Origin of the sequence: Luteimonas deserti (assembly GCF_013425765.1) — a bacterium.
In the GTDB taxonomy this organism is placed as follows: Bacteria; Pseudomonadota; Gammaproteobacteria; order Xanthomonadales; family Xanthomonadaceae; genus Luteimonas; species Luteimonas deserti.
The window spans coordinates 1-54,620 of the sequence record NZ_JACCJZ010000020.1; the positions used below are offsets into that span (position 1 = coordinate 1).

The 54,620-nt window shown below is 67.6% G+C and carries 60 protein-coding genes (1 of these 60 running past the window's edge); 50 read left to right on the forward strand and 10 right to left on the reverse strand.

Annotated elements, in window-relative coordinates; all coding sequences use genetic code 11:
- The first annotated feature begins 1 nt into the window (after position 1).
- From tuf to H0E82_RS12640, 30 genes are all read left to right on the forward strand, one after another.
- Positions 2-1,192 carry an elongation factor Tu gene (tuf, locus tag H0E82_RS12495; RefSeq protein ID WP_180543526.1) on the forward strand — a complete coding sequence of 397 codons (1,191 nt, stop codon included), beginning with the start codon at positions 2-4 and terminating at the stop codon, positions 1,190-1,192.
- A gap of 534 nt (positions 1,193-1,726) precedes the next feature.
- Positions 1,727-2,038: a 30S ribosomal protein S10 gene (gene rpsJ / locus H0E82_RS12500; protein ID WP_047137645.1), complete on the forward strand. Its 312-nt coding sequence runs from the start codon at positions 1,727-1,729 to the stop codon at positions 2,036-2,038.
- 11 nt (positions 2,039-2,049) lie between these two features.
- Positions 2,050-2,703, forward strand: a complete 654-nt coding sequence (gene rplC, locus H0E82_RS12505) for a 50S ribosomal protein L3 (RefSeq protein ID WP_180545798.1) — start codon at positions 2,050-2,052, stop codon at positions 2,701-2,703.
- Positions 2,704-2,714: 11 nt separating this feature from the next.
- The gene (gene rplD / locus H0E82_RS12510; protein ID WP_180545799.1) at positions 2,715-3,320 is read left to right on the forward strand and encodes a 50S ribosomal protein L4; all 606 of its coding nucleotides are present in this window, start codon (positions 2,715-2,717) and stop codon (positions 3,318-3,320) included.
- The gene (rplW, locus tag H0E82_RS12515; protein WP_180545800.1) at positions 3,317-3,616 is read left to right on the forward strand and encodes a 50S ribosomal protein L23; all 300 of its coding nucleotides are present in this window, start codon (positions 3,317-3,319) and stop codon (positions 3,614-3,616) included. The genes rplD and rplW overlap by 4 nt, the downstream gene beginning before the upstream one ends.
- A gap of 10 nt (positions 3,617-3,626) precedes the next feature.
- Positions 3,627-4,454, forward strand: a complete 828-nt coding sequence (gene rplB / locus H0E82_RS12520; protein WP_180545801.1) for a 50S ribosomal protein L2 — start codon at positions 3,627-3,629, stop codon at positions 4,452-4,454.
- A gap of 6 nt (positions 4,455-4,460) precedes the next feature.
- A complete protein-coding gene (gene rpsS, locus H0E82_RS12525) occupies positions 4,461-4,733 on the forward strand; it encodes a 30S ribosomal protein S19 (protein ID WP_180545802.1) in 273 nt (90 codons plus the stop codon).
- Between the two features lie 10 nt (positions 4,734-4,743).
- Positions 4,744-5,136: a 50S ribosomal protein L22 gene (gene rplV, locus H0E82_RS12530; RefSeq protein ID WP_180545803.1), complete on the forward strand. Its 393-nt coding sequence runs from the start codon at positions 4,744-4,746 to the stop codon at positions 5,134-5,136.
- 1 nt (position 5,137) lies between these two features.
- Positions 5,138-5,875: a 30S ribosomal protein S3 gene (rpsC, locus tag H0E82_RS12535; RefSeq protein WP_180545804.1), complete on the forward strand. Its 738-nt coding sequence runs from the start codon at positions 5,138-5,140 to the stop codon at positions 5,873-5,875.
- A gap of 2 nt (positions 5,876-5,877) precedes the next feature.
- Positions 5,878-6,291, forward strand: a complete 414-nt coding sequence (rplP, locus tag H0E82_RS12540; RefSeq protein WP_180545805.1) for a 50S ribosomal protein L16 — start codon at positions 5,878-5,880, stop codon at positions 6,289-6,291.
- Complete coding sequence (gene rpmC / locus H0E82_RS12545; protein WP_096008891.1) at positions 6,291-6,479, forward strand: 50S ribosomal protein L29; 189 nt, start codon at positions 6,291-6,293, stop codon at positions 6,477-6,479. Before rplP ends, rpmC begins: the two co-directional genes overlap by 1 nt.
- A 9-nt stretch (positions 6,480-6,488) precedes the next feature.
- Positions 6,489-6,749 carry a 30S ribosomal protein S17 gene (gene rpsQ / locus H0E82_RS12550; RefSeq protein ID WP_180545806.1) on the forward strand — a complete coding sequence of 87 codons (261 nt, stop codon included), beginning with the start codon at positions 6,489-6,491 and terminating at the stop codon, positions 6,747-6,749.
- 15 nt (positions 6,750-6,764) lie between these two features.
- On the forward strand, positions 6,765-7,133 hold the full coding sequence (gene rplN, locus H0E82_RS12555; protein ID WP_150928980.1) for a 50S ribosomal protein L14: 369 nt from the start codon (positions 6,765-6,767) through the stop codon (positions 7,131-7,133).
- 14 nt (positions 7,134-7,147) lie between these two features.
- Positions 7,148-7,465 carry a 50S ribosomal protein L24 gene (gene rplX / locus H0E82_RS12560; protein ID WP_180545807.1) on the forward strand — a complete coding sequence of 106 codons (318 nt, stop codon included), beginning with the start codon at positions 7,148-7,150 and terminating at the stop codon, positions 7,463-7,465.
- A gap of 11 nt (positions 7,466-7,476) precedes the next feature.
- Complete coding sequence (gene rplE, locus H0E82_RS12565; protein ID WP_180545808.1) at positions 7,477-8,019, forward strand: 50S ribosomal protein L5; 543 nt, start codon at positions 7,477-7,479, stop codon at positions 8,017-8,019.
- 108 nt (positions 8,020-8,127) lie between these two features.
- Positions 8,128-8,433, forward strand: a complete 306-nt coding sequence (gene rpsN / locus H0E82_RS12570; protein WP_180545809.1) for a 30S ribosomal protein S14 — start codon at positions 8,128-8,130, stop codon at positions 8,431-8,433.
- Between the two features lie 143 nt (positions 8,434-8,576).
- A complete protein-coding gene (rpsH, locus tag H0E82_RS12575; RefSeq protein ID WP_180545810.1) occupies positions 8,577-8,972 on the forward strand; it encodes a 30S ribosomal protein S8 in 396 nt (131 codons plus the stop codon).
- A gap of 15 nt (positions 8,973-8,987) precedes the next feature.
- The gene (rplF, locus tag H0E82_RS12580) at positions 8,988-9,515 is read left to right on the forward strand and encodes a 50S ribosomal protein L6 (protein WP_180545811.1); all 528 of its coding nucleotides are present in this window, start codon (positions 8,988-8,990) and stop codon (positions 9,513-9,515) included.
- 100 nt (positions 9,516-9,615) lie between these two features.
- A complete protein-coding gene (gene rplR, locus H0E82_RS12585; RefSeq protein ID WP_180545812.1) occupies positions 9,616-9,972 on the forward strand; it encodes a 50S ribosomal protein L18 in 357 nt (118 codons plus the stop codon).
- A 167-nt stretch (positions 9,973-10,139) separates the two neighbouring features.
- On the forward strand, positions 10,140-10,679 hold the full coding sequence (gene rpsE, locus H0E82_RS12590) for a 30S ribosomal protein S5 (protein ID WP_180545813.1): 540 nt from the start codon (positions 10,140-10,142) through the stop codon (positions 10,677-10,679).
- Positions 10,672-10,869, forward strand: coding sequence for a 50S ribosomal protein L30 (rpmD, locus tag H0E82_RS12595; protein WP_180545814.1), 198 nt, complete (start codon positions 10,672-10,674; stop codon positions 10,867-10,869). Before rpsE ends, rpmD begins: the two co-directional genes overlap by 8 nt.
- Positions 10,870-10,874: 5 nt before the next feature.
- The gene (gene rplO, locus H0E82_RS12600) at positions 10,875-11,309 is read left to right on the forward strand and encodes a 50S ribosomal protein L15 (RefSeq protein ID WP_219338542.1); all 435 of its coding nucleotides are present in this window, start codon (positions 10,875-10,877) and stop codon (positions 11,307-11,309) included.
- A 5-nt stretch (positions 11,310-11,314) separates the two neighbouring features.
- Positions 11,315-12,670: a preprotein translocase subunit SecY gene (secY, locus tag H0E82_RS12605; RefSeq protein WP_180545815.1), complete on the forward strand. Its 1,356-nt coding sequence runs from the start codon at positions 11,315-11,317 to the stop codon at positions 12,668-12,670.
- A gap of 375 nt (positions 12,671-13,045) precedes the next feature.
- Positions 13,046-13,402, forward strand: a complete 357-nt coding sequence (gene rpsM / locus H0E82_RS12610) for a 30S ribosomal protein S13 (RefSeq protein WP_180545816.1) — start codon at positions 13,046-13,048, stop codon at positions 13,400-13,402.
- A 12-nt stretch (positions 13,403-13,414) separates the two neighbouring features.
- The gene (gene rpsK, locus H0E82_RS12615) at positions 13,415-13,807 is read left to right on the forward strand and encodes a 30S ribosomal protein S11 (protein WP_096208142.1); all 393 of its coding nucleotides are present in this window, start codon (positions 13,415-13,417) and stop codon (positions 13,805-13,807) included.
- A 15-nt stretch (positions 13,808-13,822) separates the two neighbouring features.
- Positions 13,823-14,458, forward strand: a complete 636-nt coding sequence (rpsD, locus tag H0E82_RS12620; RefSeq protein WP_180545817.1) for a 30S ribosomal protein S4 — start codon at positions 13,823-13,825, stop codon at positions 14,456-14,458.
- A 56-nt stretch (positions 14,459-14,514) separates the two neighbouring features.
- The gene (locus tag H0E82_RS12625) at positions 14,515-15,513 is read left to right on the forward strand and encodes a DNA-directed RNA polymerase subunit alpha (RefSeq protein WP_180545818.1); all 999 of its coding nucleotides are present in this window, start codon (positions 14,515-14,517) and stop codon (positions 15,511-15,513) included.
- Positions 15,514-15,778: 265 nt separating this feature from the next.
- Entirely contained in the window at positions 15,779-16,159 is a 381-nt protein-coding gene (rplQ, locus tag H0E82_RS12630) for a 50S ribosomal protein L17 (protein WP_096208139.1), read from the forward strand.
- Positions 16,160-16,288: 129 nt separating this feature from the next.
- On the forward strand, positions 16,289-16,789 hold the full coding sequence (locus H0E82_RS12635; RefSeq protein ID WP_180545819.1) for a disulfide bond formation protein B: 501 nt from the start codon (positions 16,289-16,291) through the stop codon (positions 16,787-16,789).
- A gap of 70 nt (positions 16,790-16,859) precedes the next feature.
- Positions 16,860-18,248, forward strand: a complete 1,389-nt coding sequence (locus H0E82_RS12640; protein WP_180545820.1) for a class II 3-deoxy-7-phosphoheptulonate synthase — start codon at positions 16,860-16,862, stop codon at positions 18,246-18,248.
- A 472-nt stretch (positions 18,249-18,720) separates the two neighbouring features.
- Here the strand turns inward: H0E82_RS12640 and H0E82_RS12645 are convergent, their stop codons facing one another.
- A complete protein-coding gene (locus H0E82_RS12645) occupies positions 18,721-19,185 on the reverse strand; it encodes a DUF2127 domain-containing protein (RefSeq protein ID WP_180545821.1) in 465 nt (154 codons plus the stop codon).
- Positions 19,186-19,208: 23 nt separating this feature from the next.
- A complete protein-coding gene (gene typA / locus H0E82_RS12650; RefSeq protein ID WP_180545822.1) occupies positions 19,209-21,038 on the reverse strand; it encodes a translational GTPase TypA in 1,830 nt (609 codons plus the stop codon).
- A 183-nt stretch (positions 21,039-21,221) separates the two neighbouring features.
- Here typA and H0E82_RS12655 point away from each other — a divergent pair, with 183 nt between their 5' ends.
- The 6 genes from H0E82_RS12655 (at position 21,222) to prpE (ending at position 28,307) form a co-directional block, all read left to right on the forward strand.
- Positions 21,222-21,716 carry a peptidylprolyl isomerase gene (locus H0E82_RS12655; protein ID WP_180545823.1) on the forward strand — a complete coding sequence of 165 codons (495 nt, stop codon included), beginning with the start codon at positions 21,222-21,224 and terminating at the stop codon, positions 21,714-21,716.
- Positions 21,717-22,621: 905 nt separating this feature from the next.
- A complete protein-coding gene (locus H0E82_RS12660) occupies positions 22,622-23,821 on the forward strand; it encodes an aminotransferase class I/II-fold pyridoxal phosphate-dependent enzyme (RefSeq protein WP_180545824.1) in 1,200 nt (399 codons plus the stop codon).
- Positions 23,822-23,830: 9 nt separating this feature from the next.
- The gene (locus tag H0E82_RS12665; protein ID WP_180545825.1) at positions 23,831-24,184 is read left to right on the forward strand and encodes a glutaredoxin family protein; all 354 of its coding nucleotides are present in this window, start codon (positions 23,831-23,833) and stop codon (positions 24,182-24,184) included.
- Positions 24,185-24,235: 51 nt separating this feature from the next.
- Complete coding sequence (locus H0E82_RS12670; RefSeq protein WP_180545826.1) at positions 24,236-25,222, forward strand: malate dehydrogenase; 987 nt, start codon at positions 24,236-24,238, stop codon at positions 25,220-25,222.
- A gap of 90 nt (positions 25,223-25,312) precedes the next feature.
- On the forward strand, positions 25,313-26,293 hold the full coding sequence (locus H0E82_RS12675; RefSeq protein ID WP_180545827.1) for a hypothetical protein: 981 nt from the start codon (positions 25,313-25,315) through the stop codon (positions 26,291-26,293).
- A gap of 112 nt (positions 26,294-26,405) precedes the next feature.
- On the forward strand, positions 26,406-28,307 hold the full coding sequence (prpE, locus tag H0E82_RS12680; protein ID WP_180545828.1) for a propionate--CoA ligase: 1,902 nt from the start codon (positions 26,406-26,408) through the stop codon (positions 28,305-28,307).
- Positions 28,308-28,396: 89 nt separating this feature from the next.
- On the opposite strand, the gene H0E82_RS12685 is transcribed toward prpE, so the two are convergent.
- Positions 28,397-29,647 (reverse strand): citrate synthase family protein, encoded by a 1,251-nt coding sequence (locus H0E82_RS12685; protein WP_235974307.1) that lies wholly within the window; start codon positions 29,645-29,647, stop codon positions 28,397-28,399.
- A gap of 69 nt (positions 29,648-29,716) precedes the next feature.
- Here H0E82_RS12685 and prpB point away from each other — a divergent pair, with 69 nt between their 5' ends.
- The 5 genes from prpB (at position 29,717) to prpF (ending at position 36,347) form a co-directional block, all read left to right on the forward strand.
- Entirely contained in the window at positions 29,717-30,601 is an 885-nt protein-coding gene (gene prpB / locus H0E82_RS12690) for a methylisocitrate lyase (RefSeq protein ID WP_180545829.1), read from the forward strand.
- Between the two features lie 52 nt (positions 30,602-30,653).
- Positions 30,654-31,814, forward strand: coding sequence for a bifunctional 2-methylcitrate synthase/citrate synthase (prpC, locus tag H0E82_RS12695; protein WP_180545830.1), 1,161 nt, complete (start codon positions 30,654-30,656; stop codon positions 31,812-31,814).
- A gap of 123 nt (positions 31,815-31,937) precedes the next feature.
- Entirely contained in the window at positions 31,938-34,535 is a 2,598-nt protein-coding gene (acnD, locus tag H0E82_RS12700) for a Fe/S-dependent 2-methylisocitrate dehydratase AcnD (RefSeq protein WP_180545831.1), read from the forward strand.
- A 1-nt stretch (position 34,536) separates the two neighbouring features.
- Positions 34,537-35,124, forward strand: coding sequence for a 2'-5' RNA ligase family protein (locus H0E82_RS12705; RefSeq protein WP_180545832.1), 588 nt, complete (start codon positions 34,537-34,539; stop codon positions 35,122-35,124).
- Between the two features lie 32 nt (positions 35,125-35,156).
- Entirely contained in the window at positions 35,157-36,347 is a 1,191-nt protein-coding gene (prpF, locus tag H0E82_RS12710; protein WP_180545833.1) for a 2-methylaconitate cis-trans isomerase PrpF, read from the forward strand.
- A gap of 521 nt (positions 36,348-36,868) precedes the next feature.
- On the opposite strand, the gene H0E82_RS12715 is transcribed toward prpF, so the two are convergent.
- From H0E82_RS12715 to H0E82_RS12725, 3 genes are all read right to left on the reverse strand, one after another.
- Positions 36,869-37,480, reverse strand: coding sequence for a glutathione S-transferase family protein (locus H0E82_RS12715; protein WP_180546552.1), 612 nt, complete (start codon positions 37,478-37,480; stop codon positions 36,869-36,871).
- An 83-nt stretch (positions 37,481-37,563) separates the two neighbouring features.
- The gene (locus tag H0E82_RS12720) at positions 37,564-38,046 is read right to left on the reverse strand and encodes a cell wall hydrolase (RefSeq protein WP_180545834.1); all 483 of its coding nucleotides are present in this window, start codon (positions 38,044-38,046) and stop codon (positions 37,564-37,566) included.
- 374 nt (positions 38,047-38,420) lie between these two features.
- The gene (locus H0E82_RS12725) at positions 38,421-40,469 is read right to left on the reverse strand and encodes an NADPH-dependent 2,4-dienoyl-CoA reductase (protein WP_180545835.1); all 2,049 of its coding nucleotides are present in this window, start codon (positions 40,467-40,469) and stop codon (positions 38,421-38,423) included.
- A gap of 174 nt (positions 40,470-40,643) precedes the next feature.
- Between H0E82_RS12725 and H0E82_RS12730 the strand changes: the two genes are divergently transcribed.
- Genes H0E82_RS12730 through H0E82_RS12740 form a run of 3 tightly spaced genes read left to right on the forward strand, consistent with a single transcriptional unit; the run spans position 40,644 to position 45,557 of the window.
- Positions 40,644-42,047, forward strand: coding sequence for a hypothetical protein (locus H0E82_RS12730; protein ID WP_180545836.1), 1,404 nt, complete (start codon positions 40,644-40,646; stop codon positions 42,045-42,047).
- On the forward strand, positions 42,044-42,763 hold the full coding sequence (locus tag H0E82_RS12735; RefSeq protein ID WP_180545837.1) for a hypothetical protein: 720 nt from the start codon (positions 42,044-42,046) through the stop codon (positions 42,761-42,763). Before H0E82_RS12730 ends, H0E82_RS12735 begins: the two co-directional genes overlap by 4 nt.
- Positions 42,756-45,557, forward strand: a complete 2,802-nt coding sequence (locus H0E82_RS12740; RefSeq protein WP_180545838.1) for an AAA family ATPase — start codon at positions 42,756-42,758, stop codon at positions 45,555-45,557. Before H0E82_RS12735 ends, H0E82_RS12740 begins: the two co-directional genes overlap by 8 nt.
- Before the next feature lie 203 nt (positions 45,558-45,760).
- On the opposite strand, the gene H0E82_RS12745 is transcribed toward H0E82_RS12740, so the two are convergent.
- Positions 45,761-46,777, reverse strand: coding sequence for a zinc-binding alcohol dehydrogenase family protein (locus H0E82_RS12745; RefSeq protein WP_180545839.1), 1,017 nt, complete (start codon positions 46,775-46,777; stop codon positions 45,761-45,763).
- Positions 46,778-47,171: 394 nt separating this feature from the next.
- Between H0E82_RS12745 and H0E82_RS12750 the strand changes: the two genes are divergently transcribed.
- From H0E82_RS12750 to H0E82_RS12760, 3 genes are all read left to right on the forward strand, one after another.
- Positions 47,172-48,248 carry an OmpA family protein gene (locus tag H0E82_RS12750; protein ID WP_180545840.1) on the forward strand — a complete coding sequence of 359 codons (1,077 nt, stop codon included), beginning with the start codon at positions 47,172-47,174 and terminating at the stop codon, positions 48,246-48,248.
- A gap of 232 nt (positions 48,249-48,480) precedes the next feature.
- Positions 48,481-48,969, forward strand: a complete 489-nt coding sequence (locus H0E82_RS12755) for a hypothetical protein (RefSeq protein ID WP_180545841.1) — start codon at positions 48,481-48,483, stop codon at positions 48,967-48,969.
- Between the two features lie 85 nt (positions 48,970-49,054).
- Complete coding sequence (locus H0E82_RS12760; RefSeq protein ID WP_180545842.1) at positions 49,055-49,807, forward strand: pseudouridine synthase; 753 nt, start codon at positions 49,055-49,057, stop codon at positions 49,805-49,807.
- A 109-nt stretch (positions 49,808-49,916) separates the two neighbouring features.
- On the opposite strand, the gene H0E82_RS12765 is transcribed toward H0E82_RS12760, so the two are convergent.
- From H0E82_RS12765 to H0E82_RS12775, 3 genes are read right to left on the reverse strand one after another with little or no spacing between them, the layout of a single operon-like run.
- Positions 49,917-50,372, reverse strand: coding sequence for a DUF4426 domain-containing protein (locus H0E82_RS12765; protein ID WP_180545843.1), 456 nt, complete (start codon positions 50,370-50,372; stop codon positions 49,917-49,919).
- Positions 50,365-51,222: a pyrroline-5-carboxylate reductase gene (gene proC / locus H0E82_RS12770; RefSeq protein ID WP_180546553.1), complete on the reverse strand. Its 858-nt coding sequence runs from the start codon at positions 51,220-51,222 to the stop codon at positions 50,365-50,367. The genes H0E82_RS12765 and proC overlap by 8 nt, the downstream gene beginning before the upstream one ends.
- Before the next feature lie 47 nt (positions 51,223-51,269).
- On the reverse strand, positions 51,270-51,965 hold the full coding sequence (locus H0E82_RS12775; protein WP_328797028.1) for a YggS family pyridoxal phosphate-dependent enzyme: 696 nt from the start codon (positions 51,963-51,965) through the stop codon (positions 51,270-51,272).
- 127 nt (positions 51,966-52,092) lie between these two features.
- On the opposite strand from H0E82_RS12775, the gene H0E82_RS12780 reads away from it, so the two are divergent.
- From H0E82_RS12780 to H0E82_RS12790, 3 genes are all read left to right on the forward strand, one after another.
- A complete protein-coding gene (locus H0E82_RS12780) occupies positions 52,093-53,130 on the forward strand; it encodes a type IV pilus twitching motility protein PilT (protein WP_180545844.1) in 1,038 nt (345 codons plus the stop codon).
- Between the two features lie 71 nt (positions 53,131-53,201).
- Entirely contained in the window at positions 53,202-54,332 is a 1,131-nt protein-coding gene (locus H0E82_RS12785) for a PilT/PilU family type 4a pilus ATPase (RefSeq protein WP_180545845.1), read from the forward strand.
- 175 nt (positions 54,333-54,507) lie between these two features.
- A protein-coding gene (locus tag H0E82_RS12790; protein ID WP_180545846.1) for a superoxide dismutase crosses the window boundary here: on the forward strand, positions 54,508-54,620 show its 5' end (the start). The gene runs 514 nt beyond the window's last position; 113 of the gene's 627 nt are visible here — the first part of the coding sequence; it begins with the start codon at positions 54,508-54,510; the stop codon falls past the right edge of the window.

Genomic DNA, 54,620 nt, shown 5'->3' on the forward strand with positions numbered 1-54,620 from the left:
CATGGCAAAGGGTAAGTTCGAGCGCACCAAGCCCCACGTGAACGTGGGCACGATTGGTCACGTGGACCACGGCAAGACGACGCTGACGGCGGCGCTGACGAAGATCGGTGCGGAGCGTTTCGGCGGCGAATTCAAGGCCTATGACGCGATCGACGCGGCGCCGGAAGAGAAGGCGCGCGGCATCACGATCTCGACCGCGCACGTGGAATACGAGTCCGAGAAGCGCCACTACGCGCACGTCGACTGCCCGGGCCACGCCGACTACGTCAAGAACATGATCACCGGTGCGGCGCAGATGGACGGCGCGATCCTGGTGTGTTCGGCCGCGGACGGCCCGATGCCGCAGACCCGCGAGCACATCCTGCTCTCGCGCCAGGTCGGCGTGCCGTACATCGTCGTGTTCCTGAACAAGGCCGACATGGTCGACGACGCCGAGCTGCTCGAGCTGGTCGAGATGGAAGTGCGCGAGCTGCTGTCGAAGTACGAGTTCCCGGGCGACGACACCCCGATCATCCACGGCTCGGCCCGCCTGGCGCTGGAAGGCGACCAGAGCGAGATCGGCGTGCCGGCGATCCTGAAGCTGGTCGACGCGCTCGACACCTGGATCCCGGAGCCGGAGCGTGACGTCGACAAGGCGTTCCTGATGCCGGTCGAGGACGTGTTCTCGATCTCGGGCCGCGGCACCGTGGTGACCGGCCGCATCGAGCGCGGCGTGATCAAGGTGGGCGAGGAAATCGAGATCGTCGGTATCCGCGCGACCCAGAAGACCACGGTCACGGGCGTCGAGATGTTCCGCAAGCTGCTCGACCAGGGCCAGGCGGGCGACAACGCCGGTCTGCTGCTGCGCGGCACCAAGCGTGACGACGTCGAGCGCGGCCAGGTGCTGTGCAAGCCGGGTTCGATCAAGCCGCACACCGATTTCGAAGCCGAAGTCTACGTGCTGTCGAAGGACGAGGGCGGCCGTCACACCCCGTTCTTCAAGGGCTACCGTCCGCAGTTCTACTTCCGCACCACCGACATCACCGGTGCGGTCGAGCTGCCGGAAGGCACCGAGATGGTGATGCCGGGCGACAACGTGAAGATGGTGGTCACGCTGATCAACCCGGTGGCGATGGACGAAGGCCTGCGCTTCGCGATCCGCGAAGGCGGCCGCACCGTCGGCGCCGGCGTGGTGGCCAAGATCATCAAGTAAGGGCCCGGCGCGAGCGCGCCCGGCGCGCTCGCCCGCTGGTAGCCGTTCTCCGGAAGAGGGTCCAGCGCCTGTCGGCCGGTGAAGCGGGCCAATGATGGGCGGAGTGTTGGATTCTCCCGCGTGGCGGGGAAAACGCCGGAACAGCGGACCGCGTTGCGGTCCGTCCGGTCCTCGGGGTGAGGGGCTTGCGCCTCCTTCGTCGACCCGCTATGATGCAAGACCCTCGCGGACAGGCCATCACCGATGTCCGCGAAATTGCGAAATGAGGTGCAGGATGCCCTCGTCTTCGCCAGACACGGAAATGTCGCGAGGCTGTGCTCCACCCGTTCCGGAACTGTCCGGAGCATGAAGGGATGGAGCGGATCACCGCGTCTGAATTTCTGATGTCTGGGCGGACCGGGAAGCCGGTCTGCCTTTTGTTTTACAGGGAACGGCCCCGGGGCGCGGGTGAATGCCTCGGACAGCTACGAATCAATGGGGTTCTGCGCACCCAGCCGCAGACCCGTCGCTCTTTTAACGAAGGATATTTCCGTCATGACGGACCAAAAAATCCGGATCCGCCTCAAGGCGTTCGATCATCGCCTGATCGACCGTTCGGCCAGCGAGATCGTCGAAACGGCCAAGCGGACCGGTGCGCAGGTGCGCGGCCCGATCCCGCTGCCGACCAAGATCGAGCGTTACACCATCCTGACGTCACCGCACGTCGACAAGGATGCGCGTGACCAGTACGAGACCCGCACGCACAAGCGTGTGCTGGATATCGTCGACCCGAACGACAAGACCGTGGATGCGCTGATGAAGCTCGAGCTCGCAGCCGGCGTCGACGTCCAGATCAAGCTGACCTAAAGGACCGCACCATGACCGCGAAGATCCATTCGTTGGGCATCGTCGGCCGCAAGGCCGGCATGAGCCGCGTGTTCACCGAAGACGGCAAGTCCGTGCCGGTGACGTTGATCGAGGCCACCCCGAACCGCATCACCCAGATCAAGACCGTGGACACCGACGGCTACAGTGCCGTGCAGGTGACCGCGGGCGTCAAGCGCGCATCGCTGCTCAACAAGCCGCAGACCGGTCACCTCGCCAAGGCGAAGGTCGAAGCCGGACGCGGTCTGTGGGAGCTGCGCGTCGCCGACGACAAGATCACCGACTTCAGCATCGGCGGCGAGATCAAGGCCGACATCTTCGAAGTGGGCCAGATCGTCGACGTCCAGGGCGTCACCAAGGGCAAGGGCTTCCAGGGCACGATCAAGCGCTGGAACTTCAAGATGGGCGACGCCACCCACGGCAACTCGCTGTCGCACCGCCAGCCGGGTTCGCTCGGCCAGCGCCAGACGCCGGGTCGCGTGTTCCCGGGCAAGAAGATGTCCGGCCACATGGGTGCCGAGAACCAGACCACCCAGCGCCTGCAGATCGTCCAGGTCGACGCCGAGCGCGGCCTGATCGCCGTCAAGGGCGCCGTGCCGGGCGCGCCGGGCGGTGACGTGATCGTGCGTCCGTCGAGCAAGGCATAAGGAGTAGCACGATGGAACTCGCAATCAACAACAGCAGCGCGAAGCTCTCGGTCTCCGACGAGGTCTTCGGCCGCGATTTCAGTGAAAACCTGGTCCACCAGGTCGTCGTTGCCTATCGCAACGCCGGTCGCGCCGGTACCAAGGCGCAGAAGACCCGCGCGGAAGTCAACGGCACGACCAAGAAGTCGAAGAAGCAGAAGGGCGGCGGTGCGCGTCACGGCGCGCTGACGGCGCCGATCTTCGTCGGCGGCGGCGTGACGTTCGCGGCCAAGCCGCGCAGCTTCGAGCAGAAGGTCAACCGCAAGATGTACCGCGCGGCGATGTCGGCGATCCTGTCCGAACTCAACCGCCAGGGCCGTCTGCTGGTCGTCGAGTCGTTCGACCTGTCCGAGACCAAGACCAGCGGCATGGTCGCCAAGCTCAAGGAATTCGATCTGGGCAAGCGCCCGCTGATCGTGACCGAAGAGGCGTCCGAGCACCTGTACCTGTCGGCACGCAACCTGCCGTACGTCGAGATCCGCGACGTGCAGGGCCTGGATCCGGTCGCGCTGGTCGGCGCCGATACCGTGCTGATCACCACCGATGCGGTGAAGAAGATCGAGGAGTGGCTGGCATGAACGACGCCAAGCTCTATGAAGTGATCCGTGCGCCGCGCGTGTCCGAAAAGACCGCGCGCCTGCAGGAAGTGTCCAACCAGTACGCGTTCGAAGTGTCGACGGTCGCGACCAAGGCCGACATCAAGGCCGCGGTCGAGAAGCTGTTCGGCGTGACGGTCGAGGCAGTCAACGTGTTGAACGTGAAGGGCAAGAGCAAGTCCTTCCGTCAGCGCCAGGGCAGCCGTGGCGACTGGCGCAAGGCGTACGTCAAGCTGGCCGACGGCCAGTCGATCGACGTCATGAACGCGAAGGTCTGAGGAAGCCCCGATGCCATTGATGAAATTCAAGCCCACGTCTGCCGGCCGCCGTTCCGCGGTCCGCGTCGTGCACCCGCACCTGCATAAGGGCGCGCCGCACGCTGCGCTGGTCGAGAAGAAGACCAACACCGGTGGTCGCAACCACCATGGCCGCATCACCACGCGCCATATCGGTGGCGGCCACAAGCAGCACTACCGCATCGTCGACTTCAAGCGCGACAAGGAAGGCATTCCGGCGCGCGTGGAGCGGATCGAATACGATCCCAACCGCACCGCGCACATCGCGCTGCTGTGCTATGTCGACGGCGAGCGCCGCTACATCATCGCGCCGAAGGGCCTCAAGCCCGGCGACCAGGTGATCTCCGGTTCGGACGCGCCGATCAAGACCGGCAACACCCTTCCGCTGCGCAACATCCCGGTCGGCTCGACCATCCACTGCATCGAGATGAAGCCGGGCAAGGGTGCGCAGATCGCGCGTGCTGCCGGGGCCGGCGTGCAGCTGGTCTCGCGCGAAGGCGTCTACGCCACCGTCCGTCTGCGTTCGGGCGAAGTGCGTCGCGTGCCGTCCGAGTGCCGCGCCACCATCGGCGAGGTCAGCAACGACGAGCACAGCCTCGAGAAGCTGGGCAAAGCCGGTGCCAAGCGCTGGCGCGGCGTCAAGCCGACCGTGCGCGGCGCGGCCATGAACCCGGTCGACCATCCGCACGGCGGTGGTGAGGCCAAGGCCGGCCAGGGCAACCCGCACCCGGTCACCCCGTGGGGTGTCCCGACCAAGGGCTACAAGACCCGCCATAACAAGCGGACGCAGCAGTTCATCGTGCGCGATCGCAGGAGCTGATAGACCATGGCACGTTCACTCAAGAAGGGTCCGTTCGTCGACCACCACCTCGTCAAGAAGGTGGAAGCCGCGGGCACCAACACCAAGAAGCCGATCAAGACCTGGTCGCGTCGTTCGATGGTCCTGCCGGAGATGGTCGGTTTCACCATCGCCATCCACAACGGCAAGAACCACGTTCCGGTGCTGGTCAACGAGAACATGGTGGGCCACAAGCTCGGCGAATTCGCGCTGACCCGGACCTTCAAGGGTCATGGCGGCGACAAGAAGTCGGGCAGGTAAGGAGCGCACAATGGACAAGGCAACGAAAGCCCGCCTCGAAGAGCAGAAGCGCGCTCGCACCGAGGTCAACAAGCGCACCGCGATTCTGCGGACCGCGCGCATCTCCCCGCAGAAGGCTCGCCTGGTCGCCGACCAGGTCCGCGGTCTGCCGGTGGAGCGCGCCGTCGGCCTGCTGTCGTTCTCGGACAAGAAGGCCGCTCACATGATCAAGAAGGTCGTGGAGTCCGCCATCGCCAACGCCGAGAACAATGCCGGCGCGGATGTCGACGAACTCAAGATCGCCAGCATCACGGTCGACGAAGGTCCGACGCTGAAGCGTTTCATGGCGCGTGCGAAGGGACGCGGTACCCGCATCCTCAAGCGCACCAGCCACATCACCGTCGTCGTGGGAGAGGGCAAGTAATATGGGTCACAAAGTTCATCCCACCGGCATCCGCCTTGGTATCTCCAAGGACTGGAACTCCAAGTGGTACGCCGGCAAGAAGGAATACGCCGAGTACCTCGCCGCCGACCTGAAGGTGCGCGTGATGCTGCGCAAGCGTCTCGCCCAGGCCGGCATCAGCAAGATCCTGATCGAGCGTCCGGCCAAGACCGCGCGCGTGACGATCCACACCGCCCGTCCGGGCGTGGTGATCGGCAAGCGTGGTGAGGACATCGAGAAGCTGCGCAAGGACGTCAGCGCGATGATGGGCGTTCCGGCGCACATCAACGTGACCGAGGTCCGCAAGCCCGAGCTCGACGCGCAGCTGGTGGCCGAGTCGATCGCGCAGCAGCTCGAGCGCCGCATCATGTTCCGTCGCGCGATGAAGCGCGCCGTGGGCAATGCGATGCGCCTGGGCGCGCTGGGCATCAAGGTCAACGTCGCCGGCCGCCTCAACGGCGCCGAGATCGCGCGTTCGGAGTGGTACCGCGAAGGTCGCGTGCCGCTGCACACGCTGCGCGCCGACGTCGACTACGGCTTCGCCGAGGCCAAGACGACCTACGGGATCATCGGCATCAAGACCTGGATCTACAAGGGTGAAATCTTCGATTTCAGCCAGGTGGGCCAGGAGAAGCAGGACGACACGCCGCGCAGCGACCGTGGTGATCGCGGTGACCGCGACCGTCGTGGTCCGCGTCGTGAGCGCGAGGCGAGGGACTAATCATGTTGCAACCCAAGCGAACCAAATACCGCAAGATGCACAAGGGCCGGAATGAAGGCCTGGCGTGGAGCGGCAATGCCGTCAGCTTCGGCGAGTTCGGCCTGAAGGCCACCGCGACCGGTCAGCTGACCGCGCGCCAGATCGAAGCCGGTCGCCGCACCATCAGCCGTCACGTCAAGCGCGGCGGCAAGATGTGGATCCGCGTGTTCCCGGACAAGCCGATCACCAAGAAGCCGATCGAAGTCCGAATGGGCTCGGGCAAGGGCGGCGTGGAGTACTGGGTCGCGCAGATCCAGCCCGGCCGCATGATCTTCGAGATCGAGGGCGTCGAGGAGTCGGTGGCACGCGAAGCGTTCCGCCTGGCGGCCGCGAAGCTGTCGGTCACCACCCAATTCGTGACCCGGACGGTGCGCTGATGGCTACGACCAAGGAACTCCGCGAGAAGTCGGCCGAGGATTTGCAATCGCACCTCCTCGAGCTGCACAAGGAGCGTTTCTCGCTCCGCATGCAGAAGGCCACCGGCCAGCTGACCAAGACGCATGAAGCCCGTCGGGTGCGCCGCGAGATCGCGCGCGTGAACACCCTGATCGGTCAGAAGAAGTAAGGACCCGCCATGAATACTGAGAAGAAGCAGCGCACGGTGCAGGGCCGGGTGGTCAGCAACAAGATGGACAAGACCGTCACGGTGCTGGTCGAGCGTCAGGTCAAGCACGCGTTGTACGGCAAGTACATCAAGCGTTCGACCAAGCTCCACGCGCACGATGCCGACAACGCCTGCCAGGAAGGTGATCTGGTGAAGGTGGTCGAGATCGCGCCGATGTCCAAGACCAAGAACTGGCGCGTGGCGGAAATCGTCGCGCGCGCCGCCGAATAACGAGGAGGGCATACCATGATCCAGATGCAGAGCCACCTCGATGTGGCGGACAACAGCGGTGCCAAGGAAGTGATGTGCATCAAGGTGCTCGGTGGCTCCAAGCGCCGTTACGCCGCGATCGGCGACATCATCAAGGTGTCGATCAAGGAAGCGATTCCGCGTGGCAAGGTCAAGAAGGGCGAGGTCTATGACGCCGTCGTGGTGCGCACCCGCAAGGGTGTCCGCCGTCCCGACGGTTCGCTGATCCGCTTCGACGGCAATGCCGCCGTGTTGCTCAACAACAAGCAGGAGCCGATCGGCACCCGCATCTTCGGGCCCGTGACCCGTGAACTGCGTTCCGAGAAGTTCATGAAGATCGTCTCGCTCGCGCCCGAAGTGCTCTGAGCGGAGGACACAACATGGCCAATCGAATCAAGAAGGGTGATCACGTCGTCGTGATCGCCGGCAAGGACAAGGGCAAGCGCGGCGACGTGGTGCGCGTCATCGGCGACAAGGTCGTCGTGGCGAACATCAACCTCGTCAAGCGCCACACCAAGCCCAACCCGCAGGCGGGTCAGGCAGGCGGCGTGATCGAGCGCGAAGCGCCGATCCACGCTTCGAACGTGATGCCGTTCAACCCTGCCACCGGCAAGGGCGAGCGCATCGGAACCAAGAAGCTCGAGGATGGACGCACGCTGCGCGTGTTCCGCTCGAGCGGTGAGGCGCTCGACGCCTGAGGAATGCAGAAATGACTACCCGTCTGGAACAGTTCTACCGTGATGAAGTGGTGCCGAAGCTGATGAAGCAGTTCGGTTACGACAACGTCATGCAGGTCCCGCGCCTGACCAAGATCACGCTCAACATGGGCGTGGGCGAGGCGGCCGCGAACAAGAAGGTGCTCGAGAACGCCACGGCGGACATGGCCAGGATCAGCGGCCAGAAGCCGCTGGTGACCAAGTCGCGCGTGTCGGTGGCCTCGTTCAAGATCCGCGACGGCTGGCCGATCGGCTGCAAGGTCACCCTGCGTCGCAACGGCATGTACGAGTTCTTCGATCGCCTGATCAACGTCTCGCTGCCGCGCGTCCGCGACTTCCGCGGCGTCTCGGCCCGTTCGTTCGACGGTCGCGGCAACTTCAACATGGGCGTGAAGGAACAGATCATCTTCCCGGAAATCGACTTCGACCAGGTCGACGCGATCCGCGGCATGGATATCGCCATCACCACGACCGCGCGCACCAACGAAGAAGCCAAGGCGTTGCTGGAAGCGTTCCGCTTCCCGTTCCGCAACTGACCAGTGTCGATTTGTGATGCGTGATTGGTGATCCGCGCGCGGCCACGAGCCGGCGCGGACCGCTCTCCCGATCACGAATCACGATTCACGACCTACGAGGATTTACACATGGCAAAGACGTCCATGATCAACCGCGAGGCCAAGCGCGCGAAGCTGGCCAAGCAGCACGCCGAGAAGCGCGCGACGCTGAAGAAGATCATCAGCAGCGATGCGTCCAGCTACGAAGAGAAGGCCGAGGCCGTGGTCAAGCTGCAGAAGCTTCCGCGCGATTCGTCGCCGGCCCGCCAGGTGAACCGGTGCGCGATGACCGGCCGCCCGCGCGGTGTGTACAGCAAGTTCGGCCTCGGCCGCAACAAGCTGCGCGAAGCGACCATGCGCGGCGACGTGCCGGGCCTGCGCAAGGCCAGCTGGTAAGACCGGCGGGCGGATGCGGGTCTGGCGCTCCGGCGCCGGACCTGTACAATACCGCCCCTCGCGCTGTACCTCCGTCCGCACGGGCGGGACACAACTAGAAATTCGCGAAAGCGGATATCGGTGCACTCAGAAGGTAAGCATTTATGAGCATGACTGATCCCATCGCCGACATGCTGGTCCGCATTCGCAATGCGGCCGCTGTGGGCAAGCAGACGGTGAAAATGCCGTCGTCCAAGATCAAGGTCGCGATCGCCAACGTCCTCAAGGACGAAGGTTACATCGGCGACCTGCGCGTGACCGAGAATGGCGCCAAGGCCGAACTCGAGCTCGTGCTGAAGTACTACGAAGGCCGTCCGGTGATCGAGCGCCTGCAGCGCTTCTCGCGCTCGGGCCTGCGCCAGTACCGCGGCAAGGACGCGCTGCCGAAGGTCCTCAATGGCCTGGGCATCGCCATCATCTCCACGTCGAAGGGCATCATGACCGACGCGCAGGCGCGCCAGCAGGGCGTCGGCGGTGAAGTCCTGTGCTTCGTGGCCTAAGGGAGTAAGCGCACAATGTCCCGAGTCGCCAAGAAGCCGATCGCTCTCCCGAAGGGCGTCGAACTCAACATCCAGCCCGAGCTGGTCAGCGTGAAGGGCCCGAAGGGGACCCTGACGCTCGCCAAGCCGTCGGCCATCGAAGTCACCGTCGACGGCGACACCGCCGTACTGTCGGCCAACGACCCGTCGCAGATCGCCCTCACCGGCACGCTGCGCGCGATCGTCGCCAACATGATCCACGGCGTGTCGCAGGGCTTCGAGCGCAAGCTCGAGCTCGTGGGCGTCGGCTACCGTGCCGCCTTGCAGGGCAAGGACCTGAACCTCTCGCTGGGGTTCTCGCATCCGGTCGTGTTCCAGGCGCCGGAGGGCATCACGATCACCACCCCGACCCAGACCGAGGTCGTGGTCGCCGGCGCCGACAAGCAGCTGGTGGGCCAGGTCGCGGCGAAGATCCGCGGCTTCCGTCCGCCGGAGCCGTACAAGGGCAAGGGCGTGAAGTACTCCGACGAAACCATCATTCGCAAGGAAGCCAAGAAGGCCTAAGCGTACGCGGGTCGTTCCGCAGGTCGCCGGTCCGCCAGGGCCGTGCGATCCGCCGCGGAGATACCGGTACTCTCCTTCAGCTTTCACGAGGTCATTGACAATGAGCATCAAGAACACCGCCCGCCTGCGCCGCGCCAAGTCGACCCGCTCGCACATCCGAGTGCTCGGCGTGCCGCGCCTGTCGGTGCTGCGCACCGGCCAGCACATCTACGCGCAGCTGTTCAACGCGGACGGCTCCAAGGTGCTGGCTGCGGCCAACACCACCCAGGCCGACGTCAAGACCGGCCTGAAGAACGGCAAGAACGCCGACGCGGCCACGGCCGTCGGCCGCGCGATCGCCGAGAAGGCCAAGGCTGCGGGCATCGAGAAGGTCGCGTTCGACCGTTCGGGCTACCGCTATCACGGCCGTATCAAGGCGCTCGCCGACGCCGCCCGCGAGGGTGGCCTGCAGTTCTGATCCAGACGTCGTCGATGCGTGGGCCCGTGCCCCGCGTCGCCTGACCCGCCGGCACGGGACGTGCCGGACGCCCGCGGCCTTGTGTGCCGCGCCCGCGTTCCACCGATCCACATCCCAACTCCAAGCGGCACGAGCCGTACATCTCTCATCTCCTACAGGCATCCACGATGGCAAACGAAAGGGAAAACCGCGGGCGCGACCGCAATCGCGACCGCGAGGAACTCGATGACGGCATGATCGAGAAGCTGATCACGGTCAACCGGGTCAGCAAGACCGTCAAGGGCGGTCGCCAGTTCACGTTCACCGCGCTGACGGTCGTCGGCGACGGCAACGGCAAGGTCGGTTTCGGCTACGGCAAGGCACGCGAAGTGCCGGTCGCCATCCAGAAGTCGATGGAGCAGGCCCGCAAGAACCAGAAGGCCGTCGATCTCAACGGCAGCACGCTGTGGCACACGGTCAAGTCGCGCCACGGTGCGGCGAGCGTGTTCATGCAGCCGGCGTCCGAAGGTACCGGCGTGATCGCTGGTGGCGCGATGCGCGCCGTCCTCGAAGCCGTCGGCGTCAAGGACGTGCTGGCCAAGGCAGTGGGTTCGCGCAATCCGATCAACCTCGTGCGCGCCACGATCCGCGGCCTGAGCGAGATGCATTCGCCGGCGCAGATCGCGGCCAAGCGCGGCAAGAAGGTGGAGGATCTGATCCATGGCTAAGAACGAAGCCGCCAGCGGCACCGTCAAGGTGCGCCTGGTCAAGGGTCTGCGCGGGTCGCAGGCCAAGCACCGCCTGTCGGTGAAGGCCCTGGGCCTGAACAAGCTCAACGACGTGCGCGAACTGAAGGACAGCCCCCAGGTCCGTGGCCTGATCAACAAGGTCCATTACCTGGTCCGGGTCGAGGAGTAATCCAGATGAAGCTCAATACACTCAAGCCTGCACAGGGCGCCCGCACCGAGCGCACGCGCGTCGGTCGCGGTATCGGTTCGGGACTCGGCAAGACGGCCGGCCGCGGCCACAAGGGTTCGTTCGCGCGCGCCGGCAAGGGCAAGATCAAGGCCGGCTTCGAAGGCGGCCAGATGCCGCTGCGCAAGCGTCTGCCGAAGGTCGGTTTCCGCTCCAAGCTCAAGCTCGACACCGCCGAAGTGATGCTCTACCAGCTCGACAAGCTCGATGGCGACATCGACTTCGCCGCGCTGCGTGCCGCCAAGCTGGTGCCCAGCACCGCCAAGCGGGCGAAGATCGTCAAGAAGGGCGAGATCAGCAAGAAGCTCGTGCTCAAGGGCGTGCTGGCGACGGCCGGTGCCCGTGAGGCGATCGAAGCTGCCGGCGGCAAGGTCGAGGAGTAAGACGGATGTCGCGAAGCGGCAGCGCAATGGGTGGGGTCGGCGCCGGGCTCGGTAAGTTCACCGAGCTGCGCCAGCGTCTGCTGTTCGTGGTCGGCGCGCTGATCGTCTACCGCATCGGGTGTTTCATCCCGGTGCCTGGCGTGAACCCCGAGGCCATGCTGCAGCTGATGGAGCAGCAGGAAGGCACCATCGTGGACATGTTCAACATGTTCTCCGGTGGTGCGCTGTCCCGGTTCAGCCTGTTCGCGTTGAACGTGATCCCGTACATCTCCGCCTCGATCGTGATGCAGCTGCTGGTGCAGGTGGTTCCGAGCCTGAAGGCCATCCAGAAGGAAGGCGAATCGGGCCGGCGCCGGATCACCCAGTGGTCGCGCATCGGCGCGATTCCGCTGGCGATCTTCCAGTCGGCAGGCATCGCGGTGGCGCTGCAGAGCTCGGGCGCCAACAACGGCATCCCGGTGGTCTATTCGCCCGGCGTGGGCTTCGTGTTCACCGCGATCGTCGCGCTGACGGCCGGTACGATGTTCCTGGTCTGGCTCGGCGAGCAGGTGACCGAGCGCGGCATCGGCAACGGCGTCTCGCTGATCATCTTCGCCGGCATCGTGGCGGGTCTTCCGGGTGCCGTACTGGGCACGTTCGACTCGCTGCGCAATGGCGACATGAGCCCGATCGCGGCGATCCTGCTGCTGATCGTGGTGCTGGCGGCGGTGTTCTTCGTGGTGTTCGTCGAGCGTGGCCAACGCCGGATCACGGTGAACTACGCACGGCGCCAGGGTGGCCGCAACGCCTACATGAACCAGAGTTCGTTCCTGCCGTTGAAGCTCAACATGGCGGGTGTGATTCCGGCCATCTTCGCGTCCTCGATCATCATGTTTCCGGCCACGGTGTCCACGTGGTTCGGCGAAGCGGGGTCGGCGACGTGGCTGCAGCGCCTGGCCCAGGCGATGTCCCCGGGCGAGCCGCTGTACGTGCTGCTGTTCGGTGGCCTGATCGCCGGCTTCGCGTTCTTCTATACCGCGCTGGTGTTCAACAGCCAGGAAACGGCGGACAACCTGAAGAAGTCGGGTGCGCTGATCCCGGGTATCCGGCCGGGCAAGGCGACCGCGGATTACATCGATGGCGTGCTGACGCGTTTGACGGCGGTCGGCGCGGCCTACCTGGTGCTGGTCTGCCTGTTGCCGGAATTCATGCGCGCCGAGTTCGGTACCTCGTTCTACTTCGGTGGCACGTCGCTGCTGATCGTCGTGGTCGTCGTCATGGACTTCATCGCGCAGATCCAGTCCCACCTGATGTCGCACCAGTACGAAAGCCTGCTGAAGAAGGCGAACCTCAAGGGTTCGCGGCGCGGGCTGGGGCGCTGAGCCCCGATGGCCGCCGGCTCGCCGGCGGCCCAGGTCACCGCGGGACCGGCAGTGCCGGCTTCCGCATCCGCCGCCCGGCCGGGCGGCACGAGTCCGGACCTACGCGCCGGACTCCAGATGGGCGACTCGCGCGGCGGTCTCGGGCGCGGGTGGTACCGGGTTATCCGCGCGCCAGAGTAGCGCGCGGGGCAGGGCAGGGGCTCGTCCCCGACTGCCGCCCCGATACCGTCGCCGGAGCATGGGCACACTCCCCATGCCGGGTCCAGGGCGCTCGCGCGCCGCGGACTTCCTGAAAACCCGAGGCTCTGCTATCATTTCTTGTTCCCTTTTGCCGGGATTGAACCCCTGGCATCAAACCAGTTGGAGAATCCGCGCATGGCGCGTATTGCAGGCGTGAACCTGCCTGCCCAGAAGCATGTCTGGGTCGGGCTTCAGAGCATCTACGGCATCGGCCGTACCCGGTCGAAGAAGGTCTGCATCGCTGCAGGCGTCGAGACCACCACCAAGATCCGCGATCTGTCGGAGCCCGAGGTCGAGCGCCTGCGCGCCGAAGTCGGCAAGTACGTGGTCGAGGGCGACCTCCGTCGCGAGGTCGGTATGGCGATCAAGCGCCTGATGGACCTGTCGTGCTATCGCGGCCTGCGCCATCGCCGTGGTCTCCCGCTGCGCGGCCAGCGCACCCGGACCAATGCCCGTACCCGCAAGGGTCCGCGCAAGGCCATCAAGAAGTAAGGATCCAGACACATGGCCAAGCCGTCCGCAACCAAGACCAAGAAGAAGATCAAGCGCGTCGTCACCGACGGTATCGCGCACGTCCACGCTTCTTTCAACAACACGATCATCACGATCACCGACCGCCAGGGCAACGCGCTCTCGTGGGCGACCTCGGGAGGCGCGGGCTTCCGTGGCTCGCGCAAGTCGACCCCGTTTGCCGCCCAGGTGGCCGCCGAGAAGGCCGGCAAGGCCGCCCTCGACTACGGTGTGAAGTCGCTCGAAGTGCGCATCAAGGGCCCCGGCCCGGGACGCGAGTCGGCCGTGCGTTCGTTGAACAACGTGGGCTACAAGATCATCAACATCATCGACGTGACGCCAATCCCGCACAACGGGTGCCGTCCGCCGAAGAAGCGTCGCGTCTAAAGGAGCGATAAAGAAATGGCTCGTTATATCGGTCCTACCTGTAAGCTCGCGCGCCGCGAAGGCGCCGACCTGTCCCTCAAGAGCCCGACCCGCGCGCTCGACTCGAAGTGCAAGCTCGAGCAGAAGCCCGGCCAGCACGGTGCCGGCACCGGCGCGCGTCGCAGCAAGCTCTCGGACTACGCCACCCAGCTGCGCGAGAAGCAGAAGGTCAAGCGCATCTACGGCCTGCTGGAGCGTCAGTTCCGCAACTACTACAAGAAGGCGTCCACCAAGAAGGGCAACACGGGTGAGAACCTGCTGCAGCTCCTCGAGACGCGCCTCGACAACGTCGTGTACCGCATGGGCTTCGCGGTGACCCGCCCGGCCGCGCGCCAGCTGGTGTCGCACCGTGGCGTCACGGTGAACGGCCAGTCGGTGAACCTGCCGTCCTACCAGGTCAAGGCGGGCGACGCGATCGCGCTGTCGGAGAAGGCCCAGAAGCAGCTTCGCGTGCAGGAAGCCTTGAACGTGTCTTCGACGATGGACCTGTCGCCGTCTTGGGTCGAGGTCGACTCGAAGGCGTTCAGCGGTGTGTTCAAGGCGGTGCCGGATCGCGGCGACCTGCCGGCGGACATCAATGAAGCGCTGATCGTCGAGCTGTACTCGAAGTAATTCATTCAGGCCTCGCCGCGCCCCCCGGCGCGGCGGTCCCCAGGAGATACACATACATGACGGCTACCGCCAATCAGGTCCTGCGCCCGCGCGGCCCGCAGATCGAACGCCTCGCCGGCAATCGCGCGAAGGTCGTGATCGAGCCGCTGGAGCGGGGATACGGGCACACGCTGGGCAATGCCCTGCGCCGCGTGCTGCTGTCGTCGATTCCGGGCTTCGCGATCACCGAAGTCGAGATCGACGGCGTGCTGCACGAGTACAGCACCATCGAAGGTCTGCAGGAAGACGTGCTCGAAGTCCTGCTCAACCTCAAGGACGTCGCGATCCGCATGGGCACCGGCGAGGCATCGACGCTGTCGCTGTCGAAGTCGGGCCCGGGCGTCGTGACGGCCGCCGACATCAAGACCGACCACAACGTCGAGATCCTCAACGGCGATCACATCATCTGTCATCTGACCAAGGACGCGTCGATCAACATGCGTCTCAAGATCGAGCGTGGCTTCGGTTACCAGCCGGCCGCAGCGCGTCGTCGGCCGGACGAGGAGACCCGTGCGATCGGCCGTCTGATGCTCGATGCCTCGTTCTCGCCGGTCCGTCGCGTGGCCTATGAGGTCGAAGCCGCCCGCGTCGAGCAGCGCACCGATCTCGACAAGCTGGTCCTGGACATCGAGACCAACGGCACGATCGATGCCGAGGAAGCCGTGCGGACTGCCGCCGACATCCTCACCGACCAGCTGTCGGTGTTCGGCGACTTCACGCACCGCGACCGCGGCGCCGCGAAGCCGCAGACGCCGGGCGTCGACCCGATCCTGCTGCGTCCGATCGACGATCTCGAGCTGACGGTGCGTTCGGCGAACTGCCTCAAGGCCGAGAGCATCTACTACATCGGCGATCTGATCCAGAAGACCGAAGTCGAGCTGCTCAAGACCCCGAACCTCGGCAAGAAGTCGCTGACCGAGATCAAGGAAGTCCTGGCGCAGCGCGGTCTGGCCCTCGGCATGAAGCTCGAGAGCTGGCCGCCGACCGGTGTTGCCGCGCACGGCATGCTGGGGTAATAAGCCCGCGTGCAGCCGATGCCGTCAGCATCGGCTGCAGATCAAAAAGGCCCGGCGTGTCGCGTCGGGCCAGGGTGCGGAGTGGCGCGAGCCGCGGCGCCCATCCGTTCGAACGATGTATGCAGGATCGCGCCGACGGGCAGAAGCCCGCGGCGTTGCCGGTGAAGGACGACCGGTTCCGGACCATCCGCAGTCCAAGCGATAACGCCAAGATGGCGACAAGGCATCACACAGACCCACCATTCCAGACTGAAGGATCCATCCCATGCGCCACCAGAAAGCCGGTCGCAAGTTCAACCGCACCAGCGCCCATCGCGAAGCGATGTTCCGCAACATGGCTGCGTCGCTGATCAAGAGCGAACTCATCAAGACCACCCTGCCGAAGGCCAAGGAACTGCGCCGTGTCGCAGAGCCGCTGATCACCCTGGGCAAGGTCGACAGCGTCGCCAACCGTCGTCTCGCCTTCGCGCGCCTGCGTGACAAGGAAGCCGTCGGCACGCTGTTCACCACCGTCGGCCCGCGCTACGCCGCGCGCCCCGGTGGCTACCTGCGCATCCTCAAGTGCGGCTTCCGCGCCGGCGACAACGCGCCGATGGCGTACGTCGAGCTGGTCGATCGGCCGCAGGCGTCGGTCGACGCCGAGTGAGCATCCCGCGGGCCGTCACGCCGCAGGCGTGTCGGCTCCATCGGTGGAACGAAGCCCCGGCCTTGGCCGGGGTTTTTGTTTGGCCCGCCGGGCAGGATAATCGCGGCTTCCCAAGTGTCCGGCCTGTCCATGAATCCTATCCGCGGCTCGTTCCGTTCGCTCATGCTCACAGGCGCCATCGCCTGTTTCGCGCTGATCGGCTTCGCGATCTATTCGCAGCTGCAGTGGGGGCTCGAACCGTGTCCGCTGTGCATCTTCCAGCGCATCGCGTTCGCCGCGCTCGGACTGGTGCTGCTGGTCGCTGGCCTGCATGCGCCCCGGCGTCGCGGTGGGCGCACTGCGTACGGGCTGCTGGGGTTCGCGGCGGCCGCGGTGGGCATCGGAATCGCCGGCCGACACGTCTGGCTGCAGCTCAATCCACCGGGCTTCGCAGCCTGTGGCGCGCCGTTCTCGTTCATGCGCGAGACCATGGACACGCCCACGCTGATCCAGAAGGTGCTCACCGGCAGCGGCGACTGCGGCACCGTCGACTGGACCTTCCTCGGCCTGTCGATGCCGGCCTGGAGCCTCGTGTGGTTCGTGCTTCTCGCGGGACTCGCGCTGTTCGCAGGCCTGCGTGCCACGCGCTGAACCTGGTTGCAGGCGAAATTGACGCGCCGCACCAACCTGCCATGATGGCCGGCCGTACGAGGATCTCCCGATGTCGCCGTCCAGCGAACGCAACCTGCAAGCCGTGAACCTGCCCGACGACTGGCAGCCGGATGGCTGGCGTCGTCGCACGGCGCGGCAGTTGCCGGTCTACCCGGACGCGGCGGCGCTCGCGGATGTGCAACAGGAACTGCGGGCGCTTCCCCCGCTTGTGACCTCGTGGGAGATCCAGAATCTCAAGCAGCAGCTCGCCGACGCCCAAGAGGGGCGGCGGTTCCTTCTCCAGGGCGGCGACTGCGCGGAAAACTTCGGCGACTGCACGTCGGACATCATCTCCAACCGGCTCAAGGTCCTGCTGCAGATGAGCCTCGTGCTCGTGCACGGGATGCGCCTGCCGGTGGTGAGGGTGGGCCGCTTTGCAGGGCAGTACGCCAAGCCGCGCTCCGCGGACACCGAGACGCGCGATGGGCTGACCCTGCCGTGCTATCGCGGTGACGTGGTCAATGCGCCTGCTTTCACCCTGGAGGCGCGCACGCCGGATCCACGGCGGATGATCAAGGCGCACGCGCGGTCGGCGATGACGATGAACTTCGTGCGCTCGCTGATCGACGGCGGCTTCGCCGATCTGCACCACCCCGAATACTGGGGTCTCGACTGGGTCGGCGAGTCGCCTCTGGCCGAGGAGTACCAGCGCATGGTGTCGGGCCTGGGCGACGCGGTGCGGTTCATGGAAACGCTCGCCGGCACCCAGGTGCACAACCTCAACCGCGTCGATTTCTACACCTCGCATGAGGCGCTTCTGCTGCCCTACGAGGAAGCGCAGACGCGGCAGGTGCCACGGCAGTGGGGCTGGTTCAACCTCAGCACCCATTTTCCGTGGATCGGCGTACGCACTGCCGCGCTCGACGGCGCGCATGTGGAATATTTCCGCGGTATCCGCAACCCCATCGGGGTCAAGGTCGGGCCGACGTCGACGCCCGACGACCTGCTGCGGCTGATCGACGTGCTCAATCCCGACGACGAGCCTGGACGGCTGAGCCTGATCCACCGCATGGGTGCAACGCAGATCGGCGAGCGCCTGCCCGCATTGCTCGATGCGGTGCGTCGTGAGGGCCGGCGTGTACTGTGGATCTGCGATCCGATGCACGGCAACACCGAGTCCACCAGCAACGGCTACAAGACGCGGCGTTTCGACAACATCCGCAGCGAGATCGAGCAGGCGTTCGAGCTGCATGCCGCGGCCGGCACGCGTCTGGGAGGCGTCCATCTCGAGCTCACCGGTGAGGACGTCACCGAATGCATGGGCGGTGCACGCGCACTGACCGAGACCGATCTCGAGCGTGCTTACAAGAGCCAGGTCGATCCGCGGCTCAACTACGAGCAGGCACTCGAGACGGCGATGTTGATCGTGCGCAAGCATGCACAGGGGGCGCGCGCCTAGCCGGCAGGGTGCGCGGTCGCCACGGCGTCGAGCGCAGCGTGGGCTTCGCTCACTGGTATCCGCCGTACACGCCCCGCCTCGCCGCCTCCGGGTTCCGGAAACGTCGGCCGCGGGGCTGCTGCGCGCGTGACATGTCCGATCCGTTTGCGGGCGGCGCTGCACTGGACGCTGTGGCAACGCCGTTCGGCCGCCATTCGCAACCGCCGGGCCGACTTTGGACCCTCATGTCGGCGCCATGCGTTGTCGCTCCGCCGTACATTCGCGAAGCCGGGCGGATGCGCCGAGTATGTCGTCGTGTGTTGCCGTGAGCAGGCCGTTGCCGGTCGATCCGGTCGGGAATCGTTCGGCTTCCCGCACGGGTGCGACCCGGTCCTCATCCAGACTGCCGCGACCGGTCGTGCCGCGCTCGGAGACGGGTGGCTGCGGCGGCGTCGAATGCTCGGACGCACCGGAGGTGCGCCGAGCGGACGAATCAAAAGTTCCGGCGCCGGCGTTGCAGATCGCGCGCGAGCACGAGCACAATCACCAGATTGAGCAGGAACACCCCCCAGGTCAGCCAGTCGGGGTCGTGCCACAGTGCATAGATCTCGAACGGCAGATACGCCGCCGCGCCGAGACAGCCCAGCCACGAGGCCCAGGCCCGATGCCGCCACAGGCCCCAGCCTTCGAGCAGACGCATCGCGGCATAGAGCAGCACGACCCCGATCGCGATGTGCAGCGTCTGAGGGGTGATGCGGTCGAGCAGCGACGTGCTGCCGCGCTCGGTGGCCACGCCCATTGCAGCGAGCAGGCGCTGGAGCGTGTGCTGCAGCGTATCGGGGCCGACCGCGGCGAGCGCCGCGGCGGCCATCGCCGCCAGAATGCCCTTGGCGGCTTCGAACAATGCGATCGCACGCAGGCCCGAAGGTGGCTCGGGCGCTGCTGCGGCGTGGGCCATCGGCTCCATCCGGAGCGGGCCGGTCAAGCGGCGCGCGAGGCTCGCTTGCGGTCGCTCTCGGTCAGCAGCTTCTTGCGCAGGCGGATTTCCTTCGGCGTGACCTCGACCAGCTCGTCGTCCTCGATGAAGTCCAGTGCCTGCTCCAGCGTGTACTTCAGCGCCGGGGTCAGCTTGATCGCATCGTCCTTGCCGGACGCGCGCACGTTGGTCAGCGGCTTGCCCTTGATGACGTTGACCGTGAGGTCGTTGTCCTTGGAGTGGATGCCGACCAGCTGACCTTCGTACACGTTGTCGCCTTCCGCGGCGAACAGCCGGCCGCGCTCTTCCAGCGGTCCGAGCGAGTAGGCCGGGGTCATGCCGGGCGCATTGGCGATCATCACACCGTTGTTGCGCTTGGCGATCGCGCCGGTTTCCTTCGGGCCGTAATGGTCGAACACGTGGAACAGCAGGCCCGAACCCTGGGTCAGGGTCTTGAACTCGTTCTGGAAGCCGATCAGGCCACGCGCCGGAATCATGTAGTCGAGACGCACGCGCCCCTTGCCGTCCGATTCCATGTTCTTGAGCTGGCCCTTGCGGGTGCCCAGCTTCTCCATCACGCCGCCCTGGTGGATTTCCTCGACGTCGACCACGAGCTGCTCGACCGGCTCCATCAGCTGGCCGTCGATCTCCTTGATGATCACTTCGGGGCGCGAAACGGCCAGCTCGAAACCTTCGCGGCGCATGTTCTCGATCAGCACCGACAGGTGCAGCTCGCCGCGGCCCGAGACCAGGAACTTGTCGGCGTCGGCGGTTTCCTCGACCTTCAGCGCCACGTTGTGCAGGGTCTCGCGCTCCAGGCGCTCGCGGATCTGGCGGCTGGTGATGAACTTGCCGCCGCTGTGTTCCTTGCTGCCCGCGAACGGCGAGTTGTTGACCTGAAAGGTCATCGAGATCGTCGGCTCGTCGACGGTCAACGCGGGCAGGGCCTCGGGCGTGTCGAGCTGGCAGACGGTGTCGGAGATCGAGAGATCCTGCACGCCGGCGATCGCGACGATGTCGCCCGCGTGCGCTTCCTCCACTTCCACGCGCTCCAGGCCGAGGAAGCCGAGCACCTGCACCACCTTGCCCTGGCGCTTCTTGCCCTCGCGGTCGACCACGCTGACCGGCTGGTTCTTCTTCAGCTTGCCGCGCTGGATGCGGCCGATGCCGATCAGGCCGACGAAGTTGTTGTAGTCGAGCTGGCTGATGCGCATCTGGAACGGGCCGTCACGGTCGACGTCCGGCGGCGCCACGTGCTGCATGATCGCCTCGTACAGCGGGGTCATGTCGCCCGAGCGCGCGGAATCGTCGAGGCTGGCGTAGCCGTGCAGCGCCGAGGCGTAGACGATCGGGAAATCCAGCTGCTCGTTGGTCGCGCCGAGCTTGTCGAACAGGTCGAACACCTGGTCGATCACCCAGTCCGGACGGGCGCCGGGACGGTCGATCTTGTTGACGACGACGATCGGCTTGAAGCCCATCGCGAACGCCTTCTGGGTGACGAAGCGCGTCTGCGGCATCGGGCCGTCCATCGCGTCGACCAGGATCAGCACCGAGTCGACCATCGACAGCACGCGCTCGACCTCGCCGCCGAAGTCGGCATGGCCCGGGGTGTCGACGATGTTGATCCGGTTCCCGTTCCAGTTGATGGCGGTGTTCTTGGCCAGGATCGTGATGCCACGCTCCTTTTCCTGGTCGTTGCTGTCCATCACGCGCTCGGTGAGGACGGTCCGCTCCGACAGGGTGCCGGACTGCTTGAGGAGACAGTCGACCAGGGTCGTCTTGCCGTGGTCGACGTGGGCGACGATGGCGATGTTGCGCAGGCGTTCGATGGACATGGGCAAGGCTGCGCCAGAGTCGAAGACCGGGGCGCACAGAAGTCAGTGAATGAGCCCGGAATTATACCGTGTTGCGCCGCCGCATGGCGCGCGGAGGCTTCAGCCGGCTTGAATTACGGGAGGGCGGCCGCATCTAGCCGGTTCGCCGGCCTCCCGGCGGCCTTTCCCACTCCAGGATTCCTCATGTCCCTGAACGCCGTATTCGACACCGACCGTGGCCAGATCCGCGTCGAGCTGTTTGCCGACAAGGCACCGCTGACCGTCGCCAACTTCGTCAACCTGGCCAAGCGCGGCTTCTACGACGGCCTGGGTTTCCACCGGGTGATTCCGGACTTCATGATCCAGGGCGGCTGCCCCGAGGGCTCCGGCCGCGGCGGCCCGGGCTACCGGTTCGAGGACGAGACCAACAACGGCGTCAAGCACGACCGTGGGGTGCTCTCGATGGCCAATGCCGGTCCGAATACCAACGGAAGCCAGTTCTTCATCACCCACATCAAGACCGATTGGCTCGACGGGAAGCACACCGTGTTCGGCAAGGTCACCGAAGGCCTCGATGTCGTCGATGCGGTGAAGCAGGGCGATGCCATCAAGTCGGTGACGATCGAGGGCGATGCGGACGCAGTGCTCGCAGCCAAGGCCGACCGCGTGGCCGAATGGAACAAGACGCTCGCGGCATGAGTGCGAGGACAGGCCGGCCACGCCGGTCTGTCCTGTTTCCGGACCGTGCGGCGCCGATCTGGCCAGGGCTATGTGGAGAATCATCCGCCCTGGTTCTCACTCCACGCGCCGGCTGTGATGCAGCAGCGCCGCAGTCCGGTATCGATGCCTCCAGCCCGTGTCGCCGAAGCGGGCAGCGCCTGGCTTGAGTGAGTCACGTGAGGTTCTGGAGTGTGTGATCCGGCCGGCGCCGATGCGTCGTGGCGATTCACGCGGTGGACTAGTCGCCCCATCTGCCCGTGCATCGTGCGAACGGCGTATGGCGAGCCGCCACGGCCGGCCGGGTTGAACCGAGAGGGCGTCTTTCCCTGATGCCGCCACGTCGATGAAGGCGCCGGCGTAATTGCGAGCCTGCAGGTGCTGGACCCCGGTGCACGCTGCGCCGCAGCGGGTCCGGCAACCGGCGCATGATCCTGGTCTGGCACCGCGCGTTCACGGAATACGATTGTCAGGCCATCTGGATGGCGATTCGCAGGCGACGGTCGCGCCTCCGACATGAAGCGCAGATCCGATCGGCTGCCTGGCCCGCGCGAAGCTCGGGGCCTGCAGCGACATCGCCTTCGCGGAGCGCGATCATGGGTGCGCGTCCGGCGGGTGCAATTTTCGGCGATACCCCTGTGGCGCCCTACCGTCACCGCAGCGGCCCGGCAGCCCGATGCCGTTCCCCGGCTGCACGCCTGCATGACAGGGGCAGGCAGCGGAAACGACCATCTCGACCGCAACGACGGGTGGGCCAGGAACCCGACCGCCGCCGACCCGCGCGTGGTCGACACGTCCGCCGGGCACGGCCGGGCCGCGTGCTACCATCTGCCGCCGAAAAACAGCGGGTCCACCGCCTTCCAGCCGCTCCAGAACGAGGTTGTGCGATGCCTACGCTCGCCCGGCGCACCGGCCGCGCCAAGCCCAGCGCCATCATGCAGGTCGCCGAGAAGGCCAGGCGCCTGAAGGCGGAGGGGCGGGACATCATCAGCTTCTCGATCGGCGTGCCCAATTTCCTGCCGGGTCCCCACGTCTATGCGGCCGCACGCGATGCGCTCGAGCACGACAGCGGCCAGTACGGCAGCAACCGCGGCAGCGACGCGCTGCTGGATGCGTTCATCGGACATCTCGACCGCATCGGCCTGCCGGGCTACACCCGCGCGCATTGCGCCAGCGGCATCGGCGCCAAGCACATCCTCTATACGCTCGCCGAGGTGCTGCTCGACGAAGGCGACGGCTTCGCGTTCGCAACGCCCTACTGGACGACCTATCTGGACATCGCCGAGATCGTCGGCGCCGACATCCAGTTGCTGCCGTGCCCGCCCGAGCAGGACTACAAGCTGACGCCGGCGCAACTCGAGGCCGCGCTGGCGGCCAAGCCCAAGGTCTTCCTGTTCAACAACCCGTCGAATCCGACCGGCATGGTCTATACGCGGGGCGAAATCGCCGCGTTGGCCGAGGTGCTGGTGCGCCACCCGGACACGTGGATCGTCACCGACGACATCTACAACCGGATGGTGTTCGACGGCGTCGGCTACCACAACGTCGTCCAGGCACGGCCCGAGCTGCGCGAGCGCACGGTCTTCGTCGACTCGCTGTCCAAGACCTACGGCATGCCGGGCTGGCGCGTCGGGCTGCTGGCCGGTCCCGAGACCGTCGCCAGGGCCTTCGCGACGATGAATTCGAACCACATCACCAACGTGCCCGAGGTGGTCACGGCCGCCGCGGTCGCCGCGTTGAACGGCCCCCAGGACGTGCCGGAGGCCAAGTGCGCCGAGTTCCAGGCGCGTCGCGATGTGGTGATGGCGGCGCTGGCGGAGATTCCGGGCGTGGTCTGTCCGAAGCCGGCCGGTGCGTTCTACGTGTTCCCCGACATCAGCGTCGCATTCGGAAGGTCGCACGGCGGTCGGCGCATCGACACCGACGTGGACCTGTGCACCGCGCTCCTCGAAACGAAGGGTGTCGCCTGCGTGCCGGGGTCGGCCTTCGGCGAGCCGCGCAGCTTGCGCATCAGCTACACCTGTCCCGAAGCGCAGCTCGCGCCCGGGCTCGCCCGCATCCGCGAGTTCTTCGCGGAGCTGACCTGAGTCTGCGGCGTGCGGATTCTCGTGCTGCTCGGAACGCTCGCGCTCGCAGGTGCCTGGCTGCATCTCCACGGCGCCGCACCGCAACTGCAAGCGGACGATCCCCGCAGGGGGACCGGGGAGACGGGCATCGTCATGCTCGCGGCGGAGTGGTGCGGTTACTGCCGTCGGCAGCAGGCCGAATTCGCCGCGGCCAAGGTGCGTTACCGCGTGCTGGACATCGACACGCCCGACGGTGCGCGGGCCATGCGTGCGATCGGCGCGCGCGGTGTTCCGGTCACCGTGATCGGCCAGCAGGTGGTGCGCGGTTACGACACCGCGGCACTGGCCGACCGGCTGCAACCGCTGGGGTATCGGATCTACTGATCGCCCGGCCCGTTCCACAAATTCCCCCCGCATGAACAAGAAGGACATTCCATGAAGACTCCCGTCCGTGTTGCCGTGACCGGTGCTGCCGGCCAGATCGGCTACGCCCTGCTGTTCCGCATCGCCTCCGGCGAAATGCTGGGCAAGGACCAGCCGGTGATCCTGCAGCTGCTCGAGCTGCCGATCGACAAGGCGCAGGCCGCGCTCAAGGGCGTGATCATGGAGCTCGAGGACTGCGCGTTCCCGCTGCTGGCCGGCGTCATCGGCACCGACGATGCGGAAGTCGCGTTCAAGGACGTCGACATCGCGCTGCTCGTCGGCGCGCGTCCGCGCGGCCCGGGCATGGAGCGCAAGGATCTGCTGCTCGAGAACGCCAAGATCTTCACCGCCCAGGGCGCGGCGCTGAACAAGGTCGCTTCGCGTGACGTCAAGGTGCTGGTGGTCGGCAACCCGGCCAACACCAACGCCTACATCGCCATGAAGTCGGCGCCGGATCTCAACCCGCGTAACTTCACCGCGATGCTGCGCCTCGACCACAACCGCGCGCTGAGCCAGCTGGCAGCCAAGGCCGAGGTCGCCGTCGGCGACATCGAGGGCCTGATCGTCTGGGGCAACCACAGCCCGACCATGTACCCGGACTACCGCTTCGCCACCGCGAACGGCGTCAACCTCAAGGACAAGGTCGGCGACGCCGACTGGAACGCCAACACCTTCATCCCGCAGGTCGGCAAGCGCGGCGCGGCGATCATCGAAGCGCGCGGCCTGTCGTCGGCGGCCTCGGCCGCCAATGCCGCCATCGACCACATCCGCGACTGGGTGCTGGGCAGCAACGGCAAGTGGGTGACGATGGGCGTGCCGTCCGACGGCAGCTACGGCATCCCCGAAGGCGTGATCTTCGGCTTCGCGGTGACCACGCAGAACGGCGAGTACACGCTGGTCAAGGACCTCGAAGTCGACGACTTCAGCCAGAAGGCCATCGACAAGACCCTGGCCGAGCTCGAGGAAGAGCGCAGCGGCGTGGCGCATCTGCTGGGCTGACCGCAGCCGTAGGGGTGTACAAGAAGCGCCGGGATTCCCGGCGCTTTTTTTTGCCTGGCCATTGCGGCGGGTGGCCGAAGGGGGAGGCACATGATCGTTCCGCAGTACTGGGCCGAAGGCCGGTTGCAACACCGCACGAGGGGCCGGCAGGTCACCGTGCGCCGTTTCGGCTGGTCCGACCTCAGCCTGGAAGACGCCCAGGCACTGGCCGATGCACGTACGCGTGAGGCCTTCGAGCGGGTGCTGGCCGGCGAGGCGCTCCCGCGCCGTGAGGCCAGGCGGCCCTACAACGGGTCTGAGGGCGTGCCGATCCGCGAGGAGATCGTGGCGCGCGAGGGCGACAGCGTCATCACCCGCAACGCCTACGGCGCGCGCTGCCTCAACACGCCGCGCGCCTTGTTCGTGGACATCGATTTCCACGATCCGGGCCCGGACCGTGCGCTTCGATGGGGCTGCCGGGTGCCGTTGCTGATGCTCGCGGCGGGCATCGGCGGCGCAGCGGGTTCGTGGCTGGTCGGGCTTCTGGCGACGGGCATCGCGCTCGCCCTGGGTGCGTGGATCGCGCGTCGCATCCACGCCGCGCGCCGGAACAGGGACGGTGGCCCGGCCGCGGCGGCGGACCGGCGGATCGAGGCGTTCGTGCGCCAGCATCCGGCGTGGCGCCTGCGGCAGTACGCGACACCCGCGGGCGTGCGACTGCTCGCCCTGCATCGCGGCTTCGATCCGCGCGAGCAGGAGGTGGCGACGTGCTTCGCCGCGTTGGGGGCCGATCCGGTGTACGCGCTGATGTGCGTGCGGCAGCGCTGCTTCCGCGCCCGGGTCAGCCCCAAGCCGTGGCGGATCGGCATCGAGCGGCACATCCGTCCACGGCCCGGTACCTGGCCGATCGACCCCGCACGCATGCCGGAGCGGCGTCGTTGGATCGAGGACTACGAGCGGCGCGCCGAGGGATTTGCCGCGTGCCGCTACGTGCGCACCCTCGGCGAGGGCGCGGCCGACCCGGCGATCGATGCAGTGCGCGCGCTGCACGACGCGCTCTGCCGCGCGGAGCGCACCTTGCCGCTGGCGTGAACGGCGCCTGCCCGCGGGCAGGCGCGGGCCCGCCCATGCGACGAAGGTCGAGCGGTCCGGGTCCGGGGCGCCGGGCTATGCTGCGGCACGTCGTCGCGTCCGGAGTGTCGACATGGGCTACGAGGCCTTCCACCGCCGTTCCATCGAGGACCCCGAGGGCTTCTGGGGCGAGCAGGCGCGGGCGATCCACTGGCACACCGCGCCGCAGCGGATCCTCGACGATTCGAACCCGCCGTTCCGCAAGTGGTTCGTCGGCGGCCAGACCAACCTCTGCTACAACGCCGTCGACCGGCATCACGAGGCGCGCGGTGACCAGCTCGCGCTCGTTGCGATCTCGACCGAGACCAACGAGACCCGCGAACTCACCTATACGCAGCTGCATCGCGAGGTCAACGATTTCGCCGCGGTGCTCGTGGCGCTCGGCGTGGGCCGCGGCGACCGCGTCGTCATCTACATGCCCAACATGGCCGAGGCCGTGTTCGCGATGCTGGCCTGCGCGCGCATCGGTGCAGTGCATTCGGTGGTCTTCGGCGGTTTCGCCGCGCACAACCTGGCGCTGCGCATCGACGATGCGACGCCGGCGCTGTTGATCGCCGCCGATGCCGGCAGCCGCGGCGGCAAGATCATTCCGTACAAGCCGTTGATCGATGCCGCGTGCGCGGAGGCGAAGTCGCCACCGCCCAAGGTATTGATCGTCGACCGCGGCCTCGCGCCGGGTTACACACGCGTCGAAGGCCGCGACCTCGACTACGCCGCGCTGCGCGCGCAACACGCCGGCACCGACGTGCCGGTGACCTGGCTGGAATCCAACGAGCCGAGCTATCTGCTCTACACCTCCGGCACCACCGGCAAGCCCAAGGGCGTGCAGCGCGATGTCGGCGGCTATGCGGTCGCGATGGCGCTGTCGATGTGGTCGATCTACGACATCCGCGCCGGCCAGGTGATGTTCTCCACCTCGGACGTGGGCTGGGCCGTGGGCCATTCCTACAACGTCTACGGGCCGCTGATCGCGGGGGCGACCTCGATTCTCTACGAAGGCCTGCCGACCACGCCCGATCCCGGCATCTGGTGGAAGATCTGCGCCCACTACGGTGTGCGCACGATGTTCTCGTCGCCCACCGGCATCCGCGTGCTGAAGAAGCAGGATCCGAAGTTCCTCGCGCAATACGACCTGTCGCAGCTGCGCTACCTGTTTCTCGCCGGCGAGCCGCTCGACGGACCGACGGCGACGTGGATCAGCGACGGTCTCGGCGGCACGACCGTCATCGACAACTACTGGCAGACCGAAACCGGCTGGCCGGTGCTGGCGCTGATGCCGGGGGTCGAACTCCGACCGGTGAAATTCGGGTCCCCGGGCCTGCCGACGCCGGGTTTCGATCTGCGCGTGATCGACGAGGCCACCGGCGCGCGCGTGCCGCCCGGCACCAAGGGTGTGCTGGTGATCCGGCCGCCGCTGCCGCCGGGCTGCATGACCACGGTCTGGAACGACGATGCGCGCTTTGTGTCGAGCTATTTCTCGCACTTCAGCGAGCTGCTCTACAGCTCGCTGGACTGGGCGATCCAGGACGAGGCCGGCTACACCTTCATCCTCGGCCGCACCGACGATGTCATCAACGTCGCCGGCCATCGTCTCGGTACGCGCGAGATCGAGGAAGCGGTGTCCAGCCACCCGGCGGTGGCCGAGGCCGCGGTGATCGGTGTCGCCGACGCGCTCAAGGGCCAGGTGCCGGTGGTGTTCGCCACGCTCAAGCAGACCGCCGCGGATGCGGTGGCGCAGCAGGCGACGGCGGCCGAGATGATGCGCACGGTCGCCGATCAGCTGGGCGCGGTGGCCCGGCCGGCGCGCGTCTACGTGGTCAACGCCCTGCCGAAGACGCGCTCGGGCAAATTGCTGCGGCGGTCGCTGCAGGCGCTGGCGGAAGCCCGGGATCCGGGGGATCTCTCGACGCTGGATGATCCGAACGCGCTGGAGGATGTGCGTCGCGTGCTGGAGCGGGGCGCGGACGCGGGCTGAGTGCTCGTCTCCAGGCGCGCTCGCGCGCGGAGGGTGTGCCGGAGCGCCGGTGCGCGTGGGCGCGCCGTCGCGCGCCTGCACGCGCACCGTCATTCCGCCGGCGCGACGCCGGTGTAATGCGCGCGCGGGCGGATCAGCATGCCCAGTTCCTGCTGTTCCAGCGCATGCGCCAGCCAGCCCGCGAGGCGGCCGGCGGCGAACATGCACAATGCCGGCGTCGCCGGCAGGCCGTGCACGAAGCAGATCGCCGCGAGCATGCCGTCGATGTTGGGATGCCGGCCGCTGGTCTCGGCCGCCGAGTGCAGTACCGCCTCCACCTGCTGCATGCGTGCATCACCCGCATGACGTGCGCGCAGCATCGCCAGCACTTCGGCGGCGCGCGGATCACCGTCGGGATACAGCACGTGATGGAAGCCGGGCAGGTCGTCGCCGCGTTGCCAGCGCTCGGCCACGAAGGCGGCGGGCGAGGGGGCGTCGCAGGCCTCGCGGATCAGCGCATGCGCGCGCGCGGTCGCGCCGCCGTGACGCGGTCCCGACAGCGCAGCGAGACCCGCGCACACCGTGGCATGCAGATGCGCGCCGGTCGAGGCGACCACGCGGGCGGCGAATGCCGAGACATTGAGTTCGTGGTCCGCGCACAGCACCAGGGCCGCGCGCACCAGTTCGGAGAAGGCCGCGTCACCCGGGCGCCAGGACTCGGCCAGCAGCGCATGCACGGGCCGCGCATCCGGCGAGCCGGCGACGAGCAACGCGGCGTTCTGGCGCAGCAGTGTCGCGGCGACGCCGCGCTTGGCGGCCGGCGCGGCGCTCAGCGAATGCCGCAGGTCCGGGGCGAGCAGGGGGATCGCCGCCATCGCGCGTTCGATCGGCGGCAGCGTGGCGTCGCCGGCGATCGCCGCCGCGCGCGCGGGCCAGTGGCCGGCGTCGGCATCGAACGGATCGGCGTCGCCGCAATCCCACAGCAGGCGTGCGGTGTCTTCGAGCGTGGCGCCGCTGCGCACCATCGCCACCGCCGAGCGCCCGCGGTAATAGGGGCTGTCGGGCCGGATCAGGGAGATCCGGGTCTCCATCACCGGCAGGCCGCGGTCGAGGCTCTGCGCCGCACCGCGCGCCGCACCTCGGCCGGCGCGCTTGCGCTGGGTGAGGCGTTCGACGTCCTGGCGCAGGTAGACACGGCTGCGGTGGTCGGCGCCGGGGCGCGATTCGAGCAGGCCCCGGCTGACGTAGGCATAGAGTGTCGCGGTGCTGATGCCGAGCGCCGCGCAGGCCTCGGCCGCGGACATCAGGTCGCCGTCGCGTGCATTCACCTTGAATCCCGATGTATTGATTGATTCGATCAAGATTGATCAACCTGTCGGATGGTGCCAGATTGCATGCCGTCGCGGTACACCGCAGTCCGGAGTCAGCCCATGTCCACGCTTTCCGCAGGCGCGAAATTCCGCGCCGCGCTCGCTGCCGAATCGCCGCTGCAGGTGATCGGCGCGATCAACGCCAACCACGCGCTGCTGGCCAAGCGCGCCGGCTTCCAGGCGATCTACCTCTCGGGCGGCGGCGTCGCCGCGGGCTCGCTGGGCCTGCCGGACCTCGGCATCAATACGATCGAGGACGTGTTGATCGACGTGCGCCGCATCACCGACGTCTGCGACCTGCCGCTGCTGGTCGACATCGACACCGGCTTCGGGCCGAGCGCGTTCAACATCGAGCGCACGGTGAAGTCGCTGATCAAGGCCGGCGCAGCGGCCTGCCACATCGAGGACCAGGTCGGCGCCAAGCGCTGCGGCCATCGTCCGGGCAAGGAGATCGTGTCGCAGGGCGAGATGGTCGACCGGGTCAAGGCCGCGGCCGATGCGAAGACCGATCCCGACTTCTTCCTGATCGCGCGCACCGATGCGATCCAGGTCGACGGCGTGGACGCCGCAATCGAACGCGCCATCGCCTGCGTCGAGGCCGGCGCCGACGGCATCTTCGCCGAGGCGGCCTACGACCTCGACACCTATCGCCGCTTCGTCGACGCGGTCAAGGTGCCGGTCCTCGCCAACATCACCGAGTTCGGCAAGACGCCGCTGTTCACCCGCGACGAGCTGGCCTCGGCCGGGGTCGCGATCCAGCTGTTCCCGCTGTCGGCGTTCCGCGCCGCCAACAGGGCCGCCGAAGCGGTGTACACCGCGGTGCGCCGCGACGGACACCAGCAGAGCGTCGTCGATGCGATGCAGACCCGCGAGGAGCTCTACGAGCGCATCGGCTACCACGCCTTCGAGCAGCGCCTCGACGCGCTGTTCGCCTCGAAGAAGTAAGCGACTTCCGATCATTCCATCCGTGCCCGCGGGCATCCAACGGAGATTCCAGATGAGCGACACCGCCACCACCGCCCCCGGCTTCAAGCCGAAGAAGTCCGTCGCGCTGAGCGGCACGGCCGCCGGCAACACCGCGCTGTGCACCGTCGGCCGCAGTGGCAACGACCTGCACTACCGCGGCTACGACATCCTCGATCTCGCGCGCACCAGCGAGTTCGAGGAGATCGCCTATCTGCTGGTTCACGGCAAGCTGCCCAACGAGGCGGAACTGCGCGGCTACAAGGCCAAGCTGAAGTCCCTGCGCGGCATTCCGGCCGCGGTGAAGGCCGCGCTCGAGGAACTGCCGCCGTCCGCGCATCCGATGGACGTCATGCGTACCGGCGTCTCGGTGCTCGGCTGCGTGCAGCCGGAGAAGGACGACCACAACCATCCCGGTGCGCGCGACATCGCCGACAAGCTGATGGCCTCGCTCGGCTCGATGCTGCTGTACTGGTATCACTGGAGCCACAACGGTCGCGCGATCGACGTCGAGACCGATGACGATTCGATCGGCGGGCATTTCCTGCACCTGCTGCACGGTCACGCGCCGCGCGACTCCTGGGTCAAGGCCATGCACACCTCGCTGATCCTCTACGCCGAGCACGAGTTCAATGCATCGACCTTCGCCAGCCGCGTCGTCGCCGGCACCGGCAGCGACATGCATTCGTGCATCACGGCCGGCATCGGCGCGTTGCGCGGTCCGAAGCACGGCGGCGCGAACGAGGTGGCGTTCGAAGTGCAGAAGCGTTACGACACGCCGGACGAAGCGGAGGCCGACATCCGCGCACGCGTGGAAAAGAAGGAAGTGATCATCGGCTTCGGCCACCCCGTCTACACGGTCAGCGACCCGCGCAACGAGGTCATCAAGACCGTGGCCCGCGAGCTGTCGGACGAAGTGGGCAGCCGCAAGATGTACGACATTGCCGAGCGTCTGGAAACGGTGATGTGGGACATCAAGAAGATGTTCCCGAATCTCGACTGGTTCAGCGCGGTGAGCTACCACATGATGGGCGTGCCGACCGCGATGTTCACCCCGCTGTTCGTCATCGCGCGTACGGCCGGCTGGAGCGCCCACGTCATCGAGCAGCGCATCGACGGAAAGATCATCCGCCCCAGCGCGAACTACACCGGGCCCGAGGACCAGGCCTTCGTGCCGATCGCCGAACGCAATTAAGCCTTTGCTCGTCATCTCCGCAATCGCGGGGATCCAGCGACTTTCGTCGAACGACAGCGATGCACTGGACTCCCGCTTGTGTGGAACGAGCTTGATACATTTCCTTCTTCTCGAACGCCCGCCATGAACAGCCAGCACCGCAAACCCCTTCCCGGCACGAAGCTCGACTGGTTCGACGCGCGCGCAGCTGTAGACGCGCTCGCGCCAGGCGCGTATGACCGCATGTCCTACACCGCACGCGTGCACGCCGAGAATCTGGTGCGGCGCTGCGACCCCGCGCTGCTCGACGATGCGCTGCGCCAGTTGATCGAACTGCGCCAGGACATCGACTTTCCGTGGTATCCGGCGCGCGTGGTCTGCCACGACATCCTCGGGCAGACCGCGCTGGTGGATCTGGCCGGGCTGCGCGATGCGATCGCCGATCAGGGCGGGGACCCGGCCAAGGTCAATCCTGTCGTGCCGGTGCAGCTGATCGTCGACCACTCGCTGGCGGTGGAGTGCGGTGGCTATGACCCGGATGCGTTCACCCGGAACCGCGAGATCGAAGACCGCCGCAATGCCGACCGCTTCCACTTCATCGACTGGACCAAACAGGCCTTCCGCAACGTCGAGGTGATTCCGCCGGGCAACGGGATCATGCACCAGATCAATCTGGAGAAGATGTCGCCGGTGGTCTACGTGCAGGACGGCGTCGCGTTCCCGGACACCTGCGTCGGTACCGACAGCCACACGCCGCATGTCGATGCGCTGGGCGTGATCGCGATCGGCGTCGGCGGACTCGAAGCCGAGAACGTCATGCTCGGTCGCGCGTCGTGGATGCGCACGCCGGAGATCGTCGGCGTCGAACTCGCGGGGCGTCCAGGCCCCGGCATCACCGCGACCGATGTCGTGCTGGCGCTGACCGAATTCCTGCGCAAGTCGAAGGTCGTCGGTGCATATCTGGAATTCCGCGGACCCGGCGCGGCCGCGCTGTCGGTCGGTGATCGCGCGACGATCTCCAACATGGCGCCCGAGTACGGCGCCACCGCGGCGATGTTCTTCATCGACGACAACACGCTCGACTATCTGCGTCTGACCGGCCGCGAAGACACCCAGGTCGCGCTGGTCGAGACCTACGCCAAGGCCGCCGGCCTGTGGGCGGATTCGCTGGCCAGCGCCGAATACGTGCGCACGCTGCACTTCGACCTGTCGAGCGTGGTCCGCAACATGGCCGGCCCGTCGAACCCGCACAAACGCGTGGCGACCAGCGATCTCGCCGCCAGCGGCATCGCCGGCGCGTGGGAGATGCCGACCGACGGCACGATGCCCGACGGCGCGGTGATCATCGCCGCGATCACCAGCTGCACGAACACCTCGAACCCGCGCAACGTCATCGCCGCCGGTTTGCTCGCACGCAACGCGCGTGCGCGCGGCCTGACGCGCAAGCCGTGGGTCAAGAGCTCACTCGCGCCGGGCTCCAAGGCCGTGCAGCTGTACCTCGAAGAGAGCGGCCTGCTGCCCGATCTCGAGCAGCTCGGCTTCGGCATCGTCGCCTTCGCCTGCACCACCTGCAACGGCATGAGCGGCGCGCTGGATCCTGCGATCCAGCAGGAGATCATCGACCGGGATCTGTATGCGACCGCCGTGCTCAGCGGCAACCGCAACTTCGACGGCCGCATCCATCCTTATGCCAAGCAGGCCTTCCTCGCGTCACCGCCGCTGGTCATCGCCTACGCGATCGCCGGCACCGTGCGCTTCGACATCGAGAAGGACGTGCTCGGCATCGACCACGACGGCAACGCGGTGACGCTCAAGGATCTCTGGCCATCCGATGAAGAAATCGACGCGGTGGTCAAGGCCAGCGTCAAGCCGGAACAGTTCCGCGCCGTCTATGGCCCGATGTTCAAACTGCACGTCGACACCGGCGAGCGCGTCACGCCGCTGTACGACTGGCGGCCCATGAGCACCTACATCCGACGGCCCCCGTATTGGGAGGGTGCCTTGGCCGGCGCGCGCACGCTGACCGGCATGCGACCGCTCGCGGTGCTGGGCGACAACATCACGACGGACCACCTCTCGCCGTCGAACGCGATCATGGCCGACAGCGCGGCCGGCGAGTACCTCGCGAAGATGGGCGTGCCGGAAGAAGACTTCAATTCCTACGCGACCCATCGCGGCGATCACCTCACCGCGCAGCGCGCCACGTTCGCCAATCCGAAACTCGTCAACGAGATGGCGATCGTCGACGGCACGGTGCGCCAGGGGTCACTGGCGCGCATCGAGCCGGAAGGCCAGGTCGTCCGCATGTGGGAAGCGATCGAGACCTACATGGCGCGCAAGCAGCCGCTGGTGATCATCGCCGGCGCCGATTACGGCCAGGGCAGCTCGCGCGACTGGGCGGCCAAGGGCGTGCGTCTGGCGGGCGTGGAAGCGATCGTCGCCGAAGGCTTCGAGCGCATCCACCGTACCAACCTGATCGGCATGGGCGTGCTGCCGTTGGAGTTCCAGCCCGGCGTGACCCGCCTGACGCTCGGCATCGACGGCACCGAAACCTTCGACGTGATCGGCGACTGCACGCCGCGCGCGATCCTCACGCTGGTGATCCACAGGACCGACGGCACCCAAGTCAATGTGCCGGTGCTGTGCCGTCTCGATTCCGACGAGGAGGCATCGGTATACGAAGCCGGCGGTGTGCTGCAGCGGTTTGCGCAGGATTTTCTGGAATCTTCGAAAGTCGCTTGAGATGGCTGCAGTGTCTCCATCACCGCGGATTTTTTTCGCCATCCTGCCGACCGTGCAATGGCGCGCGGAAGCGCTGCAGCGTTTGGTCGAGCTCGGGCTGGAGAGCGCGCTGGGCGGAAAGATGTTCTCGCCTGAGAACTGGCACCAATCGCTCTCGGAGAGGATATTCAATCCAACAGCGGAGCAATGCGAAAAACTGCAACGAGTCGGCGCGAGCATCACAGCACACGCATGCACGTTGCAGTTCAACCGCATCGAAGGGCCGGAGCTCAAAAGTGGCAATCAACACTGCACGCTGCGCGCTTTTGGTGTGCCGAAAGCATTCAAGGCGCTGCACGAAGCGGTGAAGGCGGCACTTGTCAAAGCTGAGTTCGCAGAGATCGCGACAGGTGTGACGCCCCACATCACCTTGAGCTACAAAGCCAAGAGGTCCTTCGCGAACATCACGATCGAGCCTCCCATCCCGTGGGCTCTTAGTGAGTTGTGCCTCATCGTCGGCGGCGGAGATCCTTACCGTCACGAGGTGATTGGCCGCTGGCCATTGCTGCACGAGCTGGACCCGCCAGTCGTGCAGGAAGCGCTCTTCTAGTAACCCATCCGCTATCCAAGCCGGAATCCGTCATGGCATTTGTCCCCCAGCTCCGCATTCCCGCCACGTACATGCGCGGCGGCACGTCGAAAGGCGTGTTCTTCCGCCTCGAAGACCTGCCTGTCGCCGCGCAGGTGCCCGGTCCCGCGCGCGATGCATTGCTGATGCGCGTCATCGGTTCGCCCGATCCCTACGCCAAGCACACCGACGGCATGGGCGGCGCGACCTCGTCGACCAGCAAGTGCGTGATCATCGCGCCCGCATCGGTGCCGGATCACGACGTCGACTATCTCTACGGCCAGGTGTCGATCGACAGCGCGTTCGTCGACTGGAGCGGCAACTGCGGCAACCTCAGCACCGCGGTGGGGCCGTTCGCGATCGCCAACGGGTTCATCGATGCGGCGCGCATTCCGCACGACGGCACCGTCGCGGTGCGCGTGTGGCAGGCGAACATCGGCAAGACCATCATCGTGCACGTACCGATCGCGGACGGGCAGGTGCAGGAGACCGGCGACTTCGAACTCGACGGTGTGACGTTTCCCGCCGCGGAGATCGTGCTGGAGTTCGTCGATCCTGCCGACGAAGGCGAGGGTGGCGGGGCGATGTTTCCCACCGGCCATCTTGTCGACGATCTCGAGGTGCCGGGCCTCGGCACAGTGCGCGCGACGATGATCAACGTCGGCATCCCGACCATCTTCATCGACGCCGCTTCGATCGGCTACGCCGGCAGCGAGCTGCAGGATGCGATCAACGGTGACGCGAAAGCGCTCGCGATGTTCGAGAGCATCCGCGCGCACGGCGCGGTGCGCATGGGGCTCATCAGTGATGTCTCCGAGGCGCCGAAGCGCCAGCACACGCCCAAGGTCGCGTTCGTCGCGCCGCCGCGCGATCACGTGGTGTCGAGCGGCAAGGCCATTGCGGCCGGCGATGTCGATCTGCTGGTGCGCGCGCTGTCGATGGGCAAGCTGCACCACGCGATGATGGGCACGGCCGCAGTGGCGATCGGTACCGCGGCGGCGATTCCCGGTACGCTGGTGAATCTGGCCGCGGGCGGCGACGCGCGCACGTCGGTGCGCTTCGGGCATCCCTCGGGCACCTTGCGCGTCGGCGCGGAAGCGATCGAAGTCGACGGCCAGTGGACCGTCGCCAAGGCGATCATGTCGCGTTCGGCGCGCGTGCTGATGGACGGCGCGATCCGCGTGCCCGGCGATGTCCTCGGTTGATCGATCCGGAGCGGGCACATCGCGCTTGACCTGCGTGGCCTCACGCACTAGCCGTCAGTTGATCCACAGCGGGTGTGGATGAATCGATGACAAGGCTGTGGGTAAGCGTCGCGAGGCCCGGTCGGAAGCGGGTCTCGAGAGGCTGGTGAATAATTCGCCAGCGGCGCGACGAGTCGCCGACGCAGCGCTTGACCCGCGCATCGGCACGTGCAGTCGACGCATTCCGGTCGGGTCACGCGCCGACACCTGCGTGCATCGGGGCATCGGTGAGCCGCCGCGTCATCGCAGGCGGGCCTGATCGCGCCGTCCCTCGCTGCGCCGACATTCCTGCGCGTCTGCGAGGCGGATGACGGAACGCGCAGGGGCCGTGTGTCCCGGAGACGAGCGCGCCGCGGAGCACACGCCAACGATCGACCTGGTTCATCCGGCACGGGGGCGCGACGCCCGCAACCGGCGCGCCCGTTGGCGATGTGCAGGAAGGTCCGGTCCTTCGCCGTGACTGTTCGCGCCCGGCGGGCTGCCTACAGCACGCCTTCGGCTTCCATCGCCGCGCGCACGCCCGCGTCGGCCGCCATGCGGGCATCGAACGCATGCAGATTGTCGAGGCCGCCCAGATCGAGCTTCAAACGCTTGGCCCACTGCAGGGTCACGAACAGATACGGATCCGCGATCGAACGCGTCCCGACGAGGTAGTCGCGGCCGCCAAGGTGTGCGTCGAGACGCTCGTAGTAGCCGCGGATCTTTTGCATCGCGTGCTTGCGTGTGCGATCGACCGCATCCGCATCCTCGAGATACTTGGTGCTGCCGAACAGCGGATGAAACGCGGGATGCAGATCGGCGTTGAGCAGCGCCAGCCAGCGGTTGACCTCGGCGCGACCCTGCGGCGAACCGTCACCGCCGAGCTTGGCCTCGGGATGGCTGTCGGCCAGATAGCCCAGGATCGCTGCGTTCTGGGTCAGCACCCAATCGCCCTCGACCAGCACAGGCACCGTGCCGGCGGGGTTGAGTGCGAGAAACTCCGGTTCCTTCATCTGCGTCGCGTCGACCACCCGCGCTTCGAACGGCCCGCCGATCCACTGCAGCACGATGTGGTCGGCCAGGGAACAGGCGCCGGGTTTGGTGTAGAGGGTCAGCATGCGGGCTCCGGGATGCGGAAAACCGCCATCATGCGCGCGGCACGCTGGTGACGGAACCCGGAGCGGAGGGCGGACCCGGATCAGCCCCGTGCGCGTGCGTCGCGCACGGCCGGGCTCGGGCGCAGAGGCTGCACGCGCAGGAAGGTGTGGTCGCCGATCGTCGCCACCTGCTGCGCATTGCGCCACGTGGGGGCGGCAATGGCGTGCGCCATGAAGTGGCTGGCTCCGGGGACGACCTGGCGACGCTGCTCGGGCGGCAGCGACCAGTTGCGTTCGGATTCCAGCGCCACACTGACCGCGCGCGTCCAGGCGTTGGTGTTCGCCAGACGTGTGTTCGGCGACAGGATCGTCGGCGCGAACTGGCGGCGCGCCGTGACCACCTCGCACATCGATTCGCCCCAGAGTCCGCTTTCCTGCCGGCGCAGGGCGACCTCGGCGACGGCTTCCTGCCCGCGGACCGACTGGTCGCGGGCTTCCAGATACACCGTGGTGCTCAGACAGAGCGAATCGGCGGCAGGGGGTGGCAGCACGGATGCCAGCCACATGACCCATTCCAGTTTCATCAAACGACTCCTTGCTGCGTTGCGCCGGCGCGCTCGTCCCCGTTCCGGTCAAGGAACGTGGACGGCCGCAGAAACCGGCATGGCGTATTGGGGAGGGCGGCGACTCTATGGCCTGCTTTCGCCCGGGCGCCGAAGTCCGCAAGAGGCGGATCGGGCCGGTGTCCTGCCGAAGGGGGCAGGACGAAGTGGGGGCACCCTATCGGCCGCTTTCACAATCAAACGTGAATGCGGGGCACTGGCGCGCTGGCGTCAGATGTGCCTTGCGGTCGACCCTTCTGCGTCCTATTCAGCTTCGAGCCCGTCGGTAGGCGCCTGGACCGGTCCCTCCGATCCTGAGCGAGCGCCGAGCGTCGAAAACAGCACGGCGTCGCACATCACAGACGCGCGGCGAGTCGACTGGCCTGCGCGATCGCACGCTTCGCGTCCAGTTCCGCGGCGACGTCGGCGCCGCCGACCAGGTGGACCACGCGTCCCGCCGCCTGCAGCGCGTCCAACAGGTCGCGGCGCGGAATCTGGCCCGCGCAGACGACGATGTGGTCGACCGCCAGACATTGCTCCTCGCCGTCGACCCGGACCCGCAGGCCCGCGTCGTCGACGCCGAGATACTCGACGCCCCCGAGCATCGTCACGCCCTTGGCCTTCAGCGTGCCGCGGTGGATCCAGCCCGTGGTTTTGCCGAGACGCGCGCCGGGACGGCCCGGACTGCGTTGCAGCAGCCACACGGACCGGGCGGGGGGCGCCGGCGCCGCCGGCACCAGGCCGCCCGGACGCTCGAACGTGGGATCGACGCCCCATTCGCGCATCCACGTCGCCGGATCCAGGCTCGGCGATGCGCCGGGATGCTCCACCAGGAACTCGCCGACGTCGAAGCCGATGCCACCCGCACCGATGATCGCCACGCGCGCCCCCGGCACGACGTGGCCTTCGAGCACGTCGACATAGCCGACCACCTTCGGATGCTCGGAGCCCGGGAAGTCGACCTGGCGCGGGACGATGCCCGTGGCCAGTACCACGACATCGAAGCCGGTGAGGTCGTCGGCGGCGACGCGGGTGGACAGCCGCAGATCGACGCCGGTGTCGGCGATGCGCTGGCCGAAGTAGCGCAGCGTCTCGTTGAACTCCTCCTTGCCCGGAACGCGTCTGGCCAGGTTGAACTGCCCGCCGATCGTGTCTGCCGCGTCGAACAAGGTGACCCGGTGCCCACGCTCCGCGGCCACTGTCGCGCAGGCCAGGCCCGCCGGACCCGCACCGACCACGGCCACGCGCAGCGGCGTTGCAGCCGGGAAATAGTTGAGTTCGGTTTCCGCGCATGCGCGCGGATTCACCAGGCAGCTCGCGGTGCGGTTCTGGAACACGTGATCGAGGCAGGCCTGGTTGCAGGCGATGCAGGTGTTGATGCGTTCGGGCGTGCCGGCGCGCGCCTTGGCCACCCATTGCGGATCGGCCAGTAGCGGCCGCGCCATCGACACGATGTCCGCCGCGCCGCCGGCGAGGAGGCGTTCGGCCACGTCGGGCATGTTGATCCGGTTGGTCGCCACCAGCGGCAGCGAGACATGCGGACGCAGCTTGGCGGTGACGCCGGCGAAGGCGGCGCGCGGCACCGAGGTGGCGATCGTCGGCACCCGTGCCTCGTGCCAGCCGATCCCGGTGTTGAGGATCGTGGCGCCGGCAGCCTCGATCGCCTGCGCCTGGATCACGATGTCGTTCCAGGCCGAGCCCTCCGGCACCAGCTCCAGCATCGACAGCCGGTAGACGATGATGAAATCGTCGCCCGCGGCCTCGCGCACGCGGCGCACGATCTCGGTCGCGAAGCGCATGCGCTGCGCGGTGTCGCCGCCCCAGGCGTCGTGGCGTGCATTGGTGCGCCGGCTGAGGAACTGGTTGATCAGATAGCCCTCGCTGCCCATGATCTCGACGCCGTCGTAGCCGGCCTCGCGTGCGAGCTTGGCGGCATGCGCGTAGGCACCGATCGTGCGGTCGACACCGCGCGTCGACAGCGCCCGCGGCGTGAACGGATTGATCGGCGCCTTGATCCGGCTCGGCGCGACCTGCAGCGGGTGATAGCCATAGCGGCCGGCGTGCAGCAGCTGCAGGCAGATCTTCGCGTCGTGGCCGTGCACGGCGGCGGTCACCTGCCGGTGCCGGCGCGTCTCCCAGCGCCACGACAGCTTGCCGCCGAAGGGCTTGAGCCAGCCGGCGATATCGGGCGAGAAGCCGCCCGTGACGATCAGGCCGACGCCACCTGCCGCGCGTTCGGCGAAATAGGCCGCGAGCTTGGGGAAATCCGCGGCGCGATCTTCCAGGCCGGTGTGCATCGATCCCATCAGCACGCGGTTGCGCAGCGTGGTGAATCCGAGGTCGAGCGGCGCGAGCAGGTGCGGATAGGGCGATGCGCTGGCGACAGGGGCGGAAGCTGGCGTCATGGGTGGGATACGCTGGCGTATGGACCGGGCAGCGTGACCGGAAAGCCGGTCGGCCGCAACCGGCGCACGGCGGGGACGCAGCGGCCCCTGTCAAGAGTTGTCAGTGACCGCGCGGGCGCCGACCATGGCGCCCCACCAAGACGGACGGCCGCCATCCAAGCGTTCCAGGACTACTTGCGCGACGGGGTCGACGCGGCCGACCTGCCGGAGCTGCACCCCCTGCTCGGCGCGCGTGAGCAGATCCGCGCGTTCTCCACGCTGTTCCACGGCGGCGAGGAAAGCGTGATGGTGCGGCTTCTGGTGCTGCGCACGCTGGGCGCGCGCGGCGAGGCACCGGACTGGAGCCCGCAGGAGCTGCGCGAGCACTTCGCCTACCTCGACGCGGTGAAGTTCGGCACCGTGCTCGACCGCCTGCGCGACAACGGATTGCTGCTGTGGGAGGCCCAGTCGCAGCGCTACCGGATCAGCCCGGCGGGCCGGCAGGCGCTGTCGGCGCTCGGTCTGTTGCTGCAGTTCAATGCCGAAGGCGACGACCTGGCGTATGTCACCGCGCAGCTCGCCGCCGGACAGGCGGCCGGCCGCGTCGGCGCCGCCGATCTCCAGCATCTGCTCTCGCGCCTCAACGAACTGCGCGACGACTTCGACCAGGCCGTGCTTAGCGGCTCCGAGCACCGCATCCGCCGTGCCGCCGACACCCTGCAGGCGGTGTGGCGCTGGGTGGAGAAGGGCACCGAACTGATCCACGCGATCGCCGCCGACGGCGAGCTCGACACCGCCACCCACCGCGTGGCCCAGCAGATCGGCCGCGCGCAGAGCGCGCTGCTGCGGCAGGCGTCGGTGTTCCAGCGTGCGCTCAACCAGCTCGACCGGCATCGCGTGCATCTGGGCGCGAGCGGCCTGTCGTCGTCCGACGTCAACCGCTTTCTGCGCGACCGCGACATCGCCGGTCTCGCATCGCTCGCGGACGGCGCGCTGTGCACGTCGCCGCAACCGGCGTTCGCACTGGCCGCGATCGCGCTCGATGTCGCCGAATACGAGCTGGTCGAACGCGAGCGCGCGGAACGCGACGACACCACGCTGCCGCCCGCACGCAGCGCGCCGCAGGACTTGGACGCCCCGGCGGCGGCAGCGCAGGACTACCACGTCGCCGAGGACTGGCTGGCCCAGCTGGTGGCCATCGAATCCGAAGCGCCGCTCGCCGACTGGGTGCCGCAGTCGGGTTTCGCGGTCAGCGCCTACCGGCTGTCGCTGCTCGGCCTGATCGGCGACGCCGGCGCGGAGCAGCGCAGCGGCGTCGGCGCCGAACTCGCGCGCCTGTCCGTGCGCTGGCGCGTGGGCAACGGCCTCGATGCCGTGGGCCGCGCGGGGGTGCACAGCATGAGCCGCGGCGTGCTGCTGCCGGACGGCGTCGACGTGCCCGATCGCCTCGCCCCGTGGCCTGCGCCGGCCTCGGCGTGCGAGGCCGCCGGCGACGACATCGACACCACCGTCTCGCCCGGTCTCGAGGCCGACGCGTCTTCTTCCCCGGTGACGCGTCCGCGCACGCGCCGCCGCCGTGTTCCGGATTCCACCGCATGAGCGATACCACCGCCTCCCTGATCGCACGCCTGCTGGCCGAGCGCTGGTTGCCACGCGACGACCACGCCGTGCGCCGCGTGCTCGTCGATGCCGAACTGCGCGACGATCTCGACCGCCGCCTCGCCGCCGCCGGCCTGCGCCTGCTCGAACATCCGTATGCCGCGCACGTGGCCGTCGGCATCGCGCGCGCGCAGGAGGCCGACGTCTTCGGCCATGGCGATGCCTGGGCGGCGAGCAATCTGCAGCTCAGTCGCGACACCACCGCGCTGCTGGTCGTGCTGTGGGCCTTGCTGGTGCTGCCCAAGCGCCAGCGCCAGATCACGCGGCAGGAGGTGGAGCGCCAGCAGGACCAGGAGCAGATGTTCGCCGAGCTCAAACCGGTGCCGGTCGGCGCCGAGATCGTCGAACCGGTCAACGAGCGCACGCTGCTCGCCGATTACGGCGACCGCCTCGGCGGCAAGCAGCGCATCCAGATGAATCTGGGCACGCTCAACCGGCACGGCTTCATCGTCCGCCGCAAGGAGCGCATCCAGGAAGGGCCGCTGCTGGACCTCGCCTTCGATTACGAGCGCATCGCCGGCCGGGTGATGGACGGCGCGCTGGCATTCGTGATCGCCGAGGCCCGCGCGGCGCGCCCCGACACCGGCGACGCGCCCGAACCGGACCCGGACGACGCAGCGACCGCCGACACGGCAGAGGACACCGACGATGTTTGAATTCCGCAGCCTCGAAGTCGTGCACTGGGATTACTGGCAGCGCTATGCCCTGCCGCTCGACGCCTCGATCATCACCGTCGTCGGCCCCAACGGTTCGGGCAAGACCACGCTGCTCGATGCGCTGCGCACGTTGCTGGCGATCGACGACCGCGAGATGGCGCGCGACTACAAGACCTACCTGCGCCACAACGGCAAGCCGGTGGCGTGGCTGCGCGCGGTGGTCAGCAACCCGGTCGACCGCCGCGGCAAGCGCGCATTCTTTCCGTGCATGGACGAGCAGGTCACGCTGGCCTGCCGTGTGCGCAAGCGCGGCGGCGACTGGAGCCGCGACTACCAGATCGTGCCCGGCGACGTGCCGGTGGAAACACTCGACGCCGGCGGCGAATGGCTGGGCGTGCGCGACTACCGCGTGCGTCTGGCCGGCGCCGGCCTGAGCCGCGCGATCTGCCGCGTGCTCACGCTGGAGCAGGGCGCCACCGACAAGCTGTGCCAGCTCTCGCCGCGCGAACTGCTGCAGCTGGTGTTCGACGTGTTCGAGGACAAGGTCGTACTCGACGACTATCAACGTGCCCGCGCCGAGCAGTTCGACACCGAGAAGGAAATCGCCCAGCTCCAGCACGGGCTCGACGAACTGCATCTGAAGCTCGAATCGGCCAAGGCCGACGTGCGCTCGTTCGACGAGGGCCAGGCGCTGCGCCGCGAGCGCCAGCGGCTGGAAACGGAAGTCGCACCCAAGGTGGAGCTGGCGGATCTGCGTGCGAGCATCGACGGCACGCGGCCGCGGCTCGTCGGCCTGCGCCGCGCCCAGCACGAACGCCGCCACGCACTCGCGGCGCTGCAGGCGCAGGATGCCGAGGCCACGCAGCGCCGCGATGCCCTGCAGGCCGCCCTCGCGCGGGCGCTGGCCGAGCAGCGCGAGGCGGAATCCGGCTTCACCACCGCGCGTGATCGCGCGCGCGATGCCGAAAGCCTGGTGAAGCGGCACGACCACCTGGTCCAGTTGCAAGCCGCGCGAGGCGAGGTGGACGTGGACGCGCTCAGCCGCGGCATCGAGCAGGGCCGGCAGCGCCAGGCCGAACTCAAGTTCGAAGCGCATCGCGACCGCGCGCGCGAGGGCGAACTCGCCGCGCAGCTGGCCGCGCTCAGCGGCGGCGGCCGTGTCGTCGAACCCTTCGAGCGCGATTTCCGTGCGGCGCTCGACCAGGCCGGCATCGCGCATCGCGTGTTGACCGAACTGGTCGAGATCATCGATCCGCAGTGGGCGGTCGCGGTCGAAGCCGTGCTCGCGCCGTACCGGCACCTGCTGGTGCTCGAGAACCCGCGCGATGCCCGCCGGGGCTGGGCGCTGGGCGAGGCGATGCAGTACCGGCATTTTCTCGTCGCCGACCGCGCGCCGGTCGAACGCGCGACGCGCGGCTCGCTGCTGGAGGTCGTGCGTTTCTCCGCCGATCCTCCCGCCTGGCTGCCGCGTCAGCTCGACCGTATCCAGCGCGTCGCCGATGTCGAGGCCGGTCACGCCTTGTCGAAGGGACAGGACTGGATCACCGCCAAGGGCTACCTGCGCGAACATCGCGGCGGCCGGCACATCGGCGGCCGCCAGCCGCATTTCGGTGCCGGCGCCCGGCAGGCACGGGTGGCCGACCTGCGTGCGGAGCAGGCGACGCTGCGTGAACGCGCCCAGGCGCGCGAGGTCGAACTCGTCGAGCTCGGCCGACGCCTCGACGCCGACCAGGCGCGCCTGCTCGGGCTCGACGCCGGGCAGGAACTGGTCACCCGGGCCGCGGAATTCGCCGATGCGTCGGAGCGCCTGCCTGCGCTCGCCGAGGCCGCCCAGGCGGCGGCGACGGCACTCGAGGCGGCACGCGCCGCCGTGGCCGAATGCATGGCCCGTGACAAGGCCGACAGCATCGCCGCGGCCGAACGCACCGGGCGGCTCGGGGGCCTCGCCCACGAGATCGAACAGGCCGGACGGCAAATGACCCAGGAGCGCCAGCTGCTGGTCCAGCGCATCCTCGAGTTCCGCCGTCGTCGCGCGCAGATGCCACCGGCCTGGCGCAGTGCCGCCGTGCTGCGCGCCGCGCGCGAGGAATTCGAAAGTGCGAACGCGGTGCGTCGCGAACTGGAGCGCCTCGACATGCGCCTGGCCTCCGGTGGGTTCGTCGAGGACGAGGGCTGTGTCGCGCTGCGCGACAAGTTCGCCGCCGACCACGCTGGCATGGAGGCGGCGATCGGCCAGCGCGAGGCGCATCTGCATCGCGCCCGTCGCATCACCGAGGACGCCCGCGGCGCGTATCTCAACGTGCTGCGCGCCACGGTGCGCCGCTACCGCCGCAACCTCGTGGCGCTGGGCGAACTGGCCGGCATCGGCGTCGAGGCGGAAATGTCGGAGCTGGTCAACGACGACGTCGCGCTGGCCCAGGCCGGGCTCACCGTGCGCTTCGACTTCGACCGCAAGGGCTGGATCGGCCTCGACGACGGCGAGGCCTCGGGTGGGCAGCAGGTGATGAAGTCGCTGTTGCTGCTGGTGGCCCTGCTGCGCGACGAGGACCAGCCCGGCGGCTTCGTGTTCATCGACGAACCCTTCGCGCATCTCGACGTCGCCAACATCGAGAAAGTCGGCCGCTTCCTGCGCAGCACCGACGCACAGTACATCCTGACCACGCCGATCACCCACAACATCAACGTGTTCGAACCCTCGGACCTGGTGCTGGCGACCAGCAAGCGCCGGCCGCAGAGCACCTGGGCCGATCCGGTCGCCATCCTCAAGCGCGATCGCACCGCGGACGCGGCCTGAGTCGAGCGCCTTCGAGTCGCGACGGCCGAGCGCGGCGCCCGGGCGGCTGCCTGCCCAACGGCCACGCGCCGGGCGAGTGGGGCACCCGGGTGCCGCGCGGATGCAGGAACGGGAACGAGATACGTGGGCGGGACGCGAATCCCATCCCGAAAAGATGTCGCTGCTGCGCGCGCCCGCGGACGACGGGCCTGGTCGCTCGACCCTTACCAGCCCGAAACCGCGAGTTTGCCGATCGTGCGTCCGCTTTCGAGCCGGCGATGGGCGTCGCGCAGGGTCGCCGCGGAGATCGGCGACAAGGTGTCGGTCAGCGTGCCGCGCAGTGCGCCGGCATCGACCAGCTCGGCCACGCGCGCCAGGATACGGCCCTGCTGGGCCATGTCCGCGGTCTTGAAGCGCGCGCGGGCGAACATGAATTCCCAGTGGATGCCGATGCACTTGGACTTGTAGGGATCACCGATCTTCAGCGCACCTGCCGGCTCGACGATCAGCCCCACGTGCCCCAGTGGCGCCAGCAGCTCGCCCAGCACATCCCAGTAGCGATCGGTATCGGCGAAATTGAGCGCGGCATCGACGGCTTCGACGCCGAGCGCTTGGAGCTGGGGGGCGAGATCCCGGCGATGGTCGACGACATGGTCGGCACCCAGCGCGCGGCACCACGCCGCCGTCTCCTCGCGGGACGCCGTCGCGATCACGGTGAAGCCCGCGAGCTTCGCGAGCTGGATCGCGATCGAACCGACGCCCCCCGCGCCGGCGATGACCAGCAGGGACCGGCCCGCTCCGCCACCCTCGATGGAATACGGCATGCGCTCGAACAGAAGCTCCCAGGCCGTCAGTGCGGTCAACGGCAGGGCGGCGGCCGCGGCGAAATCGAGCGAGGCCGGCTTGCGCGCGGCGATACGCGCGTCGACGAGCTGGAACTGGGCATTGCTGCCCGGCCGGGTGATGTCGCCCGCGTAATAGACCGCGTCGCCGACCGAAAACCCCGTCACCTCCGCACCGACGGCATCGATGACGCCGGCGGCATCGTAGCCGAGGATGCGCGGCGTCGATTCCACCTGGGCCTTCGGCGCGCGCACCTTGGTGTCGACGGGATTCACCGAAACCGCCTCGACCCGCACACGCAGGTCGGATGGTCCCGGCTCCGGCAGCGGGAGTTCGACGTCCAGCAGCGATTCCGGATCGTCGATCGGCAGATAACGGGTGAGGGCAACGGCTTTCATGCGGACTCCTTGACGAACGAGCGCGCATGTTCGCGCGTCCCGGCACCGCATGGTGACGACGGAAACCGGCGCACGCGCGTCCGGAATCGGTTCGCATCGTTGCGCCAGGAGACTGCCTGCATGAAAAAAACGGTAGGCCCGTGTGATGACGCGAATGGACCATTCTTGACGCCACGCGCACATCGCCGCTCTGACAATCCGCGCCGTTGAGGGTTCCCGCTCTACCCCAAGCCCGGATGAATGCTAAGGCGTTGTGTGGTTGGAATCTTTTAACCGTTACATTAGTGTTAACAACGCCTTCACGCAGCTGACTTTAGGCTATGTCCCAAGGCGTGCGTTGCGGACGCCTCACTTTGCCCTGACGCATTCCCCCTTCACAAGGAGCTCGTACAACATGAATAAGAAACTCCTCGTCGCCGCCCTGCTGGGTGGCCTCGGACTGGCCCACACTGCCAGCGCCCAGGAGTTCGACGATCGCTGGTACCTGACCAGCTCGGCCGGCTTCAACTTCCAGGCCAATGATCGTCGCACCAACGACACCCCGTTCGTCACCCTCGGCATGGGCAAGTTCATCAGCCCGAACTGGTCGGTCGACGGTGAGCTGAATTATCAGAACCCGGGCTTTGACAGCAGCGTCGAAGGCGCGAACCGCGACCTGAACTGGAGCCAGTACGGCATCTCGGTCGACTTCCGCTACCACTTCATCAATGAAGAGCGCAGCTGGAACCCTTACCTGCTGATGGGCGTGGGCTACCAGCGCTCGGAAGAAGAGTTCGATAACTTCCCGAGCCCGGATTCCCCGGGTCAGCGCGAGGAGGGCAACCTCGCTGCCAAGGTCGGCGCCGGTCTGCAGTCGACCTTCGCCAACCGCGTCGCCGTGCGCGCCGAAGTCGCCTACCGGGCCGATTTCGACGACAACAGCATCGCCGCGAATGGTGCGCGTGACTGGGCAGGCTACCCGCACAACTCGAACGAGAGCTACTTCGGTGACGTGATGGCGTCGGTCGGCGTCGTGATCCCGCTCGGCCCGCCGCCGGTGGCACCGGCTCCGCCGGCTCCGCCGCCGCCGGCACAGGCGCCCGCGCCCGCCCCGGCTCCGGCTCCGGCTCCGATCACCATCGATCTGAACGGCGTCAATTTCGACTTCGATCGTTCGACCCTGCGTCCGGATGCTGTTGCGATCCTCAACGAAGCCGTCGAGATCCTGCGTCGTTATCCCGAGCTGCGCGTCGAAGTCGCCGGTCACACCGACTCGGTCGGTACCGACGCCTACAACCAGCGTCTGTCCGAGCGTCGCGCCCAGGCGGTCTATGACTTCCTGACCAGCAATGGCATCGGTTCCGACCGCCTGGTGGGCCCGACCGGTTACGGCGAGAGCCGCCCGATCGCGCCGAACACCAATGCGGACGGTTCGGACAACCCGGAAGGCCGTGCGCGCAACCGCCGCACCGAGCTGAACGTCCAGAACTGATCGGACGTCCGGTTGTACCTGGAAAGCCCGGCCTCGCGCCGGGCTTTCTTTTTGCGCGTGCCTTTTGCGCGTGATGCTTCACAGCCACGAGTGTGGATGCGAGTGCCGTCATGCTCCTTGTGAGGCACGGCCACGTCACCCCGCTTTGGTGAATGCGGGTGGAGTTAATTTTTCCTTGTGGGCTATGTACTTGGGGCATACACTTCAGGCCGATTCGACCCGGAGCCTCCCTGTGCGCGCCATCCTGTTCCTCTCGCTCGCCGTTTCCCCGTTCGCTGCGCAGGCAATCGACTGCGCCAATGTCGATGCGGGCGCAGCCCGCCCGGTACAGGCCGCCGCGCTGGCGCCGGTTTCGCCGGAACTCGACGCCCCGAGCTACCGGCTCGGAACCACCGCGGTTCTCTCGCGCGCCTACGACGATGCGCAATCGGCGGACCAGGTGGTGTTGCGGCTGGACATCGAGCAGTGCCAGAACGTCGCGATGGCCGCACCCGCCGCGGGTGCGGTGAGTGCCAACGATCCGGCCGCCTATGTCAAGCAGACCGAGTTCGACAATACGCCGTACCGGTTCAACATGACCCAAGGCGGCAAGCGGATGACCGCGGACGATTTCGATGCGTGGCTGAAGTCGAACGGTTACACCGTGGGCAGCCGCCGCGTGGATCCGAACGCGCCGGCCGTCGAAGCCGCGGTGCCGGGCGAGGCGACGCCGGCCGAATGAGCCGGCTCACCGCGTGGCATGCAACGGCCTGCGAGAGCGGGCCGTTGTCGTGTCCGGACACGGGGCCTGCCGAAGGCTGCGCCGAATGAGCGGGCGGCCGAACCGGGAGGGCGTACGCCACGGCCTGGCGCGTGTGCTGTCCAAGCGCGGTCTGTGCTCGCGCAGCGAGGCGGAGCGTCGTGTGCGCGAAGGCCGGGTGCGGGTGGCCGGGCGGGTGGTCCGCGATCCGGAGTATCCGGTGTTGCTGGATGCGGCGAACATCGAACTCGACGGGGTGGGCGCGAGCGCGGTCGCTCACCGCTATCTGATGCTCAACAAGCCGCGCGGCCTGGTCACCACCGCCCAGGACGAGCGCGGTCGCGACACCGTGTATCGATGCTTCGGGGATGCCGAGCTGGGCTGGATCGCGCCCGTCGGTCGGCTCGACAAGGCCAGCGAAGGCCTGCTGCTGTTCTCGAGCGATCCTGCGTGGGCGGCCGGTGTGTCGGATCCGGCCCGCGGGCCCGTCAAGACCTACCACGTGCAGATCGAGGGGCTGCCTGACGACCGTCTGCTCGCCGCTCTGCACGCGGGAATCGAAGACGCGGGCGAGTGGCTGCGCGTCGGCGCCGCGCGTGTGCTCCGGCTGGGCGGACGCAATGCCTGGCTCGAGGTCGTGCTCGACGAAGGCAGGAACCGGCAGATCCGCCGCCTGCTCGGCGCGCACGGCATCGCGGTCATGCGTCTCGTGCGCGTGGCGATCGGGCGGATCGAGCTCGGCGGACTGGCCAAGGGCGCCTGGCGGGAATTGACCGATGGCGAGGTCGCCCAACTGCGGCCCGGTGCACGCGCGGACTGAGGCCCCGCTGCGCCGGGGTGCGCGGCAATCCTGGAGACTCCAGGCCGGCGCGGGCCACCCGCAAGGCACGTGCGGTCCACGGACCGCCGGGCCCGGCGTCCGCCGCTCTTCAGGGGCCGATGTCCCGATGGAATTCGAGTGCAAGCCGACGCCCCGACACGTCGGCGATCTCCAGCGCCACGCGCAGGGTGTCCGGCGGAGTCGTGCGGACCAGGGCGACATATTCGGGCGCATCGCCGGCCCGCACCTCGCGGAACTCGAGCGGCTGGCTCACGCCGCGCAGATCGCGCACCCGCCCCTGCACGCGCGCAGGCACGGCGTGCCCGCCCTCGCGCAGGGCGACCACGACGAGCACCTGTCCTCTCCGACGCTCGACACCGTAGCGCGACGCGATCGCGGCCCCGAGCGCCGCCGTCGGAACCAGTGTCGCGGTGACCTCGGCATCACCGAGCATCGCGGTCGCAGGCGGATCGGCGGCCGTGGTGTCCGGGCCCTGCGCCGGCGGCGCGCCGCAGGCGCACAGCAGCGCCGCGGCGAGCAGTGCCGTCGTGGCCCGGTCAATCATTGGCTGCAGCCAGTTCCGCGCCGCGGCGCGTTGCGCGGTCGATCGCCTCGCCCATCAGGGTGCGCAGGCCGCCGCCTTCGAGGACCTCGATCGCCGCCTGTGTGGTGCCGCCGGGCGACGTGACCCGGCGACGCAGCTCCGAGGGCGTCGCGCCGTCCTCCACCAGCATGCGCGCAGCGCCGAGCACCGTCTGCTGCACCAGGGTGCGTGCGGCGTCCGCCTCCAGTCCCTGCGCGACCGCGGCCGCCTCCATGGCTTCGGCCAGCAGGAAGACATAAGCCGGCCCGCTGCCGGAGACCGCCGTGACCGCATCCATCTGCGCTTCCGCTTCGAGCCAGACGGTGTCGCCCGCGCTGCGCAGCAGGGCGTCGGCGTACGCGCGTCCGGCGGCATCCACATTGGCGTTGGCATACAGGCCGGTCACGCCGGCGCCCAGCAGGGCCGGGGTGTTGGGCATCGTACGCACGATGGCCAGATCGCCACCCAGCCAGCGCTCGAGCTGGACGGCGGTGATGCCGGCCGCGATCGACAGCACCAGCGGGCGAGCACTGCGCGCCTCGTCAGCCAGTGCGGTGCAGACCTCACGCATGACCTGCGGTTTGGTGGCCAGCACCCACGTCACGGCGCCGGCGACCGCGTCGGTGGCGTGTGCGAACGCCGCCACGCCGAAGTCGCGCGTCAGCGCCGCACGCGTGTCCGCATCCGGATCGACGACGCGGATCCGCTCAGGCGGGGTGCCGCGCGCGGTCAGGCCCCCGATCAGGCTGCGGGCCATGTTGCCACCGCCGATGAAGGCGATCGGGCTGTCGAACAGCGGGGAAGCGGCGGCGTCGGACTCGGCCATGCGCATCGGCTCGGAAACGGGCGGAAGCGCGATGGTAGCCGGTCGCGCCAGGGTCATCGGGGGACGCGCGGGCGGGCGCCGAACAGGGCCGAGCCGACGCGCACCATGGTCGCGCCCTCGGCGACCGCGACTTCCAGATCGTCGCTCATGCCCATCGACAGGGTGTCGATACCGGGGTCGGCGCCGGCGACCAGGTCGAACAGGCGCCGCATGCGCACGAATGCATCGCGGCGCGCATCGGGATCGGGATGTGGCGCCGGGATCGCCATCAGTCCACGCAGGCGAAGGCTCGGTGCAGCGCGGATCGCCTCGACCAGTGCGCCCACATCCTCGGGGCGGCAGCCATGCTTGCTGGATTCGTCGTCGATGTTCACCTGCACCAGCACGTTGAGGGGCCCGCGCGCGGCCGGACGGTGTGCGGCGAGGGCATCGACGAGCTTCCGGCGATCCACGGTCTGCACCCAGTCGAACACCTCGGCCGCCTGCCTGGCCTTGTTCGATTGCAAGTGGCCGATGAGATGCCATTCGAGTCCCAGACCGGACAGCGCCTGGATCTTGCCGGCAGCCTCCTGCACATAGTTCTCGCCGAAGGCGCGCTGTCCTGCCGTGGCCACGGCGGCGAGGGCTTCGGCGCCATGGGTCTTGCCCACGGCCAGCAGCCGGACCGGCGCCACCCGTCCCGCGTCGCGACGCGCGCGATCGATGCGGGCGAGGAGTGCCTCGAGGGTGGCGGCGGCGGTATCGGGCACGGTGGATCTCCTTCGCGGTGGGCTGGCTCCGGGGCGCGGATCCGGGTCTATACTGCCGCCGGGGACAGGGTGCCACCAGCCGACGGGCCGGGCGCGCGCCGTGCGGATCATCATCAAGGGGTGTTGCATGGATATCGCCGAACTGTTGGCGTTCTCGGTCAAGAACAAGGCGTCGGACCTGCATCTGTCGGCAGGCCTGCCGCCGATGATCCGGGTCGACGGCGACGTGCGTCGCATCAACATCCCGGCGCTCGAGCACAAGCAGGTGCACGCGCTGATCTACGACATCATGTCGGACAAGCAGCGCCGCGACTACGAGGAATTTCTCGAGGTCGACTTCTCGTTCGAGATTCCGGGCCTGGCGCGCTTCCGCGTCAACGCGTTCAACCAGAACCGCGGCGCCGGTGCGGTCTTCCGCACCATTCCGTCCGAGGTGCTGACCCTCGAAGACCTCAACACGCCGCCGATCTTCCGCCAGCTGATCGACCAGCCGCAGGGTCTGATCCTGGTGACCGGGCCGACCGGCTCCGGCAAGTCGACCACGCTCGCGGCGATGCTCGACCACATCAACAAGAACGAATACGCGCACATCCTCTCGGTCGAGGATCCGATCGAATTCGTGCACACCTCGCAGAAGTGCCTGATCAACCAGCGCGAAGTGCACCGCGACACGCACGGCTTCAACGAGGCGCTGCGCTCGGCGCTGCGTGAGGATCCGGACTACATCCTGGTCGGCGAATTGCGCGACCTCGAGACCATCCGCCTGGCGCTCACCGCCGCGGAAACCGGCCATCTGGTGTTCGGCACGCTGCACACATCGAGCGCGGCCAAGACCATCGACCGCATCATCGATGTCTTCCCCGCCGGCGAGAAGCCGATGGTGCGTTCGATGCTGTCCGAATCGCTGCGCGCGGTGATCTCGCAGGCGCTGCTGAAGAAGGTCGGCGGCGGCCGGACCGCGGCCTGGGAAATCATGGTCGGCACGCCCGCCATCCGCAACCTGATCCGCGAGGACAAGGTGGCGCAGATGTATTCGGCGATCCAGACCGGCCAGTCGGTCGGGATGATGACGCTCGACCAGCATCTGCAGGACCTGGTGAAGCGCGGCCTGATCACCCGGCCGCACGCCAAGGAATACGCCAAGGACAAGCGGCTGTTCGAGTGACGGACCGCGCTTTTTGATGCGCTCGCGGCCACGCACGGCCGCGGCGCGAGTCGGGATCCCGGAGGATCGCCATGAGCAGTATCGATTTCACCTCGTTCCTCAAGCTGATGGCCCATCAGAAGGCCTCGGACCTGTTCATCACCGCCGGCATGCCGCCGTCGATCAAGGTGCACGGCAAGATCTCGCCGATCACCCAGAATCCGCTGACCCCGCAGCAGGCGCGCGATCTGGTGCTCAACGTGATGACCCCGCCGCAGCGCGAGGAATTCGAGAAGACCCACGAGTGCAATTTCGCGATCGGCGTTGCCGGCGTCGGCCGCTTCCGCATCTCGTGCTTCTACCAGCGCAACCAGGTCGGCATGGTGCTGCGCCGGATCGAGACGCACATCCCGACGATCGAGGAGCTCAATCTTCCGCCGATCATCAAGACGCTGGCGATGACCAAGCGCGGCATCGTGATCTTCGTCGGTGCGACCGGTACGGGTAAGTCGACGTCGCTGGCCGCGATGATCGGCTATCGCAACCAGAACTCCACCGGCCACATCATCACGATCGAGGACCCGATCGAATTCGTGCACAAGCACGCGGGCTGCATCATCACCCAGCGCGAGGTCGGCATCGACACCGACAGCTGGGACGCCGCGCTGAAGAACACCCTGCGCCAGGCGCCGGACGTGATCATGATCGGCGAGGTGCGCACGCGCGAGGGCATGGATCATGCGATCGCCTTCGCGGAAACCGGCCACCTGGTGCTGTGCACGCTGCATGCGAACAACGCCAACCAGGCGATGGACCGCATCATCAACTTCTTCCCCGAAGACCGCCGCAACCAGCTGCTGATGGACCTGTCGCTCAATCTCAAGGGCGTGGTCGCGCAGCAGCTGATTCCCACGCCTGACGGCAAGGGCCGGCGCGCGGCGATGGAGATCATGCTCGGAACGCCGCTGGTGCAGGACTACATCCGCGACGGCGAGATCCACAAGCTCAAGGAGGTCATGAAGGAATCGACCAACCTGGGCATGAAGACCTTCGACCAGGCGCTGTTCGAGCTCTATCAGGCCGGCGAGATCTCCTACGAGGACGCGCTGCGCTACGCCGACTCCGCGAACGAGGTGCGCCTGCGCATCAAGCTCGCCCAGGGCGGCGATGCGCGCACGCTGTCGCAGGGACTCGATGGGGTCGAGGTGGCCGAGGTGCGCTGAGCCCGCGTCCACGGCCCATGCAACGCCCCGTCCTGCGGGGCGTTGTCGTATCCGGGCTGCGCAACGCAGTGTTGCCCACGCCCGTCACGTCGCGGCGGTATGGTGAGGACCCGTTGTCGCCAACTTGACCCCCGTCAGGGGACAATGTCGCGCATTCATTCAAAGGAGACCGCTGATGGCCTACACCCTCCCCGAGCTGGGCTACGCGTACGACGCGCTCGAGCCGCATATCGATGCCAAGACGATGGAAATCCATCACACGAAGCATCACCAGACCTACATCAACAA

What these genes read in the sequence shown, in the direction of transcription:
- H0E82_RS12740 (WP_180545838.1), top strand. Translation starts at nt 42,756, where the DNA reads ATGTTTGAATTCCGCAGCCTCGAAGTCGTGCACTGGGATTACTGGCAG.
- rpmC (WP_096008891.1), top strand. Translation starts at nt 6,291, where the DNA reads ATGGCTACGACCAAGGAACTCCGCGAGAAGTCGGCCGAGGATTTGCAA.
- rpmD (WP_180545814.1), top strand. Translation starts at nt 10,672, where the DNA reads ATGGCTAAGAACGAAGCCGCCAGCGGCACCGTCAAGGTGCGCCTGGTC.
- H0E82_RS12705 (WP_180545832.1), top strand. Translation starts at nt 34,537, where the DNA reads ATGGCTGCAGTGTCTCCATCACCGCGGATTTTTTTCGCCATCCTGCCG.
- rplB (WP_180545801.1), top strand. Translation starts at nt 3,627, where the DNA reads ATGCCATTGATGAAATTCAAGCCCACGTCTGCCGGCCGCCGTTCCGCG.
- acnD (WP_180545831.1), top strand. Translation starts at nt 31,938, where the DNA reads ATGAACAGCCAGCACCGCAAACCCCTTCCCGGCACGAAGCTCGACTGG.
- rplC (WP_180545798.1), top strand. Translation starts at nt 2,050, where the DNA reads ATGACCGCGAAGATCCATTCGTTGGGCATCGTCGGCCGCAAGGCCGGC.
- H0E82_RS12735 (WP_180545837.1), top strand. Translation starts at nt 42,044, where the DNA reads ATGAGCGATACCACCGCCTCCCTGATCGCACGCCTGCTGGCCGAGCGC.
- rplD (WP_180545799.1), top strand. Translation starts at nt 2,715, where the DNA reads ATGGAACTCGCAATCAACAACAGCAGCGCGAAGCTCTCGGTCTCCGAC.
- prpC (WP_180545830.1), top strand. Translation starts at nt 30,654, where the DNA reads ATGAGCGACACCGCCACCACCGCCCCCGGCTTCAAGCCGAAGAAGTCC.
- rpsM (WP_180545816.1), top strand. Translation starts at nt 13,046, where the DNA reads ATGGCGCGTATTGCAGGCGTGAACCTGCCTGCCCAGAAGCATGTCTGG.
- H0E82_RS12635 (WP_180545819.1), top strand. Translation starts at nt 16,289, where the DNA reads ATGAATCCTATCCGCGGCTCGTTCCGTTCGCTCATGCTCACAGGCGCC.
- rplO (WP_219338542.1), top strand. Translation starts at nt 10,875, where the DNA reads ATGAAGCTCAATACACTCAAGCCTGCACAGGGCGCCCGCACCGAGCGC.
- H0E82_RS12655 (WP_180545823.1), top strand. Translation starts at nt 21,222, where the DNA reads ATGTCCCTGAACGCCGTATTCGACACCGACCGTGGCCAGATCCGCGTC.
- H0E82_RS12765 (WP_180545843.1), bottom strand. Translation starts at nt 50,372, where the DNA reads ATGATTGACCGGGCCACGACGGCACTGCTCGCCGCGGCGCTGCTGTGC.
- H0E82_RS12785 (WP_180545845.1), top strand. Translation starts at nt 53,202, where the DNA reads ATGAGCAGTATCGATTTCACCTCGTTCCTCAAGCTGATGGCCCATCAG.
- H0E82_RS12725 (WP_180545835.1), bottom strand. Translation starts at nt 40,469, where the DNA reads ATGACGCCAGCTTCCGCCCCTGTCGCCAGCGCATCGCCCTATCCGCAC.
- secY (WP_180545815.1), top strand. Translation starts at nt 11,315, where the DNA reads ATGTCGCGAAGCGGCAGCGCAATGGGTGGGGTCGGCGCCGGGCTCGGT.
- rpsD (WP_180545817.1), top strand. Translation starts at nt 13,823, where the DNA reads ATGGCTCGTTATATCGGTCCTACCTGTAAGCTCGCGCGCCGCGAAGGC.
- rplN (WP_150928980.1), top strand. Translation starts at nt 6,765, where the DNA reads ATGATCCAGATGCAGAGCCACCTCGATGTGGCGGACAACAGCGGTGCC.
- prpF (WP_180545833.1), top strand. Translation starts at nt 35,157, where the DNA reads ATGGCATTTGTCCCCCAGCTCCGCATTCCCGCCACGTACATGCGCGGC.
- typA (WP_180545822.1), bottom strand. Translation starts at nt 21,038, where the DNA reads ATGTCCATCGAACGCCTGCGCAACATCGCCATCGTCGCCCACGTCGAC.
- rpsK (WP_096208142.1), top strand. Translation starts at nt 13,415, where the DNA reads ATGGCCAAGCCGTCCGCAACCAAGACCAAGAAGAAGATCAAGCGCGTC.
- H0E82_RS12675 (WP_180545827.1), top strand. Translation starts at nt 25,313, where the DNA reads ATGATCGTTCCGCAGTACTGGGCCGAAGGCCGGTTGCAACACCGCACG.
- rplR (WP_180545812.1), top strand. Translation starts at nt 9,616, where the DNA reads ATGAGCATCAAGAACACCGCCCGCCTGCGCCGCGCCAAGTCGACCCGC.
- H0E82_RS12780 (WP_180545844.1), top strand. Translation starts at nt 52,093, where the DNA reads ATGGATATCGCCGAACTGTTGGCGTTCTCGGTCAAGAACAAGGCGTCG.
- rpsN (WP_180545809.1), top strand. Translation starts at nt 8,128, where the DNA reads ATGGCAAAGACGTCCATGATCAACCGCGAGGCCAAGCGCGCGAAGCTG.
- rplW (WP_180545800.1), top strand. Translation starts at nt 3,317, where the DNA reads ATGAACGACGCCAAGCTCTATGAAGTGATCCGTGCGCCGCGCGTGTCC.
- H0E82_RS12670 (WP_180545826.1), top strand. Translation starts at nt 24,236, where the DNA reads ATGAAGACTCCCGTCCGTGTTGCCGTGACCGGTGCTGCCGGCCAGATC.
- H0E82_RS12760 (WP_180545842.1), top strand. Translation starts at nt 49,055, where the DNA reads ATGAGCGGGCGGCCGAACCGGGAGGGCGTACGCCACGGCCTGGCGCGT.
- H0E82_RS12745 (WP_180545839.1), bottom strand. Translation starts at nt 46,777, where the DNA reads ATGAAAGCCGTTGCCCTCACCCGTTATCTGCCGATCGACGATCCGGAA.
- rplV (WP_180545803.1), top strand. Translation starts at nt 4,744, where the DNA reads ATGGACAAGGCAACGAAAGCCCGCCTCGAAGAGCAGAAGCGCGCTCGC.
- proC (WP_180546553.1), bottom strand. Translation starts at nt 51,222, where the DNA reads ATGCGCATGGCCGAGTCCGACGCCGCCGCTTCCCCGCTGTTCGACAGC.
- rpsJ (WP_047137645.1), top strand. Translation starts at nt 1,727, where the DNA reads ATGACGGACCAAAAAATCCGGATCCGCCTCAAGGCGTTCGATCATCGC.
- H0E82_RS12720 (WP_180545834.1), bottom strand. Translation starts at nt 38,046, where the DNA reads ATGAAACTGGAATGGGTCATGTGGCTGGCATCCGTGCTGCCACCCCCT.
- rpsS (WP_180545802.1), top strand. Translation starts at nt 4,461, where the DNA reads ATGGCACGTTCACTCAAGAAGGGTCCGTTCGTCGACCACCACCTCGTC.
- rplX (WP_180545807.1), top strand. Translation starts at nt 7,148, where the DNA reads ATGGCCAATCGAATCAAGAAGGGTGATCACGTCGTCGTGATCGCCGGC.
- rpsE (WP_180545813.1), top strand. Translation starts at nt 10,140, where the DNA reads ATGGCAAACGAAAGGGAAAACCGCGGGCGCGACCGCAATCGCGACCGC.
- rpsQ (WP_180545806.1), top strand. Translation starts at nt 6,489, where the DNA reads ATGAATACTGAGAAGAAGCAGCGCACGGTGCAGGGCCGGGTGGTCAGC.
- rplF (WP_180545811.1), top strand. Translation starts at nt 8,988, where the DNA reads ATGTCCCGAGTCGCCAAGAAGCCGATCGCTCTCCCGAAGGGCGTCGAA.
- H0E82_RS12640 (WP_180545820.1), top strand. Translation starts at nt 16,860, where the DNA reads ATGTCGCCGTCCAGCGAACGCAACCTGCAAGCCGTGAACCTGCCCGAC.
- prpB (WP_180545829.1), top strand. Translation starts at nt 29,717, where the DNA reads ATGTCCACGCTTTCCGCAGGCGCGAAATTCCGCGCCGCGCTCGCTGCC.
- prpE (WP_180545828.1), top strand. Translation starts at nt 26,406, where the DNA reads ATGGGCTACGAGGCCTTCCACCGCCGTTCCATCGAGGACCCCGAGGGC.
- rpsH (WP_180545810.1), top strand. Translation starts at nt 8,577, where the DNA reads ATGAGCATGACTGATCCCATCGCCGACATGCTGGTCCGCATTCGCAAT.
- H0E82_RS12750 (WP_180545840.1), top strand. Translation starts at nt 47,172, where the DNA reads ATGAATAAGAAACTCCTCGTCGCCGCCCTGCTGGGTGGCCTCGGACTG.
- rpsC (WP_180545804.1), top strand. Translation starts at nt 5,138, where the DNA reads ATGGGTCACAAAGTTCATCCCACCGGCATCCGCCTTGGTATCTCCAAG.
- H0E82_RS12645 (WP_180545821.1), bottom strand. Translation starts at nt 19,185, where the DNA reads ATGGCCCACGCCGCAGCAGCGCCCGAGCCACCTTCGGGCCTGCGTGCG.
- tuf (WP_180543526.1), top strand. Translation starts at nt 2, where the DNA reads ATGGCAAAGGGTAAGTTCGAGCGCACCAAGCCCCACGTGAACGTGGGC.
- rplQ (WP_096208139.1), top strand. Translation starts at nt 15,779, where the DNA reads ATGCGCCACCAGAAAGCCGGTCGCAAGTTCAACCGCACCAGCGCCCAT.
- rplE (WP_180545808.1), top strand. Translation starts at nt 7,477, where the DNA reads ATGACTACCCGTCTGGAACAGTTCTACCGTGATGAAGTGGTGCCGAAG.
- H0E82_RS12625 (WP_180545818.1), top strand. Translation starts at nt 14,515, where the DNA reads ATGACGGCTACCGCCAATCAGGTCCTGCGCCCGCGCGGCCCGCAGATC.
- H0E82_RS12660 (WP_180545824.1), top strand. Translation starts at nt 22,622, where the DNA reads ATGCCTACGCTCGCCCGGCGCACCGGCCGCGCCAAGCCCAGCGCCATC.
- rplP (WP_180545805.1), top strand. Translation starts at nt 5,878, where the DNA reads ATGTTGCAACCCAAGCGAACCAAATACCGCAAGATGCACAAGGGCCGG.